Annotated in this window: 58 protein-coding genes and 1 tRNA gene (2 of these 59 cut by a window edge); 38 read left to right on the top strand and 21 right to left on the bottom strand. The window is 73.0% G+C overall.

Translation table 11 applies throughout. From position 1 onward, the window contains the following. Positions 1-1,661: the 3' portion of an aminodeoxychorismate synthase component I gene (locus tag AC1UE4_RS06535; RefSeq protein WP_482916411.1), read on the top strand. Its footprint begins 391 nt before the window's first position; 1,661 of the gene's 2,052 nt are visible here — the last part of the coding sequence; its start codon lies beyond the left edge, outside the window; it ends in the stop codon at positions 1,659-1,661. Here the strand turns inward: AC1UE4_RS06535 and AC1UE4_RS06530 are convergent. Further along, complete coding sequence (locus tag AC1UE4_RS06530) at positions 1,627-2,772, bottom strand: M24 family metallopeptidase (RefSeq protein WP_482916410.1); 1,146 nt, start codon at positions 2,770-2,772, stop codon at positions 1,627-1,629. The genes AC1UE4_RS06535 and AC1UE4_RS06530 overlap by 35 nt on opposite strands. 38 nt (positions 2,773-2,810) lie before the next feature. Here AC1UE4_RS06530 and AC1UE4_RS06525 point away from each other — a divergent pair. From AC1UE4_RS06525 to AC1UE4_RS06490, 8 genes are all read left to right on the top strand, one after another. Further along, a tRNA-Ile gene (locus AC1UE4_RS06525) sits at positions 2,811-2,885 on the top strand. Between the two features lie 35 nt (positions 2,886-2,920). Further along, a complete protein-coding gene (locus AC1UE4_RS06520) occupies positions 2,921-3,208 on the top strand; it encodes a hypothetical protein (RefSeq protein WP_482916409.1) in 288 nt (95 codons plus the stop codon). A gap of 58 nt (positions 3,209-3,266) precedes the next feature. Beyond that, positions 3,267-3,578 (top strand): hypothetical protein, encoded by a 312-nt coding sequence (locus AC1UE4_RS06515; RefSeq protein WP_482916408.1) that lies wholly within the window; start codon positions 3,267-3,269, stop codon positions 3,576-3,578. 274 nt (positions 3,579-3,852) lie between these two features. Continuing rightward, positions 3,853-4,395, top strand: a complete 543-nt coding sequence (locus AC1UE4_RS06510; protein ID WP_482916407.1) for a hypothetical protein — start codon at positions 3,853-3,855, stop codon at positions 4,393-4,395. A 58-nt stretch (positions 4,396-4,453) separates the two neighbouring features. Further along, the gene (locus AC1UE4_RS06505) at positions 4,454-4,726 is read left to right on the top strand and encodes a hypothetical protein (protein ID WP_482916406.1); all 273 of its coding nucleotides are present in this window, start codon (positions 4,454-4,456) and stop codon (positions 4,724-4,726) included. A 45-nt stretch (positions 4,727-4,771) separates the two neighbouring features. Next, positions 4,772-5,107 carry a nuclear transport factor 2 family protein gene (locus tag AC1UE4_RS06500; protein ID WP_482916405.1) on the top strand — a complete coding sequence of 112 codons (336 nt, stop codon included), beginning with the start codon at positions 4,772-4,774 and terminating at the stop codon, positions 5,105-5,107. Continuing rightward, a complete protein-coding gene (locus AC1UE4_RS06495) occupies positions 5,104-5,598 on the top strand; it encodes a YbaK/EbsC family protein (RefSeq protein WP_482916404.1) in 495 nt (164 codons plus the stop codon). The genes AC1UE4_RS06500 and AC1UE4_RS06495 overlap by 4 nt, the downstream gene beginning before the upstream one ends. 112 nt (positions 5,599-5,710) lie before the next feature. Continuing rightward, complete coding sequence (locus AC1UE4_RS06490; RefSeq protein WP_482916403.1) at positions 5,711-6,037, top strand: EthD family reductase; 327 nt, start codon at positions 5,711-5,713, stop codon at positions 6,035-6,037. Here the strand turns inward: AC1UE4_RS06490 and AC1UE4_RS06485 are convergent. Beyond that, a complete protein-coding gene (locus tag AC1UE4_RS06485) occupies positions 6,034-8,670 on the bottom strand; it encodes a WD40/YVTN/BNR-like repeat-containing protein (RefSeq protein ID WP_482916402.1) in 2,637 nt (878 codons plus the stop codon). The two genes, AC1UE4_RS06490 and AC1UE4_RS06485, sit on opposite strands and share 4 nt — an antisense overlap. 89 nt (positions 8,671-8,759) lie before the next feature. Here AC1UE4_RS06485 and AC1UE4_RS06480 point away from each other — a divergent pair, with 89 nt between their 5' ends. Both AC1UE4_RS06480 and AC1UE4_RS06475 read left to right on the top strand, forming a co-directional pair. After that, a complete protein-coding gene (locus AC1UE4_RS06480; RefSeq protein WP_482916401.1) occupies positions 8,760-9,053 on the top strand; it encodes a DUF4242 domain-containing protein in 294 nt (97 codons plus the stop codon). Between the two features lie 32 nt (positions 9,054-9,085). Continuing rightward, on the top strand, positions 9,086-10,633 hold the full coding sequence (locus tag AC1UE4_RS06475; protein ID WP_482916400.1) for a family 1 glycosylhydrolase: 1,548 nt from the start codon (positions 9,086-9,088) through the stop codon (positions 10,631-10,633). A 2-nt stretch (positions 10,634-10,635) separates the two neighbouring features. On the opposite strand, the gene AC1UE4_RS06470 is transcribed toward AC1UE4_RS06475, so the two are convergent. Further along, entirely contained in the window at positions 10,636-11,823 is a 1,188-nt protein-coding gene (locus tag AC1UE4_RS06470) for an MFS transporter (RefSeq protein ID WP_482916399.1), read from the bottom strand. Positions 11,824-11,861: 38 nt separating this feature from the next. Next, positions 11,862-12,527, bottom strand: coding sequence for a zinc metallopeptidase (locus AC1UE4_RS06465; protein ID WP_482916398.1), 666 nt, complete (start codon positions 12,525-12,527; stop codon positions 11,862-11,864). Between the two features lie 153 nt (positions 12,528-12,680). On the opposite strand from AC1UE4_RS06465, the gene AC1UE4_RS06460 reads away from it, so the two are divergent. The 4 genes from AC1UE4_RS06460 (at position 12,681) to AC1UE4_RS06445 (ending at position 17,675) form a co-directional block, all read left to right on the top strand. Further along, positions 12,681-14,213: a helicase HerA-like domain-containing protein gene (locus AC1UE4_RS06460; protein ID WP_482916397.1), complete on the top strand. Its 1,533-nt coding sequence runs from the start codon at positions 12,681-12,683 to the stop codon at positions 14,211-14,213. 93 nt (positions 14,214-14,306) lie between these two features. Beyond that, complete coding sequence (locus AC1UE4_RS06455) at positions 14,307-15,803, top strand: PKD domain-containing protein (RefSeq protein ID WP_482916396.1); 1,497 nt, start codon at positions 14,307-14,309, stop codon at positions 15,801-15,803. A gap of 47 nt (positions 15,804-15,850) precedes the next feature. Beyond that, complete coding sequence (locus AC1UE4_RS06450; protein ID WP_482916395.1) at positions 15,851-17,230, top strand: FAD-dependent oxidoreductase; 1,380 nt, start codon at positions 15,851-15,853, stop codon at positions 17,228-17,230. A gap of 4 nt (positions 17,231-17,234) precedes the next feature. After that, positions 17,235-17,675: a methyltransferase gene (locus tag AC1UE4_RS06445; RefSeq protein ID WP_482916394.1), complete on the top strand. Its 441-nt coding sequence runs from the start codon at positions 17,235-17,237 to the stop codon at positions 17,673-17,675. On the opposite strand, the gene AC1UE4_RS06440 is transcribed toward AC1UE4_RS06445, so the two are convergent. Further along, entirely contained in the window at positions 17,669-18,172 is a 504-nt protein-coding gene (locus AC1UE4_RS06440; RefSeq protein ID WP_482916393.1) for a DUF4188 domain-containing protein, read from the bottom strand. The two genes, AC1UE4_RS06445 and AC1UE4_RS06440, sit on opposite strands and share 7 nt — an antisense overlap. Before the next feature lie 32 nt (positions 18,173-18,204). Here AC1UE4_RS06440 and AC1UE4_RS06435 point away from each other — a divergent pair, with 32 nt between their 5' ends. Together AC1UE4_RS06435 and AC1UE4_RS06430 are read left to right on the top strand one after the other, a co-directional pair. Next, the gene (locus tag AC1UE4_RS06435) at positions 18,205-18,897 is read left to right on the top strand and encodes an MBL fold metallo-hydrolase (RefSeq protein ID WP_482918213.1); all 693 of its coding nucleotides are present in this window, start codon (positions 18,205-18,207) and stop codon (positions 18,895-18,897) included. Positions 18,898-19,185: 288 nt separating this feature from the next. Next, entirely contained in the window at positions 19,186-20,049 is an 864-nt protein-coding gene (locus AC1UE4_RS06430; protein ID WP_482916392.1) for a MurR/RpiR family transcriptional regulator, read from the top strand. Positions 20,050-20,092: 43 nt separating this feature from the next. Here the strand turns inward: AC1UE4_RS06430 and AC1UE4_RS06425 are convergent, their stop codons facing one another. After that, positions 20,093-21,352, bottom strand: coding sequence for an HD-GYP domain-containing protein (locus AC1UE4_RS06425; protein ID WP_482916391.1), 1,260 nt, complete (start codon positions 21,350-21,352; stop codon positions 20,093-20,095). Between the two features lie 124 nt (positions 21,353-21,476). Here AC1UE4_RS06425 and pdxS point away from each other — a divergent pair, with 124 nt between their 5' ends. Further along, entirely contained in the window at positions 21,477-22,361 is an 885-nt protein-coding gene (gene pdxS, locus AC1UE4_RS06420) for a pyridoxal 5'-phosphate synthase lyase subunit PdxS (RefSeq protein ID WP_482916390.1), read from the top strand. Further along, positions 22,358-22,927 (top strand): pyridoxal 5'-phosphate synthase glutaminase subunit PdxT, encoded by a 570-nt coding sequence (gene pdxT / locus AC1UE4_RS06415; RefSeq protein ID WP_482916389.1) that lies wholly within the window; start codon positions 22,358-22,360, stop codon positions 22,925-22,927. Before pdxS ends, pdxT begins: the two co-directional genes overlap by 4 nt. On the opposite strand, the gene AC1UE4_RS06410 is transcribed toward pdxT, so the two are convergent. From AC1UE4_RS06410 to AC1UE4_RS06380, 7 genes are all read right to left on the bottom strand, one after another. Continuing rightward, the gene (locus tag AC1UE4_RS06410; protein WP_482916388.1) at positions 22,896-24,455 is read right to left on the bottom strand and encodes an aldehyde dehydrogenase family protein; all 1,560 of its coding nucleotides are present in this window, start codon (positions 24,453-24,455) and stop codon (positions 22,896-22,898) included. The two genes, pdxT and AC1UE4_RS06410, sit on opposite strands and share 32 nt — an antisense overlap. Next, positions 24,452-25,759, bottom strand: a complete 1,308-nt coding sequence (locus tag AC1UE4_RS06405) for a proline dehydrogenase family protein (protein ID WP_482916387.1) — start codon at positions 25,757-25,759, stop codon at positions 24,452-24,454. Before AC1UE4_RS06405 ends, AC1UE4_RS06410 begins: the two co-directional genes overlap by 4 nt. Next, positions 25,759-27,072 (bottom strand): RNA polymerase sigma factor, encoded by a 1,314-nt coding sequence (locus tag AC1UE4_RS06400; RefSeq protein WP_482916386.1) that lies wholly within the window; start codon positions 27,070-27,072, stop codon positions 25,759-25,761. The genes AC1UE4_RS06405 and AC1UE4_RS06400 overlap by 1 nt, the downstream gene beginning before the upstream one ends. A 42-nt stretch (positions 27,073-27,114) precedes the next feature. Continuing rightward, positions 27,115-27,999 carry a glycosyltransferase family 2 protein gene (locus AC1UE4_RS06395; protein WP_482916385.1) on the bottom strand — a complete coding sequence of 295 codons (885 nt, stop codon included), beginning with the start codon at positions 27,997-27,999 and terminating at the stop codon, positions 27,115-27,117. 135 nt (positions 28,000-28,134) lie between these two features. Continuing rightward, positions 28,135-28,866, bottom strand: a complete 732-nt coding sequence (locus AC1UE4_RS06390; protein ID WP_482916384.1) for a class I SAM-dependent methyltransferase — start codon at positions 28,864-28,866, stop codon at positions 28,135-28,137. Next, entirely contained in the window at positions 28,863-29,660 is a 798-nt protein-coding gene (locus AC1UE4_RS06385) for a class I SAM-dependent methyltransferase (protein ID WP_482916383.1), read from the bottom strand. Before AC1UE4_RS06385 ends, AC1UE4_RS06390 begins: the two co-directional genes overlap by 4 nt. Next, on the bottom strand, positions 29,657-30,103 hold the full coding sequence (locus AC1UE4_RS06380) for an RpiB/LacA/LacB family sugar-phosphate isomerase (RefSeq protein WP_482916382.1): 447 nt from the start codon (positions 30,101-30,103) through the stop codon (positions 29,657-29,659). Before AC1UE4_RS06380 ends, AC1UE4_RS06385 begins: the two co-directional genes overlap by 4 nt. 18 nt (positions 30,104-30,121) lie before the next feature. Here AC1UE4_RS06380 and AC1UE4_RS06375 point away from each other — a divergent pair, with 18 nt between their 5' ends. Beyond that, positions 30,122-31,585, top strand: coding sequence for an oligosaccharide flippase family protein (locus AC1UE4_RS06375; RefSeq protein ID WP_482916381.1), 1,464 nt, complete (start codon positions 30,122-30,124; stop codon positions 31,583-31,585). Here AC1UE4_RS06375 and AC1UE4_RS06370 read toward each other — a convergent pair. Beyond that, positions 31,531-32,316, bottom strand: coding sequence for a glycosyltransferase family 2 protein (locus AC1UE4_RS06370; protein ID WP_482916380.1), 786 nt, complete (start codon positions 32,314-32,316; stop codon positions 31,531-31,533). The two genes, AC1UE4_RS06375 and AC1UE4_RS06370, sit on opposite strands and share 55 nt — an antisense overlap. On the opposite strand from AC1UE4_RS06370, the gene AC1UE4_RS06365 reads away from it, so the two are divergent. Beyond that, positions 32,311-33,069, top strand: coding sequence for a methyltransferase domain-containing protein (locus tag AC1UE4_RS06365; protein ID WP_482916379.1), 759 nt, complete (start codon positions 32,311-32,313; stop codon positions 33,067-33,069). The two genes, AC1UE4_RS06370 and AC1UE4_RS06365, sit on opposite strands and share 6 nt — an antisense overlap. Further along, positions 33,066-33,785 (top strand): class I SAM-dependent methyltransferase, encoded by a 720-nt coding sequence (locus tag AC1UE4_RS06360; RefSeq protein WP_482916378.1) that lies wholly within the window; start codon positions 33,066-33,068, stop codon positions 33,783-33,785. The genes AC1UE4_RS06365 and AC1UE4_RS06360 overlap by 4 nt, the downstream gene beginning before the upstream one ends. Here the strand turns inward: AC1UE4_RS06360 and AC1UE4_RS06355 are convergent. From AC1UE4_RS06355 to AC1UE4_RS06340, 4 genes are all read right to left on the bottom strand, one after another. After that, complete coding sequence (locus AC1UE4_RS06355; protein WP_482916377.1) at positions 33,745-34,335, bottom strand: CAP domain-containing protein; 591 nt, start codon at positions 34,333-34,335, stop codon at positions 33,745-33,747. The genes AC1UE4_RS06360 and AC1UE4_RS06355 overlap by 41 nt on opposite strands. 336 nt (positions 34,336-34,671) lie before the next feature. Then, entirely contained in the window at positions 34,672-35,625 is a 954-nt protein-coding gene (locus tag AC1UE4_RS06350; RefSeq protein WP_482916376.1) for an MBL fold metallo-hydrolase, read from the bottom strand. Beyond that, positions 35,613-36,320, bottom strand: a complete 708-nt coding sequence (locus tag AC1UE4_RS06345; protein WP_482916375.1) for a class I SAM-dependent methyltransferase — start codon at positions 36,318-36,320, stop codon at positions 35,613-35,615. Before AC1UE4_RS06345 ends, AC1UE4_RS06350 begins: the two co-directional genes overlap by 13 nt. Further along, on the bottom strand, positions 36,289-37,656 hold the full coding sequence (locus tag AC1UE4_RS06340; RefSeq protein ID WP_482916374.1) for a phosphomannomutase/phosphoglucomutase: 1,368 nt from the start codon (positions 37,654-37,656) through the stop codon (positions 36,289-36,291). The genes AC1UE4_RS06345 and AC1UE4_RS06340 overlap by 32 nt, the downstream gene beginning before the upstream one ends. Between AC1UE4_RS06340 and AC1UE4_RS06335 the strand changes: the two genes are divergently transcribed. Both AC1UE4_RS06335 and AC1UE4_RS06330 read left to right on the top strand, forming a co-directional pair. Next, the gene (locus AC1UE4_RS06335) at positions 37,649-38,551 is read left to right on the top strand and encodes a glycosyltransferase family 4 protein (RefSeq protein WP_482916373.1); all 903 of its coding nucleotides are present in this window, start codon (positions 37,649-37,651) and stop codon (positions 38,549-38,551) included. The two genes, AC1UE4_RS06340 and AC1UE4_RS06335, sit on opposite strands and share 8 nt — an antisense overlap. Beyond that, positions 38,548-39,144 (top strand): acyltransferase, encoded by a 597-nt coding sequence (locus AC1UE4_RS06330; protein ID WP_482916372.1) that lies wholly within the window; start codon positions 38,548-38,550, stop codon positions 39,142-39,144. Before AC1UE4_RS06335 ends, AC1UE4_RS06330 begins: the two co-directional genes overlap by 4 nt. Here AC1UE4_RS06330 and AC1UE4_RS06325 read toward each other — a convergent pair. Together AC1UE4_RS06325 and AC1UE4_RS06320 are read right to left on the bottom strand one after the other, a co-directional pair. Beyond that, on the bottom strand, positions 39,116-39,988 hold the full coding sequence (locus AC1UE4_RS06325; protein WP_482916371.1) for a glycosyltransferase family 2 protein: 873 nt from the start codon (positions 39,986-39,988) through the stop codon (positions 39,116-39,118). The genes AC1UE4_RS06330 and AC1UE4_RS06325 overlap by 29 nt on opposite strands. After that, positions 39,979-40,764, bottom strand: a complete 786-nt coding sequence (locus AC1UE4_RS06320) for a class I SAM-dependent methyltransferase (RefSeq protein WP_482916370.1) — start codon at positions 40,762-40,764, stop codon at positions 39,979-39,981. The genes AC1UE4_RS06325 and AC1UE4_RS06320 overlap by 10 nt, the downstream gene beginning before the upstream one ends. Before the next feature lie 26 nt (positions 40,765-40,790). On the opposite strand from AC1UE4_RS06320, the gene AC1UE4_RS06315 reads away from it, so the two are divergent. Genes AC1UE4_RS06315 through AC1UE4_RS06285 form a run of 7 tightly spaced genes read left to right on the top strand, consistent with a single transcriptional unit; the run spans position 40,791 to position 46,876 of the window. Next, the gene (locus AC1UE4_RS06315; RefSeq protein WP_482916369.1) at positions 40,791-41,522 is read left to right on the top strand and encodes a sugar phosphate nucleotidyltransferase; all 732 of its coding nucleotides are present in this window, start codon (positions 40,791-40,793) and stop codon (positions 41,520-41,522) included. Then, on the top strand, positions 41,501-42,301 hold the full coding sequence (locus tag AC1UE4_RS06310; RefSeq protein ID WP_482916368.1) for an NAD-dependent epimerase/dehydratase family protein: 801 nt from the start codon (positions 41,501-41,503) through the stop codon (positions 42,299-42,301). The genes AC1UE4_RS06315 and AC1UE4_RS06310 overlap by 22 nt, the downstream gene beginning before the upstream one ends. Continuing rightward, positions 42,291-43,205, top strand: a complete 915-nt coding sequence (locus AC1UE4_RS06305; RefSeq protein WP_482916367.1) for a glycosyltransferase family 2 protein — start codon at positions 42,291-42,293, stop codon at positions 43,203-43,205. The genes AC1UE4_RS06310 and AC1UE4_RS06305 overlap by 11 nt, the downstream gene beginning before the upstream one ends. Further along, positions 43,202-44,200: a glycosyltransferase family 4 protein gene (locus AC1UE4_RS06300; RefSeq protein ID WP_482916366.1), complete on the top strand. Its 999-nt coding sequence runs from the start codon at positions 43,202-43,204 to the stop codon at positions 44,198-44,200. The genes AC1UE4_RS06305 and AC1UE4_RS06300 overlap by 4 nt, the downstream gene beginning before the upstream one ends. Then, entirely contained in the window at positions 44,178-44,765 is a 588-nt protein-coding gene (locus AC1UE4_RS06295; protein WP_482916365.1) for a class I SAM-dependent methyltransferase, read from the top strand. The genes AC1UE4_RS06300 and AC1UE4_RS06295 overlap by 23 nt, the downstream gene beginning before the upstream one ends. A 6-nt stretch (positions 44,766-44,771) precedes the next feature. Continuing rightward, entirely contained in the window at positions 44,772-45,521 is a 750-nt protein-coding gene (locus AC1UE4_RS06290) for a YebC/PmpR family DNA-binding transcriptional regulator (RefSeq protein ID WP_482916364.1), read from the top strand. Further along, the gene (locus AC1UE4_RS06285; RefSeq protein ID WP_482918212.1) at positions 45,518-46,876 is read left to right on the top strand and encodes a wax ester/triacylglycerol synthase family O-acyltransferase; all 1,359 of its coding nucleotides are present in this window, start codon (positions 45,518-45,520) and stop codon (positions 46,874-46,876) included. The genes AC1UE4_RS06290 and AC1UE4_RS06285 overlap by 4 nt, the downstream gene beginning before the upstream one ends. On the opposite strand, the gene AC1UE4_RS06280 is transcribed toward AC1UE4_RS06285, so the two are convergent. Beyond that, positions 46,833-47,939 carry an adenylate/guanylate cyclase domain-containing protein gene (locus AC1UE4_RS06280; RefSeq protein ID WP_482916363.1) on the bottom strand — a complete coding sequence of 369 codons (1,107 nt, stop codon included), beginning with the start codon at positions 47,937-47,939 and terminating at the stop codon, positions 46,833-46,835. The two genes, AC1UE4_RS06285 and AC1UE4_RS06280, sit on opposite strands and share 44 nt — an antisense overlap. A 56-nt stretch (positions 47,940-47,995) precedes the next feature. Between AC1UE4_RS06280 and ruvC the strand changes: the two genes are divergently transcribed. The 7 genes from ruvC to recJ form a co-directional block, all read left to right on the top strand. Next, the gene (gene ruvC, locus AC1UE4_RS06275; RefSeq protein ID WP_482916362.1) at positions 47,996-48,475 is read left to right on the top strand and encodes a crossover junction endodeoxyribonuclease RuvC; all 480 of its coding nucleotides are present in this window, start codon (positions 47,996-47,998) and stop codon (positions 48,473-48,475) included. After that, a complete protein-coding gene (gene ruvA, locus AC1UE4_RS06270) occupies positions 48,472-49,047 on the top strand; it encodes a Holliday junction branch migration protein RuvA (protein WP_482916361.1) in 576 nt (191 codons plus the stop codon). Before ruvC ends, ruvA begins: the two co-directional genes overlap by 4 nt. After that, a complete protein-coding gene (gene ruvB / locus AC1UE4_RS06265; protein WP_482916360.1) occupies positions 49,044-50,045 on the top strand; it encodes a Holliday junction branch migration DNA helicase RuvB in 1,002 nt (333 codons plus the stop codon). The genes ruvA and ruvB overlap by 4 nt, the downstream gene beginning before the upstream one ends. 43 nt (positions 50,046-50,088) lie before the next feature. Beyond that, a complete protein-coding gene (locus AC1UE4_RS06260; protein ID WP_482916359.1) occupies positions 50,089-50,538 on the top strand; it encodes a PAS domain-containing protein in 450 nt (149 codons plus the stop codon). Between the two features lie 27 nt (positions 50,539-50,565). Then, positions 50,566-53,436 carry a protein translocase subunit SecD gene (secD, locus tag AC1UE4_RS06255; protein ID WP_482916358.1) on the top strand — a complete coding sequence of 957 codons (2,871 nt, stop codon included), beginning with the start codon at positions 50,566-50,568 and terminating at the stop codon, positions 53,434-53,436. Then, entirely contained in the window at positions 53,436-53,738 is a 303-nt protein-coding gene (locus tag AC1UE4_RS06250) for a hypothetical protein (RefSeq protein WP_482916357.1), read from the top strand. The genes secD and AC1UE4_RS06250 overlap by 1 nt, the downstream gene beginning before the upstream one ends. 312 nt (positions 53,739-54,050) lie before the next feature. Continuing rightward, positions 54,051-54,571, top strand: partial view of a single-stranded-DNA-specific exonuclease RecJ gene (gene recJ, locus AC1UE4_RS06245; RefSeq protein WP_482916356.1) — the 5' end (the start) only. The gene runs 1,918 nt beyond the window's last position; only the first 521 of its 2,439 coding nucleotides appear in the window; it begins with the start codon at positions 54,051-54,053; the stop codon falls past the right edge of the window.

Genomic DNA, 54,571 nt, shown 5'->3' with positions numbered 1-54,571 from the left:
ATGGGCGCTGGTGGTTCGAATGCCTGTGGTCCGATGAGGCGGCCGAGCGGCTGGATGCGCGGTTGGAGCTCCTCCGCGAGCGTCTTGCCGGCCCATCGCCCGAGCCGGCGCCGTTCGACGTCGGCACGTTCACGCCGCGCCCCTCCCGCGCCGGCCACGAGGCCGCGGTGGCGCAGTGCGTCGAGTACATCGAGGCCGGCGACCTCTACCAGGCGAACCTCACGCTCCGGCTCGAGTCCTCGTTCACGGGCGACGCGATCGACCTCTTCGCGTCGGCGGCGTCCGCGCTGCGGCCGCGGTACGCCGCGTTCGTCGCCGCGCCGGATCTCACGGTTGCCTCGTTGTCGCCCGAGCTGTTCCTCCGCCGCCGCGGCCGCGACGTCGTCACCGCGCCGATCAAGGGCACGGCGCCCCGGCCGGACGACGAGGGCGAGGCCCGCCGCTCGCTCGCCCGCCTCGAGTCCTCCGCGAAGGACCATGCGGAGAACGTGATGATCCTCGACCTCATGCGCAACGACCTCGGGCGCGTGAGCGAGTACGGCACCGTCCGCGTCACCGACGTCGCCCGCGCCGAGGCGCACGCCGGCGTCTGGCACCTCGTGAGCGAGGTCGCGGGGACGTTGCGCGAGGACGTCGGCGACGCCGAGCTCCTGCGCGGCACGTTCCCGCCCGGCTCGGTCACGGGAGCGCCGAAGCTCAAGGCGCTCGAGGTCATCGCGACCCTCGAGTCGACGGGCCGCGAGACCTACACCGGAGCGATCGGCTTCGCCAGCCCCGTCGCGGGCCTCGAGCTCAACGTCGCCATCCGGACCTTCGAGGTCGCCGGCGAGCGGATCTGGCTCGGCGTGGGGGGAGGGGTCGTCGCCGACAGCGTCCCCGCCGCCGAGTACGAGGAGTGCCTCGTCAAGGCCCGTCCGCTCGTCGAAGCGGTGGGGGGCCGCCTCGCCGACGACAGCTCCCCGGCCGCGCCCACCCTCGGCGTCTCCGTCTCCGCCGCCTCGCCGGCTGCGCCCACTCGCGCGTCTCGCCCCGACCCGGCGCGCGGCGTCTTCACCACGCTCGCCATCGAAGAGGGCGTCCCCGTCGAGGCCGACCGCCACCTCGCACGCCTCGCCGCGTCGGTCCGCGCTCTCTACGGGCTCGAGATCGACCTTGACATCCCGGCGCTCCCCGTGACGGGCCGGCACCGCCTCCGGATCGACGTGCTCCCGTCGGGCGAGACCGCCACGCGGATCGCTCCGGCCGGACCTGCGTTCCCGGCTACGCCGATCGCTCTTCGGCCGCTCGTCGTCCCCGGCGGCGTGGGGGAGCACAAGTGGATCGATCGCCCGCTCCTCGACGAGGCCGAGGGCGAACGCCTGATCGTCGACCTCGACGGCACGGTGCTCGAGACGTCGCGCGGGAACGTGTGCCTCGTCGAGGAGGGGTCGCTCGTGACGCCACCCGCCGACGGGCGGATCCTGCCCGGCGTCACGCGCGCGCTCGTTCTCGAACGCGTCGGCGCGCGCGAGGAGCGGGTCACGGTCGACCGGCTCGAAGCCGCGGACGAGGTCTTCGTCACGAGCGCGATCCGGGTGCTCCAGCCCGTCCGCAGCGGCCCGGTCACCCGGGCGGTGGCGGCGGAGCTCAGGCGGGCCGCAGCTCGTACGGGTACTGCGTGAGCGTCTCGCAGCCGTCCTCGGTCACGAGCACCAGGTCCTCGTAGCGCACGCCGCCGATCCCCGGCAGGCCCTCGACGCCGGGTTCGAGCGCGAGGACGTCGCCCGCGATCAGCTCGTCCTCGGCGCTGAGCCCGAGCGTCGGCGGCTCGTGCACCTCGAGCCCGACGCCGTGTCCGAGCGCGAAGTAGAAGCCCTGCGTCAGCACCTCGCCCTCCTTGCGGGTGCGCTGCGTCGGGTAGCCGGCGCGCTCGAAGATCTCGGCGGCGACGTCGTACACCTCGCGCGCACGGACGCCGGCGCGGATGGCCGACCGCGCGGCCTCGAGCGCCTCGCGCACGAGCGCGTCGAGCTGCTCGACCTCCGGCGTGACGCGCGCGGCGACGAAGGTGCGGGTCATGTCGGCCCAGCAGCCGGTGCGCTCGTCGCGCGGCCACAGGTCGATCGTGATCGGCAGGTCGGCGGGGAGGGGACCCGAGCCCGGATCGTGGCCGCCGCCCGACCACGTCGAGACGACCATGATGTCGGGCGGCGCCGGCGCGCCCGCCGCGGCGCACGCCTCGCGGACCGCGTTCCTGACCCGCTCGGCGGTCAGCGGCTCGCCGTCGAGATGCAGCCGCCCGTTCGCCTGCCCGGCGCTGCGGATGAGCTGCTCACCCGCTCGCATGCCGGCCTCCGCCGCTCTCTGCGCGCGCCGGATCCCCTCGAGCTCGGCCGCCGACTTGCGTCGCCGGCGAGCCTGGATGCCCGGCGCGTCGACGTTCAGCCTGATGCCGTTCTCGCGCAGCACGTCCGCCACGGCGACCGGGAGGTCGGAGGGAACGGTCGCCTCCGTGACGCCCCACCGCTGCACGGCCCGCAGCACGACCTCGAGCTCCGCCTTGTCGCGCCTCATCCCATCGCGGATCAGCTCGAAGATCCCGAGCTCGTCGAGCTGAAGCAGCTCCGCATCGGGCAGCAGCGCCATGATCCGGTCCCGTTCCAGCACGTTCGTCAGCACATGCGGCTTGCCGTCGCGCTCGATGAAGAGGAACGGATCGATGATCTCGAGCGGCACTTCATGCCGCATCGCCGGATGCCGAGCGGTGTCGCCGTAGAGGAGGATCGTCGCCACGATCGCCGACCCTACCCGCCCGCCGTACCCTGTCGCGCGGGCCGGTAGCTCAGTTGGTCAGAGCAGCGGACTCATAATCCGTCAGGTCGTGGGTTCGAGTCCCACCCGGCCCACTGTGGTGATCGCGCGCGCTGGGTAGGGCCGCGCCATGCCCCTCCTTCGCAACGCCGCACGGGCCTACCTCCTCAACCGCGCCCTGCGTGGCAGCCGCCGGCATAGGCGCTCGACCTGGCGCGGCGGCTACTACGCCCCGCCGCGCTACTACCCGCGCCGGCGCAGCAGCTCCGGGTTCCATATGCGGGGGCCGTTCCCCACGTACTCGCGCCACACGCGGGGCGGATCGCGGGTGTCGGTGACCGGCTGCTGCCTGCCGATCCCGCTCGGGCTCACCGTGGCGGCCATCTTCGGGATCGGGCGGCGCCTGCGCGCCCACTAGCGGTCTGCCATCGGCAAGAGAGGCGGAGCGAACGTACGTTCGTGTAGCCTCGTCGCTCGTGACGAGCCAGGGAAGCGCCTACGCGAGGTTCCGCCGAGCGCTTCTGAGCAACAACCTCCGGCTCATCATGGCGTCGGCGTCCGAGCTTCCGCACGTCTCCCTCGAGGACGCGCTGCGGATCCTGGTCGTCATGGCGGCCAAGCGCGACGAGCGCTTCAGCCGGGCTGCCGCGAAGTGGAGCGCGCGGGCGACGGCCGAGTGCCAGTTGAGCCTCGAGGACAGCCGGCGGGTCCTGGCGCTCGTGGAGGTGCTTCCCGACGCACCCGAGGCCGTCGCGCTGCGGCTGCGGGCGGTGTGCGGGATCCGGTGAACCGCGCGAGCTCGAGCCACCCGCCGCAACCACCGCGGTCGCACGACTAGCTTCCCGCAGCAGTGCGGTCCGCCCGCGCAACTCCCGGTCGGCGACGTTCGTGATCCGGGGTTGAGAGCGGTAGAGGTGCCGTAGCGTCGCCGAATCGGCGCCGTTGCGGGCCGCACCGCTGGACGGATGTCGGACTTGTCCAATCGCGGCGCGCTGAGCGAGAGTTCGACGGCGTCCCCGTCTCGCTCCGCCTGGCGAGCTGCCCTCCACGGAAGGAACCTCGATGAAGCGCTTGATCCTGCTGGCGTTGCTCGGTTGTCTTGCGGCGCTCGCGGCGTCGCAGGTCGCCACCGCCGGCACGACGCCCAGCCCGGGCTGCAAGGGCGTCATGAACGCGCTCGACAAGTCGGACCGCGGCACCAAGGGCCAGGCCGCGCTCACTGACGTCGCGACGAAGCTGGGCTGCGGCACGGTTGAGCCCCCGCCGGTCGACGACATGGCGTGCTCCACCGGTTCGGTCGAGCTGTCCTACTGGCTCTTCGATCCAACGGCTACGCCCAGCGGACCGCCCGGTCAGTTCGTCCCGCTTTCGTCGAGCACGTCGCCCTACCCGGCGTACGGGGACAAGCGCGGCTTCTACATCGAGCCGGACGACGCCCCGCTGACCGAGATCGTGATCAAGAGCGTGCTTGTTGATGGCGTCGCGGAGGTCCACCGCTACACGGCGACCAAGGACGCGAACGGCCACTGGTACGGCACGAACGCGAACGACTTCGAGAACAACGCGGACATCCAGTACGTCCGCTTCTGCGGTACCGCCTCCTAGACGCTGCGCGAGCATTGGGCGCCCGCCACATGGCGGCGCCCAATGCGCCTCTGAGCCCATGGCGGAGCACCTCAGGCTCACATCCGTGCACGTCGACCGCGTGAACCGGTTCTCGCTCGACATCGACGAGCTGACGGGGCGGACGTTCTTCTCGATTCCCGTCCGGAACCAGATGGTCGAGTACTCGGAGTTCTACGAGATCCCGCGGGCGACGTTCGATCGGTTCGTCGCGGATCCGTCGCTCGCGCTGGCGTTCGTGGAGCTTGCGCGGAAGCGGCTGCTCGACGCCCTGCTGCTGTTCCCGCCCGGCAGCGACCGCGGAGAGCCGTGACGCCGGCGGCTTGATCGGGCGTTCGGATGATCCGAGAATGCGCCGATGGCCGACCGCATCTCGATCGTCCGCGACTGCTACGACGCGTACGCCAGGGCCGATCGCGACCTCATCGAGGCGCGCATCGCCGACGACTACCGCTTCTGGAGCCCCCACGACGAGGGCATCGACCGCGCCACCTACTTCGAGCGCTGCTGGGCGACGGGCATCGAGCGCCTCGGCGGCTTCGAGCTCGAGCGCATCATCGAGTCCGGCGATGAGGTCGTCGTCACGTACACGGGCACCCGCAAGGACGGCTCGCGCTTCCGCAACACGGAGATCCACACGGTGCCGGGCGAGCAGATGACGAAGACCGAGGTCTACTTCGGGTGGGACCTGTGAGCGACCTGCGCGAGCACCGGGCGGTCGCGCGAGTCGCCGCGGAGCTGCGCGCGGCCGGGCTGGACGGCGCCGCCGACGGGATGCGCGTCCTCGACGACGAGGTGCGGACCGCGGCGAAGGCGGCCGAGGTGCTCGGGGTCGCGCAGGGCGCGATCGTCAACAGCCTCGTCTTCCGACTCGACGACGACGCGCCGCTGCTCGTCCTCATGTCGGGCGCGCACCGGGCCGACCCGGCGGCGCTGGCGCGGGTCGCGGGCGTCGGCGAGGTGCATCGCGCCGACCCCGAGTTCGTGCGCGCGCACGCGGGCCAGGCGATCGGCGGCGTGGCGCCCGTCGGCCATCCCGAGCGGCTGCGCACGATCGTCGACCCTGCGCTCGGCCGGCACGGGACGGTGTGGGCCGCGGCCGGCCACGCGAAGGTGGTGTTCCCGTCGACGTTCGACGAGCTCGTCGTGCTGACGGGCGGGGAACCAGTCGACGTGGCCGCCTGACGCACCACTTGGGGATCCTGAGCGCCGCCCGGGAGCGCATGTTGTGGGATGCCACGGCGGCTCGGAGTCCCGGCGCCCCGGCGGAGCGGCCGCACCGATAGGAACGCACAGCATGTACACGCTCTACGCACTCTGGGGCACGCCGCCCGACACGGACGCCTTCGAGGCCTACTACCACGAGACGCACGCGCCGCTGGCCGCGAAGGTCCCCGGCATCCGCGAGCTCAACCTCGTCAAGACGCCCGACGCGCTCGGCGACGCTGAGTCGATGCACTACCGCGTCGCGGAGCTCGTCTTCGACAGCAAGGAGGCGCTCGACGAGGCGCAGCAGACGCCCGAGTGGGAGGCGCTCGTCGCCGACGCCGGCCTCATGGTCGAGCGCTTCGACGTGACGCTCGGCAACGCGGGCGGCGAGCGCGTCGACGGGCTGCGCGCCTAGCGCTTCTTGCGCACGATCCGGAACGTCAGCGAGCGCGCCTTCGAGACGTTGCCCGCGGCGTCGGTGACGACGAACGTGGCGGTGTAGCGGCCGGGCTTGAGCTTGCGGCCCTTCACCTTCCCGGTGAACTTCACGCGCACCGGCCCGGCCGCCAGGCCGCGGCGCGTGATCCGGGTCACGACGAGACGCCGCGTGCAGCGCTTCGCGCGCCGGTTCCTGCGCGTCGGCTTGACGCAGCGCCGGCCGGCCTTGCGCCCCGGGGCGCCGCGGGTGATGACGATCCGCAGCGTTCCGGGCTCGGACAGCGACAGCGCGAACGTCGTGCCCTTGCCGGCGACGAACGCCTTGCTCGACAGCCGCAGCCCGCTGACCAGCGGCGCGACGGTGTCGGGCGGCGTCGTGCCCGGTGGCGGGGTTCCGCCGCCGGACGGCGGCGCCGGCGGAGGCGAGCCGCCGCCCGGGACGGCGCGTTCGGCGATGACCGCGGTCGGCGCCGTGTCGACCTCGACCGAGTGCGGCAGGTGGTTGTCGATCCCGTCGTCGGTCAGGTCGCCGTTCACGTCCGCGGTGACGCGCATGCGGATCGTCGAGCCGACGTCGCCGGCGCGGACGACGTACGTCGATCCGTCCTCGAGGTCGGTGCTCGCCACCTTCTGGATGTACGAGCACGCGTTGCCGGCGGCGTCGCAGCGCACCCAGCGCTTCTTGAAGTCGGTCGTCGGGTCCTTCCAGCCGCCGACGTCGCCGGCCAGGGTCTCGCCGACGAAGGGCTCGCCGGAGATCGACGGCGCCTGCGACTTCGGCGCGCCGCCCGGCGTGTCGGGCGGTAGCGGGTCGGCGATCGCGGCGGGGGCGGAGATCACGAAGTAGGACGTCCCCGAGGTGAGCTCGGTGGCGCCGGACGCGTTCGTGCCGCGCACCCGGACGCGCAGGTAGTGCGAGCCGTCGGCCGGCGTCAGCGTGTAGGTGCGCGACGTCGCGCCCGGGATCTCGTTGCAGTCGAGCCCGCCGGACTCGCAGCGCAGCCACCGCCAGGTCTCCGAGTCGGCCGGCGGGTTGAACCACTCGTCGCGATTGGGGAGCGAGGGCGTCGTCCCGTCGGTCGCACGCATCGTATCGCCGACCTCCGGCGACGTCGTCTCGCCCGGCGACAGCACCTCGATCCCGGGCGGGAACACCTGGTTCGCGCCGGGGACGTTGCCGGGATTGGCGGTGGTGACCGCCGTGATCGCGCTGTAGCGCTCGACCACCCCGAACGTCGGCGCCGGGTTCTCCGCGGTGATCCTCAGCCGGAAGCGGTAGCCGTTCGTGAAGTCCGCCGCGCGGACGAGGTACGTCGTCTCCTCGGCGTCGGCGATGTTCGAGCAGCTGCCGTGCGTGGTCCCGGTGCAGCGCTGCCACTGGTACGAGTAGTCCTTCAGGTCGGTGCCGGTCCACGTGCCGTTGAGGCCGGTGAGCGTCTTGCCCTCCTGCACGGTCCCGGTGATGCGGGGGCAGTTCGCCGTCGTGTTCGTCGTGTTGTCGAGCGGGCAGGCGCTGTCCGGCGGGGAGAACCCGAGGAAGTAGCCGCCGTTGGACTGGGTCCCCGCGATGAGGCCGAGCGCGCCGGCGCCGGGAATGACCGGCGGCGTCAGCGCCCAGAGGATGACGTTCGGCGACAGGCCGTTCTGCGTGACCGCCTTCCACTTCGGCGCCGGCGGGACTGCGGGCGGGGTGGGGTTGTCCATCAGCGCGTGCCACAGCCCGTTCTCCGTCGCCGCGTAGAGGTGCGCGCCCTGCGACGCGGTGAAGATGTGGAACCCGCGCGCGCGGACGGCGCTGAGCCCGTCGTTGATGGGCGACCACGTCAGGCCGGCGTTCAGCGAGCGGTAGATCCCGTTCGAGCCCGTCGAGGTGAAGAGCACCTGCGGGCGCTGGGGGTAGACCCACGTCGTGATCGGCGAGGCGCTGCCGGGGATACCGTCGCTCAGCCGCGTCCACGTCGACCCGCCGTTGGTCGACAGGTAGACGCCGCTGCCGCCGGTCGCGTAGACGAAGCCCGGCACGTTCTCCGTCAGCCCGTAGATCGTCTCGCTGGCGGGCATGCCGTTGTTGACGGGCGGCGGCTGCCACGTCTCGCCGCCGTCGCCGCTCTTGTAGACGCCGCCGGAGAAGACGCCGGCGAGCATCGTGCTCGACCCGGTCAGGCTGACGAGCGCCTGCACGCTCTCGTTGAGCTTCTTCGGGTTCGCCGGGTCGTCCTCGGGGCCCTGCGCGACCGGCTGCCAGGCGCCGCCCGTCGACTTGAACAGTCCGAGGTCCGTGCCCGCCCACACCGTGGTCCCGGTGCTCGACGTCAGCAGCGCGCGGACGTTCGTGATGAGCGGGTTCGCGAAGCCGGCGTTGAACGCCGACCACGACACGCCGCCGTTCGTGCTCTTGAAGACGCCGCCGCCCTCGAGCCCCGCGTAGACGACGTTCGGCGGCGTGCTGTAGGCGATCGCGCGGACCCACTGCGCGCCCGCGGCGTCGTTGAGCCCGGGCAGGCCGTACCACTGGTCGGGCGGGTAGGGGAGAGCGGCGTTCGCACGCGGTGCGATGAGCAACGCGGCGAGCACCCCGACCAGGAGGGCCGGACGCAAAGGGCCTCGCATGGCGCGACACTACACGGACCACGTGACGATGTGGACAAGCTCCGGTGGACGGCGTAGCGTCGCACCGACCTACTCCGAGGAGCGGACCGATGGACACTTACGTCATCCTGCGGCGCGACGGCTGGAAGACCGGCGAGGACCTCGAGCGCGCGGCGCAGCGCAGCACCGAGGTGGGCGACACGATGCCCGACGACGTGCGCTGGATCCGCAGCTACGTGCTCGCGGAGGACTCGGGCGCGGTCGGCACCGTGTGCATCTACCAGGCGTCGAGCCGCGAGGCGATCGAGCGCCACGCCCGCGAGGCCGAGCTGCCCGTCGACGAGATCATCAAGGTCGCCGACACGGTGATCGTGCGCGACGATCCGGTCGCGGCCGCCAGCTGAGCCGTCTGCCGCGCGGCGAGTAGGGTCGCCCCGTGCGCCCCCTCCTCGCCGCGTTGCTCGCCGTGCTCGCCGCCGCGGCGCCCGCCTCGGCCGCCGACCGCTTCCCGAAGGGCTTCCTCTGGGGCACGGCGACCGCCGGCTTCCAGGTCGAGGCCGGCGGCACGCCGTCGAACGCGGACCGGCGCAGCGACTGGTGGGCGTTCACGACCGACCCGGGTCTCATCCGCGACGGCGTCGTCAGCGGCGACCGTCCCGACCGCGGCCCGGGCTTCTGGCGGACATGGCGCGGCGACCTCGACCGCGCGCGGATGCGGCTGCACACGAACGCGATCCGGCTCGGCATCGAATGGAGCCGCATCTTCCCCCGGACGACCGCCGGCGTGGGGACCGGGAGCAGCGTGTCGCGGACCGAGCTGCGGCGCCTGGACCGGCTGGCCGACCGCGCCGCGGTGCGGCACTACGCGCGGATCCTCCGCGGCGCCCGGCAGCGCGGCCTGCGCGTGATGCTCACGCTCAACCACTTCACGCTGCCGATCTGGGTCCACGACCCGATCGCGCTGCGGCGCGCGTTCGCCGGGCGCGGCGCGGACCAGCCCCCGCCGCCCGGGCTGACGAAGGCCGGCTGGCTCGACCGCACCACGATCAGGGAGTTCCGCAAGTTCGCCGCCTACGCGGCGTGGAAGTTCGGCGGGGACGTCGACCTCTGGGCCACGCTGAACGAGCCGCTCGTGACCGCGTCGCAGGGGTTCGCCTCGATCCCCGGCGTGACCGGGGTCAAGGCGCCCGCGGTGCTGTCGTTCCCGTCGTCGATCGTCGCGGTGATCAACCAGGCGCTCGCCAACGCGGCGGCGTACGACGCGATCCACGCCCACGACCGGCGAGCGAAGGTCGGCGTCGTCGTGAACATGGTCGACTGGCGGCCGAACGACCCGACGCGCCCCGAGGACGCCGTCGCCGCGAGGCACGCCGACCAGATCTTCAACCGCTCGTTCCTCGACGCCGCGGTCGGCGGCTGGTACGACGCCGACGCGGACGGGCAGCGCGATGCCGGCGAGGTGCGCGCGTCGCTGCGCGGCAAGGCGGACTGGATCGGCGTCAACCACTACTCGCCCGGGCGCGCGGAGGCGCTCGCCGCGCCCGTGTCGGCGCGCGTGCCGCTGTTCGATTTCGTGCCGCACATCGCGTTCCGCGGGACGAGCAACCCGAACGGCCCGCCGTGCCCGACGACGTGCACCGACTTCGGCTGGGAGATCGACCCGGCCGGCCTGCACGCCGTCGTCGCCGAGGCGGCGACCTACGGCCGGCCGGTCTACGTCACCGAGAACGGCATCGACGACGCCGACGACGACCAGCGCGGCGCGTACCTGCGCGGCTACCTCCACGCGCTGAAGGGCGCGATCGACGACGGGGTCGACGTCCGCGGCTACTTCCACTGGTCGCTGCTCGACAACTTCGAGTGGGCCGAGGGCTTCAAGGCGAAGTTCGGCCTCTACGCGTTCGACCCCGGGACGCTGCGGCGCACCGAGCGCCCCAGCGCGCGGCTGTTCGCGCAGATCGCGCGCACCGGCGTCGTCCCGTAGCGCTACTGCGAGAGCGCCTGAGCGGGGCGTAGCGCGCTCGCGCCTGCGCCGAGCGTCAGCAGCGCGGCGACCGCCGCGCCGATGCCGGTCACCGCGAGCGCGGCAGCGGGGGAGGCCGCGGCGACGAGCTGGCCGGCGATGGCGCTGCCGATCGCGAGGCCCGCGCTCATCCCCGTCGAGGTCCATGTGAACGCCTCGGTCAGCGTGCCTGGCGCGACGACCTTGTCGAGCAACCCGTTCACGCACACGAACGTCGGCGCGATCGTCATGCCGGCGAGCAGAAGCAGGAGGGCGTAGGCCTCGGGCGAGCGTGCGACCGCGACGAACCCGTGGGCGAGGGTCCACGCGAGCAGCAGCCCGACGAGCCGCCGGTGCGGATCGGCGGCGGGTCCGATCCGGGCGACGGCGACGCCGCCGAGCATCGACCCGAGGCCCCACGCCGCGAGCACGAGCCCGACCGCGCCCTTCGCGTGCGCGTCCTCGAGCCCGGCGGGGACCGCGACCTCAACCGCGCCGACGGTGCAGCCGGCGAGCACGAAGACGCTCGCCAGCAGCCGCACCGCCGGGTTGGCGAGCGCGCCCGCGAGCCCGGTGACCCGCTCGGGGTGGGGCAGCCAACCGCGCGAGGCGCGGCGCAGGGAGAAAGCGAGATCGCCCACGAGGACGAAGGCGCCGCACGCGGCGATCGCGGCGCGCAGCGACCACGCCCCGATGCCCGCGACGATGGCGACCGGACCGCAGATGTAGACGACCTCGAGGACGATGCTCTCCATCGCATAGGCCTGCTGGCGCAGCCGGTCGCTGCCCAGCAGCTCGGGCCACAGCGCGCGCATGCAGGCGCCGACCGGCGGCTGGGCGGCGCCCGCGAGGGCGCCGAGCGCGGCGATCGCCACGGTCGGCGCGGAGTCGGGCAGCGCGGCGAGGCCGAACATCGCCGCGGCCGAGACGAGGCAGCCGGCGCGCAGGACGAGCGTCTGCCCGCGCCGGTCGATCAACCGCGCGAGGACCGGGCTAGAGAAGCCGTAGGCGATCGCGTACGCGCCGGCGGCGATGCCGCTCGACGCGTACGAACCGCTCAGCTCCCGGGTGTGGAGGACGATGAGCAGCCCGAAGGCGCCCATCGGCAGCCTCGCCACGCACGACGCCAGGAACAGCGCCGGCACGCCCTTGACCCGGAAGACCTCACGCACCCGCCCGACGGTAGCCGCCGGGCAGGTGCGTCCATCGGCTACTCCCTGCTCAGGGCGAAGAAGTAGACGAGCTGGCCGAGGGCGGCGACGAACCCGGCGACGTAGGTGAGGGCGGCCGCGTTGAGCACGGCGCGGGCCCCCGGCACCTCGTCGGCGGCGAGCAGGCCGCCGTCCTGGAGCGCGACGAGGGCGCGCTTGGACGCGTCGAACTCGACGGGCAGGGTGACGAGCTGGAACAGCACGATCGCGGCGAAGAGGATCAAGCCGACCTGGATGAGCCCGGCGATGCCGAGGATCAGGCCCAGGAACACCGGCAGGAACCACAGCGACTGGCCGATCGTCGCCGCCGGGACGAGCGTCTGGCGGATCCGCATCGGCACGTAGCGGCGCGCGTCCTGGATGGCGTGGCCCGCCTCGTGGGCGGCGACGCCGAGCGCCGCCAGCGACGACGCCTCGCCGACGTCCCGGCTGAGGTTGAGCGTCCGGTTCCGCGGGTCGTAGTGGTCGGTCAGCTGCCCGTCGACGGGCCGGATCTCGAGGTTCGGCAGACCGGACGAGCGCAGCACCGCGGCGGCGGCCTGCGCGCCGCTCATGCCGTTGCGCGGCGCGACCTGCGAGTACTTCGCGAACGTGCGCTTCACGCGCATCTGCGCCCACAGCCCGAAGGCGAGGGGCACGATGGTGCACACGAGGAACAGGGTCATCCCGGACATCTCTGGAGCTGCCTCCGACTGGTCGAATCAACGAGTCGAAGGTTTCTCCGCCCCTCGCGGGGCCTCCGGTCCCGGGCGCTGTGAGGCGCCGTGCTGACGGGATCCGGCCGACGGGATACTTCCCTTCCTGATGCAGTGTAGGGGATGACCGACTTCGCCTCCACGATCGCGGGCGCGTACCGCACGGACGGCCCCGCGGTGGAGCTGGGGCGCGGCGTCCACGACGGGGCGGTCGCCCCCGAGGCGGCGGTGCGGATCCCGCTCGCGATGACCAACCGCCACGGGCTCATCGCGGGCGCGACCGGCACCGGCAAGACGAAGACGCTGCAGGTCATCACCGAGCAGCTGTCCGCCGCGGGCGTGCCGGTCTTCGTCGCGGACGTCAAGGGCGATCTCTCCGGCTTGGCGGCGCCCGGCGATCCCGACCCGGCCAAGCCGGCGGGCAAGCGCGCCGCCGACCTCGGCATCCCGTACGAGCCGGCGGCGTTCCCGGTCGAGTTCCTCTCGCTCGGCGGCCTCGGGCCCGGCGTGCCGGTGCGCGCCACGCTGTCGGACTTCGGGCCGCAGCTGCTCGGCAAGGTGCTCGGGGCGAACGAGACGCAGGAGCAGAGCCTCCAGCTCGTCTTCCACTACGCCGACACGAAGGGCCTGCCGCTGCTCGACCTCAGCGACCTGCGCTCGCTGCTCACGTTCCTGTCGAGCGACGCCGGCAAGGGCGAGCTCGAGGGCATCGGCGGCCTGTCGGGCCAGACCGTCGGCGTGCTGCTGCGGTCGCTGCTGGGTCTCGAGACGGGCGGCGGGACCGAGCTGTTCGGCGAGCCGATGTGGGACGTCACCGACCTGCTGCGCACCGACGAGCAGGGACGGGGCGTCGTCTCGTGCCTGGAGCTCGCCGCGGTCCAGGAGCACCCCGAGCTGTTCTCGACGGCGCTCATGTGGCTGCTCGCGGAGCTGTTCGAGACGCTGCCCGAGGCGGGCGACCTGCCCAAGCCGAAGCTGGTCTTCTTCTTCGACGAGGCGCACCTGCTGTTCGACGGCGCGACCGACGCGTTCCTCGAGGCGATCGAGCGGACCGTGCGGCTCATCCGCTCCAAGGGCGTCGGCGTCTTCTTCGTCACGCAGCAGCCGAAGGACATCCGGCCCGAGGTGCTCGCGCAGCTCGGCAACCGGGTGCAGCACGCGCTGCGGGCGTTCACGCCCGACGACGCGAAGGACCTGCGCGCGACGGTCTCGACGTTCCCGACGTCGCCGTTCTACGACCTCGAGGAGCTGCTGCCGCAACTGGGCATCGGCGAGGCGGCCGTGACGATCCTCAGCGAGTCCGGCGTCCCGACGCCGGTCGTCCACACGCGGCTCGTGCCCCCGCGGTCGCGGATGGCGCCGATCGAGGACGTCGCGGGAGCGGCGGCCGCCTCGCCGCTGCACGCCAAGTACGCCGAGCGGGTGGACAGCGTCTCCGCGCGCGAGCAGCTCGCCGCGCGCACCGAGGCCGCCGCGGAGGAGCGGCCGGTGCCGCCGCCGGAGGCGCCCGCGCCGAAGCGCGAGCGCAAGGAGGCCGGCCGCGCCACGTCCGGCGGCCTGGACCAGCTCGGCGACTTCCTGCAGTCGCGCGAGGGCAAGGCGCTGCAGCGCAAGGTGGTGCGCGGGGTGTTCGGGATGCTCCGCAAGCGCCTCTGATCAGGGTCGCCGCCCATCCCCGGCGCGGGGACCCCGGGGAAGTCCGGGGGGTTCCCCGATGTGCACCTCGAGGCGGAGCGTTGGAATGGCGCCATGCTCCGCTTCAGCCCGGTTGCCGCCGCCGTCGCCGCCGCGATCCTGCTCGTTCCCGCCGCCGCCTCGGCCGACGTCGTCGTCAAGGGGACGGGCGAGCCCGCCTACACCAGCAGCGCGAACAACACCCAATGGGTCGCGTGGTCCAACGGCAACGGGACCTCGGGCTACAAGGTCGAGTTCGACCACTACGTCGATGCCGTGAAGTTCAAGACCGACGGGCCGTACGCGGTCGGGCAGACGGGCTCGACGACCGTGAACTGGACGAACATCAAGCCGACGCCGCTGACCGAGGGCAGCACCTACGGGATCTGCGGGTTCGGGCGCTGGAACGACGGCACCGGGATGTGGTTCCCCGACTTCTCGACGTCGTGCGGCGACGGCGTCAACCGCGGACTGCGGACGTCGACCACGATCGACCGGACGCCGCCGGCGGCGACCGCCGGCCTCCCGGCGTTCACGAAGACGACGACCCTGCCGCTGCACATCGGCTTCACCGACAACCTGGCGGGGCCGTTCCCCGCGAACTTCGTCTGCGTGCAGAAGGGCGCGGCGACCGGCGGGAAGCTGTGCGACGCGGCGGCGGGCTACACGTACGTCCAGTCGCCGGACTGCTCGGACCCGGTGAGCGACTCGCGGACCTCGAACGCGTTCGATTGCACGATCGACGCCTCCGGCGCGGCGGACGGGCCGGTCTCGGTCTGCGTCATGGCGACCGACGCCTCCATCCCCGACAACCCGTCCTCGGACGACCAGCGCGGCAACGCCGCGCAGGCGAACCGGTCGGCCCCCGCCTGCGCGACGACCGTGCTCGACCGCGCCGCGCCGATGGTCTCCGCCGGCGGGCCGACGTTCCTGTACACCGGCGAGGCCGGCGCGTTCGGCGCGCAGGCGATGGACGGCGGCAGCGGCGTCGCAGCCGGGTCGGCGACGTGGACGTGGGGCGACGGCAGCGCGGCGGGCAAGGGCCTCGACGCGACGCACGCCTACGCCGCGCCGGGCACGTACACGGTCAAGCTCTCGATCGCCGACGCCGCCGGCAACGTCGCCGAGACGACGCGGCAGGTGAAGGTCGAGGCGGCGGCGACGCCCGCCACGCCCGCCACGCCGGCGACGCCCGCGACTCCGGCGACTCCGGCCACGCCGGCACAGCCGTCCAAGAGCCCCGCGCTGTCGGTGAAGGCGTCGGTCGCCCGCAAGGGCAAGGCAAAGGTCCTCAAGCTCACCGTCGCGGGGGCGAAGGGCAGCGCGCGCGTCAGCGTCAAGCGCGGCGCGAAGGTCGTCTTGACGAGGCGCCTCGTCTTCCGCGCCGGCAAGGCGACGCTCACCCTGCCGCGCAAGCTCGCGGCCGGGGCCCACGTCGTCGAGGTCACGCTCGGCGCGCGGACGGGCAAGGCGTCGGTGCGCGTCGCCGGCGCGGCGAAGGCCCGCGCCGCCTCGGCGGCCACGCCGGCGCTCGAGACGAAGGGCCTGCGGCCGGTCCTGCCCGGGATCTAGCCCGCTCTTGGGCTGCTCTCGGGCCGCCCGCTCCTATCCTCGGCGCCATGACGACGCGCGTCGCCGTGGTCGGAGCGGGTCCGGCCGGCTTCTACACCACCGATCAGCTCCTCAAGGCGGGCCTGGAGGTCGATCTCTACGACGCCCTCCCGACGCCGTTCGGCCTCGTGCGGGCGGGTGTGGCGCCGGACCACCCGAAGATCAAGTCGGTCACGCGCGTCTACGAGAAGACCGCCGCGCATCCGTCGTTCCGCTTCTTCGGCGGCGTCGAGCTGGGCGAGGACGTCACCCGGGACGAGCTGCTCGAGCGCTACCACGCGGTCGTCTACGCGGTCGGCACGGCGGACGACAACCGGCTCGGGATCCCCGGCGAGGACCGTCCCGGCTCGCACGCCGCCACCGAGTTCGTCGCCTGGTACAACGGCCACCCCCAGTACGCCGATCACGAGTTCGACCTCTCGGCGACGAACGCCGTCGTCATCGGCAACGGGAACGTCGCGATCGACGTCGCGCGGATGCTCGTGCTCGATCCCGACGAGATCTCGATCACGGACACGGCCGACCACGCGATCGACGCGCTCGCGCGCGCGCAGGTCGAGCACGTGACGCTGCTGGGCCGCCGCGGCCCCGCGCAGGCCGCGTTCACGAACCCCGAGCTGCGCGAGCTCGGCGAGCTCAAGCGCTGCGACGTCGTCGTCCACCCCGAGGAGCTCGAGCTCGACGAGCACAGCGCCCGCTGGCTCGAGACCGAGGGCGACGCGACGTCGAAGAAGAACGTGGAGCTGCTGCGCCAGTACGCGGCGAAGGAGCCGGCGCTGGACAAGTCGCACCGGATCGAGCTGCGGTTCCTGCGCTCCCCGCTCGAGGTCATCGGGGAGGGCGAGGACGGCGCGGTCTCCGCGATCCGCGTCGTGCGCAACGAGATCAACGCGGACCTGCGGCCCGTCGCGACGGGCGAGGAAGAGGTGCTCGCCTGCGGGCTGGTGCTGCGGTCGATCGGGTACCGCGGCCGGCCGCTGCCCGGCGTGCCGTTCGACGAGCGGCGCGGGCTCATCCGCAACACGGGCGGCCGCGTGACGAGCGAGGACGGCGAGGCGCTGCCCGGCGAGTACGCCGTCGGCTGGATCAAGCGCGGGCCCAGCGGGGTCATCGGCACCAACAAGAAGGACGCCGCCGACACCGTCGGGCGCGTGATCGAGGACGTCGAGGCCAAGACGCTCAACGAGCCGTCGGTCGAGACCGACGGCGAGCAGATCGAGGCGTGGCTGCGCGACCGCGTGCCCGGCCTCGTGACGTGGGAGGGCTGGAGCGCGATCGACCGGCATGAGACGTCGCTCGGCGAGCCGCAGAACCGGCCGCGCGTCAAGCTCGTCCGCGTGCCCGAGATGATCGCCGTGGCCGAGCGCCGCGGCGCCGGCGTCCCGTAGCGGCGTGTCGCGCCGCGGCGCGCTCGCCGCGAGCGCGATCTTCGTCCTGCTCGGCCCGCTGCTCGAGATGGTCGTCGGGCCGGCGCTGCTGACCGCGGGCTTCGAGACGGGCGACGGGCTGCCATCGGCGCTCCAGCCGGTCGGGGTCGTGCTGATCGTCGCGGGCGTCGCGCTCGTCGCCGCGGCGGTGTGGCAGTTCGCGCACGAGGGCCGCGGGACGCCGTCGCCGGCGCTGCCCGCGCAGACGCTCGTGACGGGCGGCGTGTACCGCTGGACGGCGCACCCGATCTACGCGGGGACGACCGCGGTCATCGCGGGGGAGGGGCTGCTGCTGCGCCGCCCCGTCCTGCTGCTCGCCGCCGCGGCGTACGCGCTGACGTTCGCGATCGTCGTGCGCGTGCACGAGGCGCCGGCGCTGCGCCGGCGCTTCGGCGCGCCTCAGTAGGCCTCGACGGGCGGCGTGTCGTCCGGCCGCGCGCCGATGCGCACGGACGCCGATCGCGCCGTCGAGCCGATCTCGCGGTGCGTGCCGACGGCGCCGAGGCCGATGCGCGGCATGTTCCCGTAGATGGTCTCGTAGTCGCCGGCACGCACGCGGTAGGTCTCGTGCCAGATGCCGACGTCGCCCGATCCGCGGACGGCCTTGTTGAACTCCGTCCACGCCGGCAGGTGGAGGTGGTCGGGGGCGCGCGCGTAGCGCTCGAGGTCCTCGAACGAGCGCCAGTACTGCACGAGCGCGGGGCCGCCGAACATCAGGCCGAAGTTCGCCTTGAGCATCCCGAGCTCGGGCCGCTCCTCGAGCTCCTTGACCATCGGGCGCATCGCCATGAACACGGGCCACCACTTGCGCACCCGAAGCGGCTTGTTGACCCGCATCCCGATGAGGAACACCACGAAGTCGCCGTCGAGCTCGGCGTGGTACCGGCCGGGGAAGACGCTCATGGCGCGACACTACAGAGCCGCGATGTGGTGACATCGCCGGCCTGATCGAGCATCGCTTCACGAGCCGGCTGTGGCAGACGAACGCGGTCATGGTCCGCACGGGCGGGCTGCGCGTGCTCGTCGACGCTCCGGTGCTGCCCGACGAGCTCGCCGCGCTGCCGCGCCCCGACGCGCTGGCGGTGACCCACGCGCACTTCGACCACGTCCTGGGCCGGGCGCAGTTCCCCGACCTGCCGGTGTGGGCGGGTCCGAAGACGATGGAGGCGCTGCGTTCCGGCGTCTGGCGGGACGAGCTGCGGGAGTCCGACGCCGAGCTCTACGTCGACCGGCTCGGCGAACCGGACTTCTCCGACGTCGCCGACGTGCCGTGCGACCTGTTCGCGGTCATCCAGGCCGACGGCCACGCCGCGGACGGGTCGGCGCTGTGGATCGGCGACGTGCTGCTGCTCGGCGACTACCTCATCGAGATCGAGATCCCGCTCGTCTCGGCCGCCGGCTCGCCCGAGGCGTACCTCGACACGCTCGACCGGCTGCGGCCGATCGTCCAGCGCAGCGAGACGATCGTGCCCGGGCACGGGCCGGTCATCGACCGCAGTCGTGCGCTGGAGCTGCTCGACCTCGACCGGCGCTACGTCAGCGACCTGCGAGCGGGCCCGCTGCGCGGCCCGCGGACGCACCGCCAGCGCCGGATCCACGAGGACAACGTCCGCAAGCACGTGGGTTGAACGCGAACGTCCGGTTGAAAGTCAGGAAAAGATGTGTTTGGACTGACGCACCGTCGGCAATACCACCATCACAACCCAGCGGGCCCGGCTTCGGCGCACATATCCCCCCAGCCCCGAGCCCGCCGCGAGCCCCCACAGGGCGGAACCCGAAGGGGCTCGCACATGTCGTAGAGCGCCCCGCTCCCCCGGAGGAGCGGGGCGCTTTGCGTTTAACCGCCACCTTCGGCTGCGCTGTTGCCCGGGCGATTGAAGGAGCAGTGGCGAGCGGTGTCGAAGACAACCGCGCCCATGAAGCGTTCCGCGACGACGACTCCGCTGCCGCCCGCCGAGGCGGGACCCCAGTCCCTCTCCGAGTACATCCAGGCGCGCTTCGACGAGTTCTCACGCTCGCAGAAGGACGTCGCGCAGTACATCGTGGACCACCTCGACGAGGTCGCCTTCCAGACGGCCGAGGAGCTGGCCAAGCGCGCCAACACCTCGTCGTCGACCGTCGTGCGGTTCTCGCAGGCGCTCGGCTTCGAGGGCTATCCCGAGCTGCAGGGCGCCGCGCGCGAGGAGTACCGGCGCCGCCACGAGGCCGGCGCGGACGTCGCCCCGCTCTTCTCGCTCGATCAGTCGCCGTTCGAGACGGCGCTGGCCGCCGACCACGCGAACGTGGAGGAGACGGCCCGCAAGGCGTCGCGGTCGCAGATCGCCGGCGCGATCGAGGCGATCGCCCGCGCCGACAAGGTGCTCATCGTCGGCACCGACCAGATGGCCTTCTTCGCCTCGTACATGCGGCACCTGCTGATGCTGCTCGACCTCCGTGCGGAGGTGGCGGCGAGCCCGTCGCAGGAGGCGCTCGGCCGCCTGAGCCGCATCGACGACCAGACGCTCGTCATCGGCCTGTCCGCCGGCCGGCCGCATCCGCTCGTCGCGCGGGCGATGAAGCTGGCCCGCCACCGGCGCGCGAGCACGATCGCGATCACCGACGCGACGCTCTCAGAGGTCGCGAAGCTCGCCCAGATCCGCCTCTACTACTCGTCGAACAGCCCGGCCTACGTGCGATCGCACGCGGCGCTGCTGTCGCTCATCCAGGCGCTCGCCTTCGGCGTCTACGCGCGCGACGAGTCGCAGTACGAAGAGCGCATCAAGGCGTTCCGGCTCAAGTAACGTCGTCCGAAGGCCCGAGCTTGCGAGGGCCGGAGGCCGAAACTCAGAGTCCGAGGAGGTCGGTGGCCTGCAGCTCCTCCACCGCGGAGACCACGCGGGGGCAGAACTGCACGCCGGCCTTGTCGCGCAGCTCGGCGAGCGCGACGTGGGCGGGGAGCGCCTTGCGGTACGGACGGTCGCTCGTCATCGCGTCGAGCGCGTCGGCGACGGTGAGGATGCGGGCCGCGAGCGGGATGTCCTCGCCGGCGAGGCCGTCGGGGTAGCCCTTGCCGTCGAAGCGCTCGTGGTGGTGCCGGGCCATGTCCTTGGCGAGCTGGGGCAGCTCGAGCTCGGCGAGGATGTAGGAGCCCGTCTCCGGGTGCTGGCGCATCTCCTTCCACTCGTCGTCGTCGAGCGGGCCCTGCTTCAGCAGCACGCTGTCGCGGACGCCGATCTTGCCGATGTCGTGGACGACGGCGCCGACCGCGACCGCGTCGAGCTCCTCGTCGCGGAAGCCGAGGTGGATGGCGATGAGATGGGCGAAGTCGGCGACGCGCTCGGTGTGGCCGCCGGTGTAGGGGTCGCGGGCCTCGATCGTGCGGGCGAGCGACTCGACGGACTGGCGCATGACCGCGCGCATGCGGTCGTTGGCGGCCTGGAGCTCCTCGACGTGCATGCGCATTGCGGCGAGCGCCTGCTTCTGGCCGACCCAGAGGGCGACGGCCGGGACGCCGACGACGGCGAGGACGAGGAGACCGAGCTCCTCGTGGCCGGCGACGAGGAGGCCGGCGGCGGCGCCGTAGGCGAGCTCGTGCGGCGCGGAGGGCAGCAGCCGGCGGCGGAAGGCCATGAACGGCGCGGTGCCCTCGTCCATCCACCAGATGACGCACAGCAGGCCGCTGTTGACGACGTAGTAGACGGTGCCCGCGATCATGCCGGCGGCGAAGAGGCCGCCCGGCGTGGAGGGCAGGGGGGACGCCGCGATGGCGGCGGCGGTGCCCGCGAGGCCGATCGAGCCGAAGTCGAAGATCGGGCGCATGAGCGCTTCGCCGCGCGCGACGTTGCGCACGAGCAGAACGGCCTCGCCGGCGATGATGCCCGCCGGCCCGAAGACGACGGCCAGCGCGATGGAGGGAACGGTCGTCGGCGCGACGTGGCCGTTGCCGAGATCGAACTCGACGGCCTGGAAGAGCACGACGCAGCCGAGCAGGGCGGCGAAGAACCACGGCTTGCTCGCGGCGGATTCGAACCCGCCAACCGCCGCAGCGACCAGCGTCACCGCGGCGAGGGTGATGACGTACGGGCGCACGAGCCGACGGCGCAACGGCTCGAAACGGTGCGTGAGAACAGGCGCGATCGCGGACATGTCCTGTCCGCTGGATCGGCACGTCCCCGTAACTCTTGAACCTCCGAGGGCCTGCGCGGACGCAGGGCTACACTCGGTCGTGATGCGCGACGAAGCCACGTTCAGGGTCAAGACCGGCCTCGCCGAGATGCTCAAGGGCGGCGTGATCATGGACGTCGTCACGCCTGAGCAGGCCGTCATCGCCGAGAAGGCGGGTGCCGCGGCCGTCATGGCGCTCGAGCGAGTTCCGGCCGACATCCGCCGCGACGGCGGCGTCGCGCGCATGTCCGACCCGGCCATGATCAAGGGCATCCAGGAGGCCGTGACCATCCCGGTCATGGCCAAGGCGCGCATCGGCCACTTCGTCGAGGCGCAGGTGCTCGAGGCGCTCGAGGTGGACTACATCGACGAGTCCGAGGTGCTGACCCCGGCCGACGAGGCGCACCACATCGACAAGTGGGCGTTCAAGGTGCCGTTCGTGTGCGGCGCGACGAACCTGGGCGAGGCGCTGCGGCGCATCGGCGAGGGCGCCGCGATGATCCGCTCGAAGGGCGAGGCGGGCACCGGCGACATCGTCGAGGCGGTCCGCCACATGCGCTCGATCCGCGGCGAGATCAAGCGGCTGGGGACGCTCGACGAGGCGGAGCTGTTCGTCGCCGCCAAGGAGCTCCAGTCCCCGCTCGACGTCGTGCGCATGGTCGCGCGCGACGGCAAGCTGCCCGTGCCGCTCTTCAGCGCCGGCGGCATCGCCACGCCGGCCGACGCCGCGCTGATGATGCAGCTCGGCGCCGAGTCGGTCTTCGTCGGGTCCGGCATCTTCAAGTCCGAGGACCCCGAGGTCCGCGCGAAGGCGGTCGTCGAGGCGACGACGCACTTCAACGACCCGGAGCGGGTCGCCCGCGCGTCCGAGGGCCTCGGCACCGCGATGCAGTCGCTCGAGTCGCGCAAGCTCGACGAGAACCAGCTGCTGGCGACGCGCGGTTGGTGACGGGCGCCGACGCGCCCCTCATCGGCGTCCTCGCGCTGCAGGGCGGGTTCGCCGCCCACGCGCGCATCCTCGAGCAGCTCGGCGCGCGCGTGCGCGAGGTCCGGACCCCGGACGACCTCGAAGGCCTCGACGGGCTGATCATGCCCGGCGGCGAGTCGACGACGATGACGCTCGGGGTCGAGCGCGAGGGGCTCGCCGAGCCGCTGCGCGACCTCGTTGCGACGGGCACGCCCGTCTTCGGCACCTGCGCCGGCCTGATCATGCTCGACCGCGAGCACCTCGGCGTGCTGGACGTGACGGCCAAGCGCAACGCGTTCGGCCGCCAGGTGCGGTCGTTCGAGGCGGACCTCGAGATCGACGGCGACGCGCTCCACGCCGTGTTCATCCGGGCGCCGTGGATCGCCTCGTACGGCGACGACGTCGAGGTGCTCGCGGCGGTCGACGGGCATCCGGTGGCGGTCCGCCAGGGCAACCTGCTCGCCGTGTCGTTCCACCCGGAGCTGAGCGGCGACACCGCTCTGCACGAGCAGTTCCTCAGCGCTGTTCGACGACGAGCCCGTGCCTGACCGTGTTCTCGGTCACCACGCGCGGCTCGACGAAGTGGTGCAGGTAGCCGGGCCCGCCGGCCTTCGTCCCGGTCCCCGATAGCCGGTTGCCGCCGAACGGCTGGCGGCCAACCATCGCGCCGGTGATCCGGCGGTTGACGTAGAGGTTGCCGACCGGGTTGCGCCTCGTGACCTCATCGACGGTGCGCGGGTTGCGGGCGAAGAGCCCGGAGGTCAGCGCGTAGCCGAGGGCGTCGATGCGGTCCAGGCCGTCGGCGACGTCGCGGATCGGCTCGACCGTCAGCAGCGGCCCGAAGACCTCCTCGTTGAGCACGGGGGAGTCGGGCGGGAGGTCGGTGGCCAGCGTGGGCGCGACGAACCAGCCATCGGCCGGGACGTCGTGATCGATGCGGGCGACGATCCGGCCCTGGTCGGCGGCGATCTGCGCGTAGCGCTCGACGCGCTCCTGCGCCTCGCGCTCGATGACCGGCGGGACGTCGGTGCCGAACGTGTCGGCCTGGCCGACCTGCAGGGTCTGGGCGGCGCCGGCGAGGCGCTCGAGCAGCTGGTCCGTGATCGCCTCGTGGCACAGCACGCGCGCGGCGGCCGAGCACTTCTGGCCGGCGTAGATGAAGGCGGAGTCGAGGATCGCCGGCACCGCGTCGTCGAGGTCGGCGTCGGCGTCCACCACGATGCAGTTCTTGCCGCCCATCTCGGCGACGACGCGCTTGAGGTGGCGCTGGCCGGGCCGGACCTTCGCGGCGGACTCGATGATCTGCAGCCCGACGGCGCCGCTACCGGTGAACGCGATCGTCGAGACGTCCGGGTGGTCGACGAGCGCGGCGCCGACGTCGCCCTCGCCGGGCAGCAGCGCGACGGCGTGCGGCGGGACGCCCGCCTCGCGCAGCGCGCGCATCAGCTCGCCGGCGCAACCGGGCGACTGCTCGGCCGGCTTGAGGATCGCGGCGTTGCCGGTGGCGAGCGCCGCGGCGGTCATGCCGAGCGGGATCGCCAGCGGGAAGTTCCACGGCGCGATGACCGCGCAGATGCCCCGGGCGACGTAGGCGAGCTCGTTGCGCTCGCCCGGCAGCTGCAGCAGCGGCGGGCCGTCGGCCTGCAGGTCGACGGCCTCGCGCGCGTAGTACTCGAGGAAGTCGATCGCCTCGCAGACGTCGGCGTCCGCCTCGGCCCAGGGCTTCGCGCACTCGCGGACGGCGAGCGCGGCGAGCTCGTGGCGGCGGTCCCTCAGGCGTGACGCGGCTTCGACGAGGACCTCGGCGCGGCGCTCGACGGGCGCGTCCCAGGGCCTGGCGGCCTCGACCGCGCGTCTCGCGTCGTCGGGCGTGGCCTTCGCGGCGATCGCGACGACGCGGTCGGGGTTGCCGGGATCGGTCGAGACGAGCCCGTCGCCGTCGCGGCGGTCGTCGCCGATCCAGATCGGCACGCGCAGCGGCAGCTGCGCGTCGATGCGCTCGAGCGCGTCGAGCAGCAGCTGGCGGTGCGGCGCGCGGCGCAGCTCGAGGACGGGCTCGTTGACGAACGGCTTCATGGCGCGGCCAGCAGCTCCTCGAGGGGCCGGCCCGAGCTGACCTGCTCGAGGAAGCCCTCGTTGCTCGTGTTCTCCAGCAGGCGGCGGACGAGGTAGGCCATGCCGGCGACGAGGTCGCCGACGGGGCAGTACGTGCGGACGCTCAGGCGCTTGGCCGCGAGCGCGTCCTGCAGGTCGTCGCCGAGCCCGCGCAGGACCTGGAACTCGATCGCGTCGTCGGGCGCGCCGGCATGGCGGTTGTAGGCGATCGCGTGGGCGACGCTGCGCAGGTTGTGGCTCGCGATCGCGGGCGTGATCGGGACGCCGTCGCGCTTGGCGTCGACGAGCCGCCGGGTGAGGAGCTCGAACGTGCGGTCCGACTCGGCCTTCTCCTCGAACACGGGCGCGAGCCAGCCGTGCTGGCGGGCCTCGACCACCTCGTGGTCCCAGTACGCGCCCTTGACGAGGCGGATGACGAGCGGGTGCTCGCGCTGGGCGCTCGTGGCGAACGCGAGGACGCGGTCGAGCAGGTCGGGCGCGTCCCTGAGGTACGCCTGCAGGACGATCCCGGCGCTCGGGCCGGTGCGGAACTCGTCCTCGGCGAGGAGCTCGAGCACGAGGTCGGTGACCGCCTCCCGCGTGTCGAGCGACTCCATGTCGATGTGGAGGTGGGCGTCGAGCCGGTGCGCGCGCTGCAGCAGCGCTCGGAGCCGCGGGGCGGCGTCGCGCTTGCCGCGCTCGGGCGCGTCGGGGCGCAGCAGCGGCGTGAGCGCCGAGACCTTGACGCTGAGGTTGACGTCGGGTGCGCCCTTCGCACCGGCGAGCGTCTCGAGCGCGTCGTGGCAGCGCTCGGCGTACCGGTCCGCCTCGGCGGTCGTGATCGTCGCCTCGCCGAGCAGGTCGACGCTCGTCTTCACGCCGCGCTTCCAGAGGCCGCGCAGGGCGGGGAGGGCGTCCTTCGGCGTGGCGCCGACGATGAAGCGGTGGGCCATGTGTCGGACGCCCGCGGCGCTCGCCATCCCGAGCGCCTTGCGTCCCGCCTTCGTGTCGCCCATCCGCATCGCCGCGTTCAGCGTCGGCGGGCGCTCGTCGACCTCCTCCAGGAAGCCGGTGAGGTGGCGCGCGAGGTCGTCGAGGTTGCGGCAGGCGGGGACGACGTCGACGAAGCGGAAGAGCGCGGCCTTGAGCTCGGCGTCCTGCGACGCGAGGTCCATCGCCTTGTCGTCGAGCGCCTTCAGCGGCCGGCTCGCGCGGGACGGGAACGCGGCGGCGAGCTCCCGCCCGATCGTCAGGATCTCGTCGTCGAGCGCCGGTCCCGTGGTCATCAGGGCGTCGTCTGCGTCTCGGTCGTCTGCGTCTGCGTCTGCGTCTGCGTCTGCGGCTCGGTCGGCGTGGTCGCCACCGGCGGCGGCAGGAGACCGGCCGCGCGCTTGTCCGCCAGGCGCTGCTGGCGAGCCTTGTCCGCCGCGCTGCGCAGGTCGCTGATGACCGTCCCGGCCTCGCCCTCCGGGATCGTGTTCAGCGCGCGCGTGGGAACGATCCCCGTGTCGAGCGGCGGCGAGGAGTCGTTCCCGCCGAAGACGCCCGAGGCGACCATCGCGCCGATCGTCGCGATCACGACGACGGCCGCGGCGGGAGCCAGCGCCGAGCGGCCCGGCAGATGCGGCCGCGGGATCGCCGGCGTCGCCGTCGGCATCGAGTGCGAGTGCGAGTGCGAGTGCGCCACGGTCTCATCCGGCTCGTCCAGGGCCTCATCGGGCTCTTCGACGCCCGGCTCCTCGAGGCCCTCGTCCGGCTCCTCGATCGCGGGCTCTTCCTCGCCCGGCTCGTGGACGCCCTCATCGGGCGCCTCGACCTCCGGAGTCTCCGCCCGCGGGTCCTCCGCCTCCTCGTCGCGCGGCAGCTCGGCTGCGGCGATCTCGAGCTCGAGGTCCTCGGCCGGGTCGTCGTCTCCCGGCACGGACCACTCGACGGTCGCATCGGGGTCGGGGAGGTCCTCGGGCGACGTGTCCTCGCGGGTCTCCGGCGTGTCGGCGTCGGCGACCTCGGGCTCGTCGGCTTCCTCGACGTCGGGCGACTTGTCGGGGGCCGCGTGCTCGGCGACGGCGGCGACGGCCATCGCGTGCTCGAGCACGGGGGAGACCTCCGCCTCGCGGCCGACGTGGAGCATCGCCGCGAGCGCGTGGTCGGCGATCGAGTCGGGCACCGGGCGGCCGACGGCGGTGCGGTACGCGTGCTCGGCGGCGTTGAAGCGGTCCTCGGTGGCGCGGGCGGCGGGGGAGGCGTCGAGCAGCTGATGCAGGAGCTTCGCGCTGTTGCGGTCCAGGCCGCCCTCGGCGCGCCCGACCAGGAGGTCCGCGAGCCCCTCGATGTCGCCGTCGGAAGACGCCCGCTCGGCGCTCGCTCGCCTGGTTGCCGAGAGCAGCGCGGCCTCCGGATCGATGTCGGCCGGCCGTGGGGTGTTCATGACGATCGTCCGGAACCGCGCGAAGGCGTCGGCCGTCGCCTCGAGCGCGTCGGAGGGCGCGCACATCCACTCGCAGTACGCGAGCACGGCGGCGCCGCGCCGGTCGAGCAGGGCGCGAAGGACGGCGGGGTCGCCGTTGCGGAGGCCGAGCGCCGTCACCTGGCCGGCCACGACGGACTCCTGTGCGGGCCTGATCTCACGGCTTCCCGCAGCCTAGCGATGGACTCCGTCGTACCGGCCCAGCCCCGTACGCATGTGGAGCCTCGCCCAGCGGAGCGCCGCGCGCCCCTGCATCGGAACCCGCACGAGCGCCCCGAGCACGTTGATCAGCGCGACCGCGCGCGCGTGCAGGACCCCACGCCTCCGCGCGACGTGCTCGTACGTCGCGCGCTGCCAGCGCTCCCGCCGCGCCTCGCCCCAGGCGGCCCGCGTCGCCGCCGACTCCGCGTGCCGGACGATCGCCGCCGGCTCGTACACCGTCGACCAACCGGCGCGGCGAAGGCGCCACCCGAGATCGAGGTCCTCGGCGTACATCCACTGCCGCTCGTCGAACCCGCCGACCGCGTCGAACGCCTCGCGGCGAAGGAGCAGGAACGCCCCGATCGCCCACGGCACCTCCCGCCGCCGGTCGTCCGAGAAGCGGCCGGGGACGCACAGCCGCGCGCCGAGCGGCGGGAAGAGGCTCGTCAACCCGGCCCCGAACGCCGCCGTCGACGCAAGCGTCGGGAACGGGAACGCCGAATGCTGCGTCGAACCGTCCGGCAACACCAATCGAGGAGCCACCGCCCCCGCCCGCGCCTCCGCGGCGGACACGAGGCGCTCGATCGCGTCTCCCTCCACGGCGACGTCCGCGTTCGCCGCGACGAGCCAGGGCGAGGTCGTGCGGGCGGCGACGAGGTTCACCGCGCGGCCGAACCCGAGGTTCTCGCCGGGCTCGACGAGCGTTACATCGGGGAACTCCGCGCGGACCATCTCCACGGACCCGTCGGTCGAGCCGTTGTCGACGACCCACACCTCGTGACCGGCGAGCGACGCGAGGCACGCCCGCAGCAGCTCGCGCGTGTTGAAGGAGACGACGGCCACGACGACGTCCGGCACGGCGCGGGACCCTACGCACCCGACCCCCGGTCGCGGTCCTCCATCACGTGCCGGCTAGCCGCTGCTAGCCGATTCGCTAGCACCGGCTAGCCCGTCGAGAAGAGAAGAGGGCGACCGTGCCCCGGATTCGCCCCTTCAGCGCGGTCGGCGCGCCCAGAAGGCGCTGTGCCACTTCGCCTGGGCGCCGTGGGCGCGGAGGCGGTAGACGCGCCGCAGGGTGATCGGCTCGAAGCCCGCGACGTGGAGCCACTCGCGGTGGCCTCGCAGGTTCGGCTCCCACCAGTTCATCTTCGTGAAGCCCGGCTGGAAGCTCGCGGCGGGGCTGCGGGGGTGGCGGAGCGAGAGCGGGACGGAGATCTGCTCGAGCGAGACGAGGAGACCGCCCGGCCGCAGGACCGACAGGACGGCTTCGAGGCCGCCGACCGGATCGCGGAGGTGGAGCAGCAGGTCGCCCACGACGGCGACGTCGACCGGGCCGCCGAGCCGGCCGGGCTCGAGGTCGTGGATCGACGCGAGGACGCGCTTCACCTTCGAGCCGAGGATCCGCGCGGCGAGGTCGAAGCGCTCGCCCGGTGCGCGGTCGCCGGCCTCCTCCGACAACGTCGGGCGGTTGCGCGGCGGCCACTGGGCCGCGTCGTAGCGCTCGAGGTCCGTCGCGACGACCTCGGCGCCGCGGGTCTCGAGCGCGAACGCCCAGAACCCGTCGAACGTCCCGACATCGAGCGCGCGCAGGCCGTCGAGGCGCCGCGGCAGGACGCGCGGCGCGATCGCGCGGAGGTCCACAGCGCCCGGCGTGGCGGTGCCCGGCGCGAGATCGATCGTGTGGTACCAGCCGCGGCCGAGCGCGTCCGCGATGAGGTCGCTCACCGGGCGACCACCGCGACGTGCGGGACGCCGGCGACGGCGGCGATGAGCTCCTCACGGCCCTGCGCCGTCAGCACGCGGCGGGGGAGCGAGCGCAGCGGCGGCGAGGGGTGGGCCGGGCCCTTCGGGACGATGTAGGGGCGGGTGGCGCGCTCGATCTCCAGGCCCGTGCTGCGGACTATGCGCAGCAGCGCCGCTCGGTTCGGCTGCCACCACCACGGGCGGTCGGCGCCGTCGAGGCGCACGACCGGCGTCCGGGGCCAGATCAGCGTGGGCAGCAGCTCGATGCTGTCGGCGAGGACGACCCGCCCGCGGCAGACGGACCGCACGCGCTCGAGCGCGCGGACCGGGTCGCGGAGGTGCAGCAGCAGCGAGCCGACGAAGACGAGGTCGAACTGGCCGACCTCGGCCGGGTCGAGGTCGTAGACGCTGAGGTCGAGCCGCTCGGCATGCGAGCCGAGCGCTTCGCGTGCCAGCGCGAACCCCTCGCTGGCGCCCTTGACCGCGCGCAGCACCTCGACGCCGACGCTGCCGCGGGCGCGTGCCGGCCAGTCCCAGCGCTCGGGGTCCAGGACGTCGATCGCGACGACCTCGGCGGCGCCGCGCTTCTCCATCTCGAACGCCCAGAAGCCATCCCATGTCCCGACGTCGAGGCAACGCAGGCCCTCGAGCGACGCGGGCAGGGGCACCTTGTCGACCACGGCGCGCGTGTCGAACCAGCCGGGGGTGACCAGGCCCGGCCGGAGCTCGATCGAGTGGTACCACTCGATCGCGTCCACCCTCTCGGCGAGCGTCACGCGGAGCGCTCGATCTCGGCGAGGTGCTCGACGTTCGCGCGGTCGTCGTCGTCATCCGACGGCGCACCGCCGAACCACGCGTCGAGGATCTCCTCGAGCTCCGCCTGCGACGTGGTGCGCAGCGACAGCGCGAGGACGTTCGCGTCGTTCCACTGGCGGGCGCCGGCGGCCGTCGCGGCGTCGCCGCACAGCGCGGCGCGGATGCCGGGGACCTTGTTCGCGGCGATCGAGGCGCCGGTCCCGGTCCAGCAGCAGACGATCGCCTGGTCGGCGCGGCCGTCGGCGACGTCGCGCGCCGCGGCCTCGCTCGCCCACGCCCAATCGGGGCGGTCGCCCTCGGCGAGCGCGCCGTGCGGCACGGGCTCGTGGCCGCGCTTGCGCAGCTCCTCGACGACCGCGTCCGCGACCCCCGTGCGCTCGTCGCTGGAGACGGCGATCCGCATGCGCGCCATCCTATGCCGGTGCCCTCGACGATCGAGCCACCGCGCAGCGGCCTGCGGCGCCTCGCCGCGCGCGGCACGCTCGTCAACGGGGCGTTCGACGTCGGGCTCACGTCACTCGGCCTGCTGAAGGGCTTCGTCGTCGCCGCGTTCCTGACGCGCGCCGAGTACGGGACGTTCGGGATCCTCGCCGCGGCGCTCGGCACGCTGCTGTGGCTCAAGCAGGCGGGGATCGGCGATCGCTACGTCCAGCAGCGCGAGGCCGACCAGGAGCGCGCGTTCCAGGTCGCGTTCACGCTGGAGCTGGCCCTGTCGGCGGCGTTCGCGGTGCTCATCGCGGCCGCGGTGCCGCTCATCGCGCTCATCTACGGCGAGCAGCAGCTGCTCGCGCCCGGTCTCGTCCTCTGCTTCGCCGTGCTCGCGAACGCGCTGCAGACCCCGATCTGGCCGTACTACCGCTCGATGGACTTCGTCCGGCAGCGGGTGCTGCAGTCCGTCGACCCGGTCGTGTCGTTCGTCGTCACCGTCGTGCTCGCGATCGCCGGCGCCGGCTACTGGGCGCTCGTGATCGGCGTCGTCGCCGGATCGTGCGCCGGCGCACTGGCCGCGGTGCTGGCGTCCCCGTTCCCGCTGGCGCTGCGGTGGGATCGCGGGGCGCTGCGCGACTACGGCTCGTTCTCGTGGCCGCTGCTCGTCGCCGGCTTGGCGGGCGTCGTCATCGCGCAGTCGGCGACGCTGGTGAGCGAGCTCGAGCTCGGCCTGGCGGGCGTCGGCGCCGTCGCGCTCGCGTCGTCGATCATCGCCTACACCGGCCGCGTCGATCAGGTCGTGACGAACACGCTCTACCCAGCGATCTGCGCCGTGCGCGACCGCCGCGAGGCGCTCGAGGAGGCGTTCCTGAAGTCCAACCGGCTCGCGCTGTCGTTCGGGCTGCCGTTCGGCGTCGGGCTCGCGCTGTTCGCCGAGCCGCTCATCGACGACGTCCTCGGCGAGCGCTGGCGGCCGGCGCTCGGGCTCATCCAGGTGTTCGCGCTGCTCGCCGCCGCCGATCAGCTCGGGTTCAACTGGACCGCGTTCCACCGCGCCGTGGGCGACACGCGCCCGATCGCGATCGTGACCGTCGCGATGGCCGTCGTCTTCGTCGCCGTGGCGATCCCGCTGCTGCTGAGCGAGGGCCTGCCGGGTCTCGCGATCGGCATGGCGTGCACGACGTTCACGGGCCTCGTCGGGCGCTGGGTGTTCCTGCGTCGGTTGTTCGGTCCGCTGCCGCTGGGCCGAACCGCCGTGCGGGCCGCGATCCCGGCCGGCCTGGGTGCCGCGGTCGTGCTGCTCGCCGACCTGCCCGCGATCCCCGCGCTCGTCCTCTACGGCGTCGTCGTCGGGCTGGCGACGTGGCTGCTGCAGGGCGGGCTGCTGCGCGAGTCGCTCGGCTACCTCGCGCGGCGCAGCTCGGCCCAGGCCGAGCCCGCGACCCGGCCGGCGTAGTCGACGCGCGCCGCGCCGAGCAGCGACCGGTCCTCGATCCCGAACCGCCGCAGCGCCCAGTCGCCCGCGACGAGCGGCTTCGGATGGCGCCAGTCGCGCCGGCCGCCGAGCTGCACGGACCCGTAGCCGTGCCGGAACCCGCGCGCGAAGAGCTGGCGGCGCGACGTCGCCGCGGGATGGCGGACCACGGCGTCGGGGCAGAACACGACGGCGCCGGCGCGGCGGCAGAGGTCGACGTCCTCGCCGGCGTGCAGGAACCGCTCGTCGAACCCGCCCAGCCGGTCGAACAGCTCGCGGCGGATCCCGAGGTTGCCGCTGCCCGACCAGCCCTCGCGCTCGATCGTCTCGCGCTGGCGCAGCCGCCAGGCGAGGTCGTAGCGCTCGGGCAGGCTGGTGCCGCCCTCCAGCTGCACCGCGCCGCCCACCAGCGGCGCCTCGTCCAGGCCGGCGGCGAGCGCCGCCGCCCAGCCGGGATCGGGCACGCAGTCGGCGTCGAGGAAGAGCAGCTTCGCCGCGATCGTGGCGGCCACGCCCGCGTTGCGGGCGGCGGGGCGGCTCGGGCGGGCGTGCACGACCTCGGCGCCGTGCGCGAGCGCGACCGCGGCGGTGTCGTCGCGCGACCCGTTCTCGACCACCACGACGTGCGCACCCTGCGGGGCGAGCGCACCGAGCGTCCGGGGCAGGACGCGCGCCGCGTCGCGGGCCGGGATGATCACGCTGAGGTCATGCACGACGTGCGCTGGTACCACACGATCGAGCTGCCGGGCGGTGCGGTCACCCCCGGCTACTTCGACACGCGCCGCGCGGCGGGCGTCGTTTCGCTGCCTCCGCGGCTCGACGGGCAGCGCTGCCTGGACGTCGGAACCTACGACGGCTTCTGGGCTTTCGAGATGGAGAAGCGGGGCGCCGCCGAGGTCGTGGCGATCGACGTGCTCGACCCGCGGCGCTGGGACTGGCCGGGCGACAGCACCGGCGAGGCGGTCGCGGCGATCGGGCTCGAGCGGCGCGGGTTCGACGTGGCGAAGGAGGCGCTCGGCTCGCGCGCCGAGCGGCGCGACCTCTCGGTGTACGAGCTCGACCCCGACGAGATCGGGACGTTCGACGTCGTGTACTGCGGGTCGCTGACGCTGCACCTCCGTGATCCGGTCGAGGCGCTGGAGCGGATTCGCTCGGTCTGCCGCGGCGTGCTCGTGCTGGAGGACGCCATCGATCCGGTGCTGTCGCTGCGCCGCTCGCCGTCGGCGGTCTTCGACGGCCGCGGGCGCCCGTGGTGGTGGAAGGTCAACGCGCGCGGGCTGGCGCGGCTCGCCGAGGCCGCGGGCTTCGAGGTCGTGGCGGGGCCGATCCGGTTCTGGCTGCCGTGGGGCGCCGGCGGGCCGCGGCCGAGCGTGCGCCCCTCGACGCTGGTCTCGCGCACCGGCCGCGAGCAGGCGCTGCTCGCCCTGCGCGGCGATCCGCACGCGGCCGTCCTCGCCCGCCCGTGACGTCGCGCGACGAGAAGGAGCTGCGCGCCTACCTCGGCGAGCGCTACGACCGCTCGCGCCTTGAGCGCTGGCAGGAGCAGCTCGAGGACGAGGCCGCGGCGGTCGGCGACGAGGCGACGCTCTACCGGACCTCCGAGGCGTACCTCTACAACCTCACCGCCTTCGCGATGACGGGCACGAAGGCGCCGTACCTCGACGAGATCCGGGGCGCGGTTCCGCCCGGCGCGCGGCTGCTCGACGTCGGCTGCGGCATCGGCGCCGACGGGCTCGTGCTGCTCGAGGAGGGCTACGACGTCACCTTCGCCGACTTCGACAACCCGAGCACCCGGTACCTGCGCTGGCGGCTCGAGCGCCGCGGCCTGTCCGCGCCGATCGTCGACCTCGACCGCGAGCCACTTCCCACGGGGTTCGACCTCGCCTACGCGTTCGATGTGCTCGAGCACGTCGCCGATCCGTTCGCGCTGCTGGCGTCGATGGAGCGTGCGGCCGCGCGGGTATGCGTCAACGTGCTCGAGACGGGGCCGGACGAGAGCGTCCTGCACCACGAGCTTCCCGTCGCAGACGTGCTGCGCCACGCGCGCTCGCGGCGGCTGCGGCGGGCGCGGCGCTTCCACGACGGCCGGGTGCTGCTGCTGCTCTACGACGCGGCGGTCGCCCCGGCGCCGGTGCGGCTGCTCAGCGCCGCCCGGGCTTCCCGAGGTGCGCGACCCAGATGATTGAGCCGACCGGCGCGCCCTTCATCCGCAGCCGCCGCTTGCGCACGCCGAGCCACGTGAAGCGCTCGTCGGTGAGCACCGCGCGATGCGGCGGCGAGCGCAGCCACTTCGCGAGGATCTTGCGCGCCGTCGATGCCACGCCGACGTCGTAGGCGAGCACCTCGCCGACGAGCCAGCGGCCGTGCGTCGTGAGCTTCGCCTGCTGGAACGGCGCCGCGAGCGCGTCGCCGCACGGGTTGTGGCTGAACGTCCGGCACTCGGCGATCCGGCGCGCCTTGTACGTCGCGGAGTGACGCAGCTCGGCGCTCGAGCGCACCTTCTCCAGGCCGGCCCGCTCGCGGACCTGGTTGATGAGGCAGTGCATCGCCAGCCGCTGCACGCGCGGGTGCGCCTCGCCGTCGTCGTCATCGCCGCACACGCCGCGCGGCGGCATGAGCGGATCCGGCTCGTCGGCCGCGCGCGCCGGCGCCGCGCCGAAGGCGAGCAGCAACGCGAGCAGCACAACGAGCGACGCGGTGCGGGACGGGCGCACGGTCACAAGGAACCGCATCGGGCGGCGGAACGCGGAACTTGAGCGGTCGCGGGGGCGAATTTCGGACGGTGTCGCCCTCGTCTCTTCTCGACGGACTAGCCGGTGCTAGCGGATCGGCTAGCAGCGGCTAGCCAACGGACGAAGGAGAGGGGCGAGCGCGATGAAGGAGGACGAGCTGTGGTACCTCGAGGTGCACCCGGACCTCCAGCAAGCTCCCGATCCATGAGTGGGCCGATGCGCTGCGTCCGCTGAACTACCGGACGCGGCAGCGGGCGGTCTCGACGCTGCCGTGGATGTCCGAGATCGCGAACACCGCGCAGAAGCTCGTCGCGGGGCTGCGGGGCGTGAAGGGGATCAGGCAGCCCTGAAGGTCGACAGCTCGCCGTCGAAGTCCTCGACGATCGCGTCGCGGGTCTTCAGGAGGTCGAGGTGGCCGAGGACCTCGGAGAGCGTGAGGAACGCCTGGGTGACGGCGACGTTGCCCCACAGCTGCTGGGCGATCTGGTGCGCCGTGAGCGGCGAGTCGACGAGGAGGCCGCGGATCTTCTCCGCGCGCCGCTCGGTCGCCTTGAAGCGCGACTCGATGAGCTCGGCGTGGTCGGTGATCGACTCTCCGTGGCCGGGGAGGACGACCTTCAGCTCCATCGCCTGCGTCTTCTTGAGCGACGCGGTGTACGAGAGCAGCGCGTGCTCGTCGTCGCGCGTGATCAGCGGGTTCGACGAGATGTGCTTGATGAGGTGGTCGCCGCCGATGAGCACGCCGGTCGACTCCTCGTGGAAGACCGTGTCGGTGGGAGAGTGGCCGGGGCGGTGGTGCACGCGGAAGGTGCGGTCGCGCAGCTCGACGGTGCCGCCGTCGGGCAGCGACTGGGTCACCCTCGCCGGCGCACCCCACGCGCGGAACGCCGCGCTGACCGACCGCAGCACCGTCCGCACGTCGCGCGCGAGCCCGTGGCGCGCCATCAGCGCCTCGGCGAACGCGTCGTCGTCGGTCATGCGCTCGCCGTAGTCGGCCAGCCACGGCACGAGCCGGTCGAGCGCCGCCACCTCGGCGCCGGACCGGCGGGCGAGGATGTCGACGAGGCCCATGTGGTCGATGTGCTGGTGCGTGACGATGATCAGCCCGAGGTCGGCGATGCGGTGGCCGCGGTCGCGCAGCGCGACGTCGAGCTCGTCGAGCGCCTTGCCGCTGTTCGGGCCCGTGTCGACGAGCGTCAGCGGGTCGTCCTCGATCAGGTACGTGTTCACCCGCCCGACCGCGAACGGCGTCGGGATCGGGATGCAGTGGATGCCCGTCAGCTCGTCCATGCGTGGTGAACGACGTGGGGGATGCCCAGCGGCTGCAACTTGAAGCTGCCGTGCTTCTCGACGCGGTCGAACCCGGCGCTCCAGAGCATCCGCCGCCAGCACTTCGCCGATGGCCGCCAGAACACCACCGCGGCCGGGTCATCGGCTCGATACCGGGCGACGCTCCACGGGAACAGCGACGCGAGCCGGTCGTGCTCCTCGGCGCTGATGAACTGGCCCTTCGTGACGGAAGCGATCCGCTCCAGCGCGAGCAGCTGATCGCGCAGGTGGATCAGCACCGACCCGCAGAAGACGAGGTCGAACGTCCCCAGCCGCTCGGGCGATGCGTCGTAGACGCTGAGCTCCACGCGCTCGACCGACGACCCGAGCCGATCCCGCAGCTCCGCGAACCCCGTGCCGCGGCCCGACGCGGGGGCGGCCGGGCGCCGGCGCGGCGGCCAGTCCAGCGCGGCCTCGTCGTCGAGGTCGATCGCCACGACCTCTGCGGCGCCGCGCTTCTCCATCTCGAACGCCCAGAACCCGTCCCACGTGCCGACGTCGAGGCAGCGCAGGCCGCTCAGGTCTTCGGGCAGCCCGTAGTGGCGGATCTGGTCGCGCAGGTCGAACCAGCCCGGCGTGACGGTGCCGTCGGGCAGCTCGACCGCGTGGTACCAGCCGCGCTCGCTAGGCGCGGATGAGGCCGAGGACCTCGTCACGGCGGCGCTCCATGTCCTCGCGCGACACGAGCGACTCGAGGTTCAGGCGCAGGAGCGGCTCGGTGTTCGACTTGCGCACGTTGAAGTGCCAGTCGTCGTAGTCGACGGAGACGCCGTCGAGCTCCGTGATCGTGCCGTCCCCGTAGCGCTCCTTGATCTCGGAGATCTTCGCGTCCGCGTCGTTCACGGTCGAGTTGATCTCGCCCGAGATGAAGTACTTCGCGCGGTAGTCGCCGACGAGCTCCGACAGCTTGCGCCCCTCGACCGACAGCTTCTCGAGGATGAGCAGCGCCGGCACGGTCCCGGAGTCGGCGTTGTAGAAGTCGCGGAAGTAGTAGTGACCCGAGACCTCGCCGCCGAAGATCGAACCCTCGTCGCGCATGCGCGTCTTGAAGAACGCGTGCCCGACGCGGTTGATGTGCGCGCTGCCGCCGGCGGCCTCGACGACGTCGGGCACGGCGCGGCTGGCGCGGACGTCGTAGAGGATCGCGGCGTTCGGCGTCTTGGCGAGCAGGTGCTCGGCGAGGATCGCCGTCAGGAAGTCGCCGTCGACGAACTCGCCGGTGTCGTCGATGAAGAAGCAGCGGTCCGCGTCGCCGTCCCAGGCGATGCCGAGGTCGGCGCCCGTCTCGCGGACCTCGTCGATGATGAGCCTGCGGTTCTCCTCGAGCAGCGGGTTCGGCTCGTGGTCGGGGAACTCGCCGTCCGGGACGAAGTAGAGCTCGACGAGGTCGAGCGGCAGCTGGCGCAGCAGCGGCCCGACCATCGGGCCCGCCATCCCGTTGCCGCCGTCGACGACGACCTTCAGCGGCTTGACGTTCGCGGGGTCGATGAACTTCAGCGCGGCGGCCTGGAACTCGTCGTAGAGCTCGACCTCCTCGACCGTGCCGCCGCCCGGGGCATCGCCGAGGCCGTCCTCGATGAACCGCCGGATGTCCTGGATGCCCTGGTCGCCGGACAGCGCGATGGCGCCCTCGCGGACCAGCTTGGCTCCCGTGTACTGCTTCGGGTTGTGCGACGCGGTGCACATGAGCCCACCATCCAGGCCGCGCGAGCCGACGAGGAAGTAGAGCATCTCGGTCCCGACCTGCCCGGCGTCGAGGACGTGCGCGCCCTCGGCGGTCATGCCCTCGCGGTAGAGCGCCGCCAGCTCGGGCGCGGTGAGCCGCATGTCGCGGCCCAGCCCCAGGTTCAGCGACGAGGCGGGCTTGTTCGACAGCTCGGCGATGACGCGGACGAAGGCGCGTCCCACGTTGTACGCGACGTCGTCGTCGATCTGCTCGCCGTAGAGGCCGCGGATGTCGTAGGCCTTGAAGATCCCCGGATCGATGTCCACGCGCGGGCACTCTAGAGCGGTGCGGATCCTGACGGTCGGCAACTCCTACGACGGGCTGGGCGGCTACGAGGCCATGTGGCGGGCGGCGGTGGCGGCGCTTCGTGCGCGCGGTCACGAGGTCGAGGTGCTCGTCGGGACGGAGGGCTTCGCCGCGGCCGCCGCGCGCGCCGACCTCGTGAGCTTCTGGTCGATGGGCGGCCTCGACACGAGCGTCGTCGCGCACCGCCCGGCGATCGCGTTCATCCACGACCTCTGGCCCGACTACACGCCGACGGGCGAGCTGCCGCCGGCGTACTGGAACAGCGAGTTCGTCCGACGCGGCCGGCCCGGCGAGGTCCTGCCGGCGGGCTACGACCAGGACGTCTTCACGCCCGCCGAGCCGAAGGACTGGCAGGGGCGGCTCCTCCTGCCCGGCCGGATCGATCCGCGCAAGGGCCACATGGTCGCCCGCTACGCGTTCGGCAAGGGCTTCGTCGTCGCGGGCGACGGCGACCGGCGGCTCAAGTGGCGGCTGAGGCTGCGCGGGGTGGAGATGCTCGGCCGGCTCGGCCCGGAGGAGCTGGCCGTGGAGTACGCGAAGTCCGACGCCGTGCTCTTCCCGGTCCTCTGGGACGAGCCGTTCGGCCTCGTCCCGCTCGAGGCCATGGCCGTCGGCCGGCCCGTCGTGGCGACGGGCACCGGCGGATCGGCGGAGTTCCTGCGCCACGAGGAGAACTGCCTGCTCGTCCCGCGCGGCGACGCCTTCGCGCTCCGCGACGCCGTCGCGCGCCTCGCGAGCGATGCGGGGCTGAGAGACGCGCTCAGGGAAGGCGGGTTCACGACGGCGAAGCAGTACACCCTCGACCGCTTCCTCGAGGGCGTCGTCGCCGCCCATGAGGCACACTCGCCGCGATGAGCCGCGTCGCGGACAGCCTGCGCTGGCGCCTGCACGACGTCAGCTACTTCCGCGCGCCGCTGCTCGCGTCGCGGCTGCGCCGCTGGTGGCTGCTCGCCCGCAACCCGCACTGCGACATCCGCTTCGAAGGCCCGGCGTACCTCGGGCCCGGCTTCAGCGTGTTCTCGCCGGAAGGCGGGACGCTCGTCATCGGCGCCGGCGTCCAGTTCCGCCGCAACTTCCGGCTCGAGCTGCACAAGGGCGCGACGGTCACGATCGGGGCGAACACCGTGTTCACCTACGACGTGCTCATCCAGTGCTCGAGCTCGATCGAGATCGGCGAGCGGTGCATGTTCGGCCAGTCGTCGATCGTCGTCGACGGCAACCACCGCTTCCGCGACCTCGACACGCCGATGCTGCTGCAGGGCTACGACCTCACGCCGATCCGGATCGAGGACGACGCCGTCGTGACGAGCAAGTGCACGATCATCGCCGACCTCGGCCGCCGGGCGTTCGTCGGCGCGAACTCGGTCGTCACGCGGCCCGTCCCGGACTACAGCGTCGTCGGGGGCGTGCCCGCGAAGGTCATCGACCGGTTCGGCCCGGAGGACTGAACGACCGCCAGCCCTCGTCGAACGAGGGCCACAGCTGCTGGCCGTAGAACGCCTCGGCGCTGCCCCAGGCGCGCCGGCCGACCAGCGGCGCGTCCGGCCGGACCCACTTGATGAGCCGCGCCGCGCGCCCGCGGGCCGGCGGCTGCGCGGCGGCGGCCGACAGCCGCTCGCGGAAGTACGGCGCGACGTCGGGGTGCTTGGTGACGAACGCGTGCTCGGCGCGGCCGATCGCCCGCATCCGCCCGCGCCACTCCTCGACCGTCGCCGGATGCACGTGCGACGCACGCGCCGCCGGGTCGTAGCGGAGGTCCAGCCCGGCTTCGGAGGCGAGCCGCTTGCCGAGGTCGAGGTCCTCGTAGAGGAACGGGAGGTCCTCGTCGAAGCCGCCGACGCGCTCGAGCAGCGCCTTCTTGACGCTGACGTTCGTCGTGTAGAAGTGCCCCCAGCCGGCGCGATCGCCGTCGATCGAGGCGTAGTCGCTCTGCATCCCGCGCTCGAGCCAGCGCTCGAACGCGGTCCCGTGCCCGATCAGCTCGACGAACCCGAGCAGCGCATAGCGCTCGTCCGGGTGGGCGGCGTGGAAGGCGAGGTGGCGGGCGACGAGGTCCGGGTCGGGCACGACGTCGTCGCCGAGGAAGAGCACGACGGGCGTGGTCGCCGCGGCGATCCCTGCGTTGCGCGCGGCGGACGCGCCGGGCCGCGAGGCGCGGTGGGTCACCGGCGCGTCGGCCGGCGAGGCCGCGTCGCCGACGACGATCACCTCGTCCGCGTCGCCGAGCCGCGCGAGGACCCCGCGCAGGACCGACGACCGCCCGAGCGTCGGGATGACGACGCTCAGCGGCACCGCCGGATCCAGAACGCGCTCGGGAACGAGGTCCCGCGCCAGCTCGGAACGAGCTGGCGGACGAGGTCCGGCTCGGTCCGGGTCAGGTCGTGGAGGCCGAGCAGCACCTCCCAGTCGCGGTTGCCGCTCAAGAACGCCTGCAGCAGGTACTGCTCGAACCAGAACCAGCCGCGCTCGAGCCACGTGCGGTGCAGCTCCCACGGCAGCAGCACGTCGTGGAAGTGCACGAGCACGCCCGGCTGCAGCAGTGGCAGGAGGTCGAGCACGATCCGGTTGACGTCGCCGCCCGTCTTGACCGTGTGGGTCGTGTCGACGAAGAGCACGTCGCGCTCCTCGAGCGCGGTGAAGACGTGCTCGGGGACGTCCTGGGCGCGGACCTCCTCGGCCTCGACGCCGTCGATGCGCGGGAACGGGTCGAAGGTCCGGACGTCGCAGCGCTCGCCGACCGCCGCGCGGATGACCAGCGACGACCAGCCGGATCCGAGCTCGACCACCCGCCGCGGCTTCACCTCGCGCAGGATCGCCCACAGGACCTCGGCGTCGACCGCCTCGTAGTAGCCGTTCCACAGCTGGAAGCCCCGGATGGGCGGGAAGGCGCGCAGCTGCGGCTCGAGCGCGCGGAAGCGCCGGACCTGCGCCTCGCGGTCGAAGCGCACGCCGCGCAGCGGGCTCGGGCGGTCCCAGAGATCGTCCGGGAGCTCGCCCAGCTGGGGGATCGGCGAGTGCGGGCCGCGCGGCACGAGGTCGGCGTCCGGCTTGGCCCGGGGTCGTCGCACGGCGGGAGCCTGACACACTGCCCGGCGTGCTCCCGGAACGCGTGGTCATCCTCTGCGGGGGCCGCGGGACCCGGCTGCAGGCCGAGTCGCCGGGGCTGCCCAAGCCGCTGGTCGAGATCGGCGGCCGCCCGATCCTCTGGCATGTGGTGCAGATCTACGCGGCCCAGGGGTTCCGCGACTTCGTGCTGCTCACCGGCTTCCGCGGCGAGCTGATCGAGAGCTTCGCGCGCGAGACGCCGTGGCCCGACGGCGTGGCGGTGCGCTGCGTCGACACCGGCGTCGACACGCCGACCGGCGGGCGCGTGCACCGCGTCGCCGGCGAGCTGCGCGCCGGCGGGCGGTTCTGCCTCACGTACGCGGACGGCGTCGCGGACATCGACCTCGCCGAGCAGCGCGCGTTCCACGGGGCGCACGGCGCGCTGGCGACGATGACCGTCGTGCGGCCCGAGCTGCAGTTCGGCGTCGCGCGGCTCGGCGACGGCGACGAGGTGCTCGGCTTCCACGAGAAGCCGCGGTCCGAGCACTGGATCAACGGCGGGTTCTTCGTGCTGGAGCCGGCGGCGCTCGACCACATCGGCCCGGACGACGTGCTCGAACGCGAGCCCCTGGAGGCGCTCGCCGCCGCGGGCCAGCTGCGAGCCTTCCGCCATCGTGGCTTCTGGGACTGCATGGACACCTACAAGGACGCCGTGCTGCTGAACGACCTGTGGGAGCGCGGCGACGCGCCGTGGAAGGTGTGGGCGCCCTCGCCCGCGTGACCGGGGCGTCCGGCTTCCTCGGCCGGGCGCTCGGGCAGCAAGGCGTCGACCGGGACGAGCTGGACTTCGGCGACGCGGAGATCGTGTTCCACCTCGCCGCCCAGACGGTCGTCGCGACGGCGTTCGAAGATCCGATCGGGACGTACGAGGCGAACGTCGGGCTGACGTGGCGCGTGTTGCAGGCGGCCCGTGAACAGGGTGTGCGCCGGGTGGTCGTCGCCTCGAGCGGCCAGGTCTACGCGCCCGACGCGCCGGTGCCGACGCCCGAGACCGCGCCGCTCGTGCCCGACGGCCCGTACCAGGCGAGCAAGGCCGCCGCCGACCTCGTCGCCCGCGGCTGGCCGTCGCCGCCCGAGGTCGTCGTCGTCCGCTTCGCGAACGTCTACGGCCCCGGCGACGCCGAGGTCTCGCGCCTCATCCCCGACACGATGAAGGCGATCCGCGAGGGCCGCGCGCCGCACATCCGCGGCGACGGCTCGCCCGCGCGCGACTTCGTCTTCGTCGACGACGCTGTCGCCGCGCTGTGGGCCGCCGCCGAGCGCGGCGAGCCCGGCGAGGCCTACAACGTGGGCACCGGCGAGCCGGGCACGGTCCGCGAGGTCGTCGACGCGATCGTCCGCGTCAGCGGCACCGACCTCGAGGCGGTCTACGAAGGCGGACGGCCGCGAGGCGAGGGGGGACGGCGCGCGCTGGACCCGGCGAAGTTGCGCACGGCGACTGGCTGGTCTCCGGAGATCGGGTTGGAAGAGGGCCTCCGCAGGACGTGGGATGCCGGCTGAGATCGCCGTCGCGGTGGCGTCGCACGACCGCGCGCTGAGACTGAGGTGGTTCCTCAACGCGATGGAGGAGCAGACCCTCGACCCGTCGCGGTGGGAGCTCGTCGTGGCGCACGACGGGGGAGCGGGCACGGAGACGAAGCGGCTACTGGAGGAGCGCGGCGTCCGGCACGTCACGTTCGACGGATCGCTCGGGCCGGCGAAGCTGCGCAACGCCGCCTGGCGGGCGACGAGCGCGCCGTACGTCGCGTTCACCGACGACGACTGCCGCCCGCCCGCCGACTGGCTGGCGAACGCGCTGGCGGCGGCGCGCGACGACGCGATCGTCCAGGGCGCCACCAGGCCCGATCCGGACGAGGCGGCGCTGCTGACCGCGCCGCACCCGCGGACGGTGACGATCGACCCGCCGACGCCGCAGGCGCAGACGTGCAACATCGTCTACCCGCGCGCGGTCCTCGAGCGGGTCGGCGGCTTCGACGAGGAGGGCCTGCCGCTGACCGCGGGCGAGGACACCGACCTCGCCTGGCGCAGCCGCGTCCCGGTCGTCGGCGCGCCCGAGGTCCTGACGTACCACTGCGTCGAGGTCCTGCCGCTGCACCGCCGCGCGGCGTTCGGCTGGCGCTGGCGCCAGCTGCCGGCGCTCGTCAAGCGCCATCCCGGCCTGCGCCGTCACCTGCCGCTCGGGTTCTTCTGGAAGCCGCGCCACGCATGGCTCGTTGCGGCGCTGCTGACACGGCATCCGCTCGTCATCGCGCTCTACGCCTTCAAAGCGATGCCGTCGTACGGCCGCCACCCGCGCGGGCTCGTGCGCGCGGCCGCCGAGGTGCCCGGCCAGACGGCCATCGACGCCGCCGAGGTCGCGGCGCTGGCGGCGGGCAGCGTCCGGCACCGCACGCTCTTCCTGTGACGCGCGTCGACCTGCTGACGCCGACGTACTGGCCGGAGGTCCGCCGCGGCGGCGAGCGCCTCGTCCACGACCTCGCGATGACGTTGCCTCGAGCGCGCGTCGTCACCGCCAGCCCCGGCCCGGCCGAGCCCAGCGTCGTCCGCGTCCGTCGCCTGCCCGACGGGCGGCTGCGGCGCCGCGGCTACGAGGACCACCTGACGCACCTGCCGTTCCTCGCCGCCCAGCTGCGCCGCGACCGCCCGCAGGTCGCCCACGCGTTCCACCACGCGGACGCGCAGGTGCCGCTCGCGCTCGGGCTGCCGACCGTGTGGACGTTCCTCGGCGTCCCGCACCGCAAGGGGCTCGCGAACCGCCGGCTGCGCCTCGACCTCGTCCGCCGCGCGATGCGCGCGGACGCCGTCGTCGTGCTCAGCGAGGCGGCCCGGCGCGAGTTCCGCCGCTGGCTCGGCGGCGATCCCGTGGTGATCCATCCCGGCATCGACCTCGACGCGTTCACGCCCGGCGGTGAGCGCGCGGAGCGGTTCACCGTCCTCTGTCCCGCTGACCTCTCCGCACCCTTCAAGCGCGCCGATGTCCTCCTCGACGCGTTCGCCCGGGTTCGCAAGGAGCGCCCGGGCGCGAGGCTGATCCTCGACCGGGGCGGGCCGCACGCCGAGGGGGTCGAGCACCGCGACCTCTCGACCCACGAGGCGCTCGTCGCCGCCTACCGCGAGGCGCACGTCACGACGCTCGCCAGCGAGGGCGAGGCGTTCGGCCTCGTGCTCGTCGAGTCGCTCGCCTGCGGGACGCCGGCGATCGGCAACGCGGACGCCGGCAGCGCCGAGGCCACGCCGCTCACCTTCGACGGCACCGCGAACGACCTCGCCAACAAGATCCTCGACGCCGCGTACCTCGACCCCGAGAACTGCCGTGAGCACGCCGAGCGCTTCCCGATCGAGCGCTGCGCGCGCGAACACGCGATCCTCCACGCCGATGTTGCCGGTCGCGCTGCCTGAGACGGGACTCGTGCTCGACGTGGGCGGCTGGGCCAAGCCGCTCGCCCGCGCCGACTGGGTCATCGACCTCATGCCGTACGCGACCCGCGGCCTCTACGGCGACGCCGGCGGCGAGGAGCGCTTCACCGAGCAGACGTGGGTCGAGCACGACATCTGCACGCTGTGGCCGTTCGACGACGGCCAGTTCGACTTCGCGGTCTGCTCCCACACCCTCGAGGACGTCCGCGACCCGGTCTTCGTGTGCAAGGAGCTCCAGCGCGTCGCGAAGGCGGGCTACCTCGAGGTGCCGAGCCGGATCGAGGAGCAGATGACCGGTGTCAACGGGCCGTGGCCGGGGTGGGCGCACCACCGCTGGGTCTGCGAGATCGACCCGTTCGCCCCGTCGATCACGTTCGTGCACAAGTCGCTCGGCATCCCGGCGATCCCGTACCGCGAGCTGCCGGCCGAGCGGCGCGTGCAGTGGCTGCGCTGGGAGGGCTCGTTCGCCTACGGCGAGCGCATCTTCCTCGACATCGCCGAGCACCACGCCTGGTTCGCCGAACCGCTGCGTGCCGTCATATCCTGAACGGCCATGGCCGGACACAGCAAATGGGCAGGCATCAAGCACAAGAAGGCGATCGTCGACGCCCGTCGCGGCAAGCTGTGGACCAAGCTCGCGCGCGCCATCACGGTGGCCGCGAAGGAGGGCGGCGGCGACGTCAAGGGCAATCCGACGCTCGCGCTCGCCGTGCAGAAGGCCAAGGACGCCTCGATGCCCAAGGACAACATCCAGCGGGCGATCGACCGCGGCACCGGCGCCGGCGCCGACGCGGAGAGCTACGAGGCGGTCCTCTACGAGGGCTACGGGCCGGGCGGCGTCGCGATGCTGATCGAGGCGATGACCGACAACCGCAACCGCACGGGCTCGGAGGTGCGCCACCTGCTCTCCAAGCACGGTGGCAACCTCGGCGAGCCGGGCTCAGTGGCCTACCTCTTCGACAAGAAGGGCGTCATCGTCGTCGACGCCGAGAAGTACACCGAGGACGACCTCATGCCCGCGATCGAGGCGGGCGCCGAGGACATCGCGCAGGACGAGGACGTCTTCGAGATCCTCACCGAGCCGACCGAGTTCACCGCGGTCCGCGAGGCGCTCGAGGAGGCCGAGGTCGAGGTCGAGTCCGCGGAGATCCGTTGGCAGCCCAAGACCCAGGTGCCGCTCGAGGAGGAGGGCGCCGCCAAGCTCCTGAAGCTCATCGACGCGCTCGAGGACAACGACGACGTCGACCAGGTCAACGCGAACTTCGACGTGTCGGCCGAGGTCCTCGAGAGGGTCGCGGGATAGCCGAGGACCTCTCGGCCGCCGACAGAGCCTCGCTCGCCGCCGAGCAGGGCCCGGTCAACATGGCCGTCGGCGGGCTGCTCGTCTTCGAGGCGGGCGAAGGGCTCACCTACGACCGCGTCGTCGAGCGCGTCGAGGCGCGGCTGCACCTCATCCCGCGCTACCGCCAGCGGCTCCGCCACGCGGCGCCGGGCGTCACCCACCCGGTGTGGGCGGACGACGACGCATTCGACGCGGGCTGGCACGTCCGCCGCGCGCACGTGCGCGACGACGCCGAGCTCGTCCGCTTCGTCGGCCACGAGATGTCGCGCCGGCTGGACCGCTCGCGCCCGCTGTGGGAGCTGAGCGTCATCGACGGCCTCGACGGCGGCCGCGCCGCGCTGCTCGCGAAGATGCACCACGCGCTCGTCGACGGCGTCGCCGCGGTCGACATCGGCACCGTCCTGCTCGACCCGACGCCCGAGCCGATGCAGCTGCCCGACGGCGGCCCGTGGGAGCCGCGCCGCTACGACCGCCGCCGCCACCTCGCCCGGCTGGCGAGCGCGCCGCTCGGCCGCGCGCAGCGCCTGCTCGCCGACACGTTCATCCGCACGCTCGAGGCCGATCCGCTGCGGGCGGCCGGCGACCTGCGCCGCGCGACCGAGCTCGTCGTCCAGCTCGCGCGCACCCGGCCCGCCGCGCCGATGACGCCGCTCAACCGCGACCTGTCGCCGAACCGCCGCTACGCCACGACGACCACCGACCTCGCGGGGATCAAGGCGACGGCGAAGGCGCACGGCGCGACGGTCAACGACGTCCTGCTCACCGCGGTCACCGGGATGCTCGCCCGCGTGCTGCCCGACCACGTCCACGAACCCGTCGCGCTCGTGCCCGTCAGCGTCCGCCGCGAGGGGGAGCAGGGCGGCAACCGCATCTCGACCGTGCTCGTCGACCTGCCGCTCGGCGAGGACGACCCCGTCGCGCGGCTGCGGGCGGTCAACGCGACGATGACCGAGCTGAAGGACTCCGCCGCCGTCCGCGCCGGCGCGGTCCTGGCCGGCGCCGCGGGCTGGGCGCCGCCGCTGGTGTCGTCGGGCCTGGCCCGCGCGATGGGCGGCGTCCGCGCGTTCAACCTCGTCGTCTCGAACGTCCCCGGCCCGCAGCAGCCGTTCTGGCTCAACGGCTGCCGGCTGCTCGGCGCCTACCCGTGCGTCCCGCTCAACCCGGCCAACCAGGGCCTGACGGTCGGGATCCTCAGCTACGACGGGTCGGTCTGCTCCGGCCTGCTCGCCGACCGCGACCTCGACCCGCCCGTGGAGGAGGCCGCGGCGGCGCTCACCCTTGCTCTGGCTGAGCTCGGCGCGCGCGGAAGAGCTTGACCGTCCCGACGCCCTTGACCTTGCGCTCGCCCGCGAACGACCACGCCCAGTCGCCGGCGTGCTCCTTGACGGACTCGCTGACGAGCACGCTGCCGGGGCGCGCCAGGCCGGTGAGGCGGCTGGCCTGGTTGACGGGGGAGCCGAACCAGTCGCCGATCCGCTCGAGCGCGGGGCCGCAGGCGACGCCCGCGCGCAGCTGCGGGAGCTCGTCTCCGGCCTGCTCCGCGCGTTCGATCAGCGAGAGGACGACGTCGAGCATCGCGTCGGGGTCCTTCGAGACGAGCATCACCGCGTCGCCGATCGTCTTGATGAGCTTGACCGGCGGCTCGACGAGCTCGGCCGCCAGCTGATCGAGCCGCTGGGCGACGGACCCGAGGTCCTCCGCCTCGACCTGCTCGCCCAGCCGCGTGAACCCGACGAGGTCGGCGAAGGCCACGGTCACCTCGCGCGCGCCGGGGCGCCCGGCGGCGAGGTCGGCGGCGCTCACGACGTCGGAGCGCAGCAGCGACCGCAGGTGGCGGGCGTAGACGTAGGCCAGCGTGCTGCCCATCCTCGGGGCCAGGGCGCGCGTCGTCTCGGCCGCCACGGTTGCGAGGTCGTACTCGGTCATGCCGGGCCGGAACAGCGCGTCGCCCACCGCTCCGCGCGAGGCCGCCGCGACCTGCGCCATCGCGCGGCCGACGACCCGGTTGAGCTCCATGACCTGCTCGACCGGGACGCCCATGTCGAGGGTCGCCTTGAGGTTCTCGGCCATCGTGAGGTCGTCGGGGCCGTAGACCCGCGCGTCGTCGTCGGCGATCGGCAGGCCGAACGCCGCCCGGGACGAACGGAGCTCGTCGAGGCCGACGCCCGACCTCTCACTCAGGTCCCGTGCGCTGAACTCCGCCTCGCCGGCCAGCACGCGCTCGACGGGCAGCAACGCGAGGCGGTCCTCCTCGCATGCCTGCCTGAGCTCCCGGAGCGGGACGCCCTGCTCCTCCAGCGCGCGCAGCAGCCGCTCGCGCGCGTCGCGGGCGTCGCCCTCGAGGTCCCCGAGGAGCCCCTCGGCGGCGAAGTCGGTCACGCCGCCGGAGGGTACGGGGAAGGCGTCCGATCTGCCGCGTTGAATGCTCCCTCGGCATGGTCGTCCTCGGCATCGATCCCGGCACCGCCAACACGGGCTACGGCGTGGTCACGCGCGTGCGCGGGCGGCTGGCCGCCCTCGACGGCGGCGTCATCGCGACGCCGGCGGCCCTGCCGATGGAGCGGCGGCTGGCCTCGATCCACGCCCGCATCACGGAGCTGCTCGACGAGCACGATCCGGACGCGGTCGCGCTCGAGGACCTCTACTTCGGCCAGAACGCCAGCTCCGCGCTCGCCGTCGGGCACGCCCGCGGCGTCGTGATGTGCGCCGCCGGGCTGCGCGGGATCGGCTGCGCCGGCTACACGCCGCAGCAGGTCAAGGCCGCCGTCTGCGGCACCGGCCGCGCCGACAAGGGCCAGGTCCAGCGCATGGTCCAGGCGCTCCTCATGCTGCCCGACCCGCCGAAGCCCGACCACGCCGCCGACGCGCTTGCCGTCGCCATCTGCCACGCCAACCAGGTCGTCCTCGCCGCATGATCTCCCTCCTCACCGGCACCGTCGCGGTGCGCCGCCCCGACCACGTGGTCCTCGACGTCAACGGCGTCGGGTACCGCCTGGCCATCTCCGCCGAGACGCTGCGCAGCGTCCCCGCGATCGGCAAGGCCGCGACGCTGCAGACCCACCTCATCGTGCGCGACGACGCGCTCCAGCTCTACGGGTTCGCCACGGAGGAGGAGCGGGAGCTGTTCCTGCTGCTGCTCGGCGTGCAGTCCGTCGGGCCGAAGATGGCGCTCGGCGTGCTGTCCGGCGGCTCGCCGCGCGAGCTGCGCGTCGCCCTGGCCGCCGGCGACACCGGCCGCTTCCAGGCCGTGCCGGGCATCGGCAAGCGGACGGCGGAGCGGATCGTCGTGGAGCTGCGCGACAAGGTCGACGACGAGCCGATCGTCATCCACCGCGGCGCGGACGCCGACGACCCGCGCACGCTGGCGCGCGAGGGCCTGCTCGAGCTCGGCTTCGCGCCCGCCGAGGTCGAGAAGCTGCTGGCCAAGGCAGAGGGCGACAGCGTCGAGGACCTCATCGGCGCCGCGCTGCGAGGGGCCCGCCGGTGAGCCGCATCCAGACGCCCGAGCACCTGCTCGCCGACGACGAGATCGAGCGCTCGCTGCGCCCGCGCGGGCTCGGCGAGTTCGTGGGGCAGGAGGCGCTCAAGGAGCAGCTGCACGTCAGCGTCGAGGCGGCGAAGGCGCGCGGCGAGGCGCTCGACCACGTCCTGCTCGCCGGGCCGCCCGGCCTCGGCAAGACGTCGCTCGCGCAGATCCTCGCCAACGAGCTCGAGGTGCCGTTCGTCATGACGGCCGGCCCGGCGCTCGAGCGCAAGGGCGACATCGCGACGCTGCTCAGCGCGCTCGAGCCGGGCGCCGTGTTCTTCGTGGATGAGCTGCACCGCCTCAGCCGCGCGCTGGAGGAGACCTTCTACCCCGCGATGGAGGACCGCCAGCTGCCGATCACAATCGGCCAGGGCGCGGGCGCGCGCGTGGTGACGCTCGACCTCCCGCCGTTCACGCTGGTGGGGGCGACGACCCGCGCCGGACTGCTCTCCACGCCGCTGCGCGACCGGTTCGGCATCCAGCACCGGCTCGAGCCGTACGGGATCGCCGACCTCGCGACGATCGTCCGGCGCAGCGCCCGGATCCTCGAGATCGAGCTCGACGACGAGGGGGCCCGCTCGATCGCCGTCCGCAGCCGCGGCACGCCGCGCGTCGCCAACCGCCTGCTCAAGCGCGTCCGCGACTACGCGGAGGTCCGGATGGGCGGCGTCGTCACCGGCGAGGCCGCCAGCCGCGCGCTCGATCTCCTCGAGGTCGACGAGATCGGCCTCGACCGCCTCGACCGCGAGATCCTCGAGGCGATCTGCGTGCGCTTCGACGGCGGCCCGGTCGGGCTGTCGACGCTGGCCGTGTCGGTGGGGGAGGAGCAGGACACGATCGAGGACGTCTACGAGCCGTACCTGCTCCAGCAGGGGCTGCTGAAGCGCACCCCGCGCGGCCGCGTGGCGACCGCCGCGGCCTTCCGCCACCTCGGCCTCGAGCCGACGACCCTCCTTTAGCCGGAGTTCACACGGCGCGGACTACGCTCACGCACGAAGGCTCATGGCTCATCTCTTCATCTGCCCCAGCTGCGGCAAGCGCACGACGGAGTCCGACCGCAACCAGGGCTTCCGGCGCCAGGCGAAGGGCTGCTCCAACTGCGGCTTCGGCTTCCTGTTCGAGCTGCTCGACGACTACTACCCGGCGCCGAACGCCGCGTTCTTCGTCACCGACCAGGAGGGCCGCGTGATCGCCTGCGGCCGCGGCTCGTTCGAGCTGACCGGCCTGGCCGACGAGCAGGTCATCGGGCGCGCGGCGAACGAGGTGCTCGGCCTGAAGTTCGCGTCCGGCGACGACTACGTCGGGACGGTGCTCGAGTGGGGCGTCCGGCAGCTCGACAAGGATGTCGAGGTGAACGCGGAAGGGGATCTCCCCGCCAAGGCGCGGGCGGACCTCTTCCCGGCGTACGACGACGACGGCGGCATGCTGCTCGTCCTGACGCCCACCTCCTGACGCGCCAGCGACTACCCTCAACCCTCCGTGACCGACCGCCGTCGCAACTTCGTCATCCTGCTCATCGTGGGTCTGCTCCTCGGTGGGGCGATCGCCGTCATCACCACGAAGCAGACGGTCCTCGGACTGGACCTCGAGGGCGGCGTCGAGCTCGTCTACGAGGCGAAGCCGACCCCGCAGCAGCCGACGGTCGACACCCAGGCGCTCGATCGTGCGATCGACGTCATGCGCGACCGCGTCGACCAGCTCGGCGTCTCGGAGCCGGAGATCCAGCGCTCCGGCCGGAACCAGATCGCGGTCGGCCTGCCGAACGTCAAGAACGCCGACGACGCCCAGCGCCAGGTGGGCCGCGTCGCTCAGCTGTTCTTCTACGACTGGGAACCGAACGTCATCGGGAAGAACGGCAAACCCGACCCGACGAACGCCGAGGTCACGGGCGGGCCCAGCGCCGGCAACCCGGCTGCGGCCATGACGTTGTACGAGGCGGTCGAGGTCGCCTCGAAGCGGCCGGCCATCGAGGACGGCAACAACACGACGGACAACCCCGTCTTCTACTGGCTCAACGACAAGACCAAGAAGGCGTCGGGCCCGTTCGACACGCGCAAGGACGCGCAGGAGGAGCCGCACAAGGCCGACTCCCGCCTCGCCGAGGTCAAGCCGGGCACCACGATCGTCCGCGCCGAGCAGCCGGACGACATCCCCGAGTCCGAGAAGGGCGACGAGTGGTTCGTCCTCGCCGACAACGTCGCCCTGCGCGGCACGGACATCAAGAACCCGGAGCAGAACTTCGACCAGGGCGCCGGCGGCTCCGGCCAGCCGATCGTCACCTTCGAGTTCACCGACAAGGGCCGCAAGACGTGGGAGCAGGTCACCAAGGCGATCGCCCAGCGCGGCCAGTCGCAGCAGCTCCCCGGCGCGAGCCCGCAGGAGTCCGCGCAGCACTTCGCGATCGTGCTCGACAACGAGCTCATCTCGGTGCCGTTCATCGACTACGTCCAGAACCCGAACGGCATCGACGCGGCGAACGGCTCGCAGATCGAGGGCGGCTTCACGATCCAGTCCGCCCAGGACCTCGCGAACCTGCTGAAGACGGGCGCGCTGCCGGTGAAGCTCGAGCTGATCTCGCAGTCGCAGGTCTCCGCGACGCTCGGCCAGCAGTCGCTCGACCAGGGCCTGAAGGCGGGCCTCGCGGGCTTCGCGATCGTCGCCCTGTTCCTCCTGATCTTCTATCGCGTCCTCGGCGTCATCGCGGTGATCGGGCTGGTCCTCTACTCGATCTACTTCTACGCGCTGATCAAGCTCATCCCGATCACGCTCACGCTGCCGGGCATCGCGGGCCTGATCCTCACGATCGGCGTCGCCGCGGACGCGAACATCGTCATCTTCGAACGCGTCAAGGAGGAGGTGCGCGCGGGCAGATCGACCGTCGCGGGCATCGCCGCCGGCTACCGCAAGGGCCTGTCGGCGATCATCGACGCGAACGTCGTGACCGTCATGGTCGCGTTCATCCTCTTCGTGCTCGCGACCGCGGGCGTGAAGGGCTTCGCGTTCACCCTCGGCGTCGGCACGCTCGTCTCGCTCTTCACCGCGGTGCTCGCCACCCAGGCGGCGCTCGGCACGCTCGGGCGCACGAGCGTCCTGCGCCACCCGTCGGCGCTCGGCGCCGGCAAGCCGAAGCGCGAGTACCGCTTCGACTACATGGGCGCGTCGAAGTGGTTCTTCTCGATGTCGGGCATCATCCTGCTCATCGGGGCCTTCGCCATCTCGGGCAAGGGCATCCACTTCGGCATCGACTTCGAGTCGGGCACGCGGATCAAGGCCGCGGTCGAGCAGTCCGTCAACAGCGACGACGTGCGCAAGGCGGTCGATCAGCTCGGGCTCGGCGATGCCGAGATCCAGACGATCAACGACCCGCAGCTGGGCAAGAACGTCTTCCAGATCTCGACCGAGCAGCTCGCCCCGGACGAGGTCACGCGCGTCACGCGGGCGCTCGACGAGGACTTCGGCCTGGTCGGCGAGCCGAACACGCAGTCGATCGGCCCGACCTTCGGCCAGACGGTCGCCAGGAACGCGGTCATCGCGATCATCGCGTCGCTGCTCGTGATCAGCGTCTACATCGCGCTGCGCTTCGAGTGGAAGTACGCGGTGCCGGTGCTCATCGCGTTGATGCACGACATCCTGATCACGTCGGGCGTCTACGCCCTCGTCGGCCGGGAGGTGACGACGTCGACGGTCGCGGCGCTGCTGACCATCCTCGGCTACTCGCTGTACGACACGATCATCGTGTTCGACCGTGTGCGCGAGAACGTCCCGCGCATGCCGCGCGCGACGTTCAGCCAGATCCTCAACCGGTCGCTGTCGGAGGTCATCGTCCGCTCGCTGGCGACGTCGTTCTCGACGCTGCTGCCGGTGCTGTCGCTGATGCTCTTCGGCGGCGAGACGCTGCGCGACTTCGCGTTCGCGCTGCTCGTCGGCATCGCGTCCGGCACGTACTCGTCGGTGTTCATCGCGACCCCGGTGCTGGCGCACTGGAAGGAGCGCGAGCCGGTCTACCGCCGCCGCGTCGCCATGGTCAAGCGCGAGCACGGCGGCGTGGTCCCGGCGTACGCGGTCGCCGGCCCCGGCGGCGCGCCGGTGGACGTCGAGGTCGCCGAGCGCCGGCCCGGCCGCCGGATCACGGCCCCGGACCAGCAGGAGGTCTCGCGGTCCGAGTTCGACGAGATGGTCCGCGATCTCCACGTCGAGCCGCCGCCGTCCAGGACCGCCGTCCGCGAGCCCGAGGACACCTCGCGCGATCTGGACCCGTCCGAGGTCTACTTCAAGGACGACGACAACGGGGCCAAGCGGCGCGACAAGCAGCGCAAGCCGCGCAACCGCAAGCACGGGAGGAACCGGTAGTGGGCGCCTTCGCCTGGATCATGACCGGCCTCGCCCTGTGGCACTTCACGATCTTCCTGCCCGATCGCTGGTGGGCGGGGATCGTGGGCGCCTTCGTCGGCGCGCTCATCGGCTCGTTCCTCTTCGGCTACCTGATCAACGGGCTGTCCGTGCCGGGCAAGAACGACACCGAGCTGATCACCGCGCTCGAGGCGATCCCGGGCACGCTGCTCGGCCTCGCGGCCGTGTGGTTCATCGGCGTGCGCCAGGAGCGCGAGGCCGGCGAGCGCATCGACGCCTTCGGGCGTCCGCTCGACGCGTAGCGCCGCCGCTCGCCACCTTCGTCACGAAGGTGAGACGAACGTGCGGAGAGAGCGGGATGAAGCGGTCCTTCCGTCCGGGAGGTGGCCGACCATGCGGCGGTGACCCCCGGAGCCCCGACCCTGTTCGCGCCCGACGAGCTCGAGCGCGACGAGTCGCCACGTGCGGAGAAGCCGCGCGACCCCGCCCCGCCGGCTGAGACGCCAGCGGATCGCGCCGTCGCGGGTTCCTCGGCGCCGGCGACCCCGGGAGGGGAGGTCACACCCCCTTCACCACCGCGCCCCGTCGCTCGGCTGGAGGTGCCTCCGGTCGCGATGGCGGAGGTGTTCCGCCTGGAGCGTGAGCTCGGCGTCTCGCATGCGGTCGCGCAGGTCCTCGTGCGTCGAGGATTCGGCGATCCGGACGCCGCGCGGAAGTGGCTGGCCGCGGATGAGGCGCACGACGTCTCGCTGTTCGCCGGGATCGAGGTCCCGGTCGGGATCATCCTGCGCCACGTCGAGGCCGGCTCGCGGATCACGGTCCACGGCGACTACGACGTCGACGGCGTCTGCTCGACCGCGATCCTCGTCCGGGTCCTGCGCAAGCTGGGCGCCGTCGTCGACTGGTACCTGCCGAGCCGCCTCGAGGACGGCTACGGCCTGAACGCGAAGACGGTCGAGCGGCTGGCGGCGAAGGGCACGCAGCTGCTCGTCACCGCCGACTGCGCGATCACCGCGGTCGACGAGGTCGCGGCGGCCACGGCGCTCGGCATGGAGGTCGTGGTCACCGACCACCACACGCCGCGCGCCGACGGAGAGCTGCCCGACGCGCCGATCGTGCACCCCGCGCTCAACGG

This window comes from Parviterribacter kavangonensis, assembly GCF_056863335.1.
This window is presented reverse-complemented; position numbering and strand designations above follow the sequence as displayed.

What these genes read in the sequence shown, in the direction of transcription:
- AC1UE4_RS06490 (WP_482916403.1), top strand. Translation starts at nt 5,711, where the DNA reads ATGTACACGCTCTACGCACTCTGGGGCACGCCGCCCGACACGGACGCC.
- AC1UE4_RS06335 (WP_482916373.1), top strand. Translation starts at nt 37,649, where the DNA reads ATGTCCACGCGCGGGCACTCTAGAGCGGTGCGGATCCTGACGGTCGGC.
- AC1UE4_RS06500 (WP_482916405.1), top strand. Translation starts at nt 4,772, where the DNA reads ATGGCCGACCGCATCTCGATCGTCCGCGACTGCTACGACGCGTACGCC.
- AC1UE4_RS06430 (WP_482916392.1), top strand. Translation starts at nt 19,186, where the DNA reads ATGAAGCGTTCCGCGACGACGACTCCGCTGCCGCCCGCCGAGGCGGGA.
- AC1UE4_RS06260 (WP_482916359.1), top strand. Translation starts at nt 50,089, where the DNA reads ATGGCTCATCTCTTCATCTGCCCCAGCTGCGGCAAGCGCACGACGGAG.
- AC1UE4_RS06485 (WP_482916402.1), bottom strand. Translation starts at nt 8,670, where the DNA reads ATGCGAGGCCCTTTGCGTCCGGCCCTCCTGGTCGGGGTGCTCGCCGCG.
- AC1UE4_RS06410 (WP_482916388.1), bottom strand. Translation starts at nt 24,455, where the DNA reads ATGAAGCCGTTCGTCAACGAGCCCGTCCTCGAGCTGCGCCGCGCGCCG.
- AC1UE4_RS06350 (WP_482916376.1), bottom strand. Translation starts at nt 35,625, where the DNA reads ATGGACGAGCTGACGGGCATCCACTGCATCCCGATCCCGACGCCGTTC.
- AC1UE4_RS06305 (WP_482916367.1), top strand. Translation starts at nt 42,291, where the DNA reads ATGCCGGCTGAGATCGCCGTCGCGGTGGCGTCGCACGACCGCGCGCTG.
- AC1UE4_RS06505 (WP_482916406.1), top strand. Translation starts at nt 4,454, where the DNA reads ATGGCGGAGCACCTCAGGCTCACATCCGTGCACGTCGACCGCGTGAAC.
- AC1UE4_RS06440 (WP_482916393.1), bottom strand. Translation starts at nt 18,172, where the DNA reads ATGAGCGTCTTCCCCGGCCGGTACCACGCCGAGCTCGACGGCGACTTC.
- AC1UE4_RS06290 (WP_482916364.1), top strand. Translation starts at nt 44,772, where the DNA reads ATGGCCGGACACAGCAAATGGGCAGGCATCAAGCACAAGAAGGCGATC.
- AC1UE4_RS06380 (WP_482916382.1), bottom strand. Translation starts at nt 30,103, where the DNA reads ATGCGGATCGCCGTCTCCAGCGACGAGCGCACGGGGGTCGCGGACGCG.
- AC1UE4_RS06480 (WP_482916401.1), top strand. Translation starts at nt 8,760, where the DNA reads ATGGACACTTACGTCATCCTGCGGCGCGACGGCTGGAAGACCGGCGAG.
- AC1UE4_RS06510 (WP_482916407.1), top strand. Translation starts at nt 3,853, where the DNA reads ATGAAGCGCTTGATCCTGCTGGCGTTGCTCGGTTGTCTTGCGGCGCTC.
- AC1UE4_RS06455 (WP_482916396.1), top strand. Translation starts at nt 14,307, where the DNA reads ATGCTCCGCTTCAGCCCGGTTGCCGCCGCCGTCGCCGCCGCGATCCTG.
- pdxS (WP_482916390.1), top strand. Translation starts at nt 21,477, where the DNA reads ATGCGCGACGAAGCCACGTTCAGGGTCAAGACCGGCCTCGCCGAGATG.
- ruvC (WP_482916362.1), top strand. Translation starts at nt 47,996, where the DNA reads ATGGTCGTCCTCGGCATCGATCCCGGCACCGCCAACACGGGCTACGGC.
- ruvA (WP_482916361.1), top strand. Translation starts at nt 48,472, where the DNA reads ATGATCTCCCTCCTCACCGGCACCGTCGCGGTGCGCCGCCCCGACCAC.
- AC1UE4_RS06405 (WP_482916387.1), bottom strand. Translation starts at nt 25,759, where the DNA reads ATGACCACGGGACCGGCGCTCGACGACGAGATCCTGACGATCGGGCGG.
- AC1UE4_RS06465 (WP_482916398.1), bottom strand. Translation starts at nt 12,527, where the DNA reads ATGACCCTGTTCCTCGTGTGCACCATCGTGCCCCTCGCCTTCGGGCTG.
- AC1UE4_RS06450 (WP_482916395.1), top strand. Translation starts at nt 15,851, where the DNA reads ATGACGACGCGCGTCGCCGTGGTCGGAGCGGGTCCGGCCGGCTTCTAC.
- AC1UE4_RS06365 (WP_482916379.1), top strand. Translation starts at nt 32,311, where the DNA reads ATGCACGACGTGCGCTGGTACCACACGATCGAGCTGCCGGGCGGTGCG.
- AC1UE4_RS06295 (WP_482916365.1), top strand. Translation starts at nt 44,178, where the DNA reads ATGTTGCCGGTCGCGCTGCCTGAGACGGGACTCGTGCTCGACGTGGGC.
- AC1UE4_RS06355 (WP_482916377.1), bottom strand. Translation starts at nt 34,335, where the DNA reads ATGCGGTTCCTTGTGACCGTGCGCCCGTCCCGCACCGCGTCGCTCGTT.
- AC1UE4_RS06460 (WP_482916397.1), top strand. Translation starts at nt 12,681, where the DNA reads ATGACCGACTTCGCCTCCACGATCGCGGGCGCGTACCGCACGGACGGC.
- AC1UE4_RS06330 (WP_482916372.1), top strand. Translation starts at nt 38,548, where the DNA reads ATGAGCCGCGTCGCGGACAGCCTGCGCTGGCGCCTGCACGACGTCAGC.
- AC1UE4_RS06520 (WP_482916409.1), top strand. Translation starts at nt 2,921, where the DNA reads ATGCCCCTCCTTCGCAACGCCGCACGGGCCTACCTCCTCAACCGCGCC.